The 46,306-nt window shown below is 57.5% G+C and carries 38 protein-coding genes and 2 tRNA genes (1 of these 40 running past the window's edge); 16 read left to right on the top strand and 24 right to left on the bottom strand.

What is annotated here, in order from left to right; all coding sequences use genetic code 11:
- Positions 1–185: 185 nt before the first annotated feature.
- The 9 genes from msrQ to mrcB all read right to left on the bottom strand — a co-directional run bounded on the left by msrQ (position 186) and on the right by mrcB (position 10,000).
- Complete coding sequence (gene msrQ, locus TU84_RS23165) at positions 186–800, bottom strand: protein-methionine-sulfoxide reductase heme-binding subunit MsrQ (RefSeq protein ID WP_048373341.1); 615 nt, start codon at positions 798–800, stop codon at positions 186–188.
- Positions 800–1,813: a protein-methionine-sulfoxide reductase catalytic subunit MsrP gene (gene msrP, locus TU84_RS23160; RefSeq protein WP_048373339.1), complete on the bottom strand. Its 1,014-nt coding sequence runs from the start codon at positions 1,811–1,813 to the stop codon at positions 800–802. Before msrP ends, msrQ begins: the two co-directional genes overlap by 1 nt.
- A gap of 63 nt (positions 1,814–1,876) precedes the next feature.
- Positions 1,877–2,734, bottom strand: coding sequence for a CDP-diacylglycerol--serine O-phosphatidyltransferase (pssA, locus tag TU84_RS23155; protein WP_048373337.1), 858 nt, complete (start codon positions 2,732–2,734; stop codon positions 1,877–1,879).
- A gap of 145 nt (positions 2,735–2,879) precedes the next feature.
- Positions 2,880–3,896, bottom strand: coding sequence for a ketol-acid reductoisomerase (gene ilvC, locus TU84_RS23150; RefSeq protein WP_048373335.1), 1,017 nt, complete (start codon positions 3,894–3,896; stop codon positions 2,880–2,882).
- A 50-nt stretch (positions 3,897–3,946) separates the two neighbouring features.
- Positions 3,947–4,438: an acetolactate synthase small subunit gene (gene ilvN / locus TU84_RS23145; RefSeq protein WP_048373333.1), complete on the bottom strand. Its 492-nt coding sequence runs from the start codon at positions 4,436–4,438 to the stop codon at positions 3,947–3,949.
- 2 nt (positions 4,439–4,440) lie between these two features.
- On the bottom strand, positions 4,441–6,165 hold the full coding sequence (locus tag TU84_RS23140) for an acetolactate synthase 3 large subunit (protein ID WP_048373343.1): 1,725 nt from the start codon (positions 6,163–6,165) through the stop codon (positions 4,441–4,443).
- 431 nt (positions 6,166–6,596) lie between these two features.
- The gene (locus TU84_RS23135; protein WP_048373331.1) at positions 6,597–6,926 is read right to left on the bottom strand and encodes a YqcC family protein; all 330 of its coding nucleotides are present in this window, start codon (positions 6,924–6,926) and stop codon (positions 6,597–6,599) included.
- A 7-nt stretch (positions 6,927–6,933) separates the two neighbouring features.
- Positions 6,934–7,659 carry a tetratricopeptide repeat protein gene (locus TU84_RS23130; protein WP_048373329.1) on the bottom strand — a complete coding sequence of 242 codons (726 nt, stop codon included), beginning with the start codon at positions 7,657–7,659 and terminating at the stop codon, positions 6,934–6,936.
- Between the two features lie 16 nt (positions 7,660–7,675).
- On the bottom strand, positions 7,676–10,000 hold the full coding sequence (mrcB, locus tag TU84_RS23125) for a penicillin-binding protein 1B (protein ID WP_048373327.1): 2,325 nt from the start codon (positions 9,998–10,000) through the stop codon (positions 7,676–7,678).
- A 116-nt stretch (positions 10,001–10,116) separates the two neighbouring features.
- Here mrcB and TU84_RS23120 point away from each other — a divergent pair, with 116 nt between their 5' ends.
- The 3 genes from TU84_RS23120 to TU84_RS23110 all read left to right on the top strand — a co-directional run bounded on the left by TU84_RS23120 (position 10,117) and on the right by TU84_RS23110 (position 12,625).
- Positions 10,117–11,673 (top strand): bifunctional aminoglycoside phosphotransferase/ATP-binding protein, encoded by a 1,557-nt coding sequence (locus tag TU84_RS23120; protein ID WP_048373324.1) that lies wholly within the window; start codon positions 10,117–10,119, stop codon positions 11,671–11,673.
- A 90-nt stretch (positions 11,674–11,763) separates the two neighbouring features.
- The gene (locus tag TU84_RS23115; RefSeq protein WP_048373322.1) at positions 11,764–12,105 is read left to right on the top strand and encodes a pentapeptide repeat-containing protein; all 342 of its coding nucleotides are present in this window, start codon (positions 11,764–11,766) and stop codon (positions 12,103–12,105) included.
- A gap of 247 nt (positions 12,106–12,352) precedes the next feature.
- Positions 12,353–12,625, top strand: coding sequence for a TfoX/Sxy family protein (locus TU84_RS23110; RefSeq protein ID WP_048373320.1), 273 nt, complete (start codon positions 12,353–12,355; stop codon positions 12,623–12,625).
- 471 nt (positions 12,626–13,096) lie between these two features.
- On the opposite strand, the gene TU84_RS23105 is transcribed toward TU84_RS23110, so the two are convergent.
- Genes TU84_RS23105 through TU84_RS23095 form a run of 3 tightly spaced genes read right to left on the bottom strand, consistent with a single transcriptional unit; the run spans position 13,097 to position 15,773 of the window.
- Complete coding sequence (locus tag TU84_RS23105; protein ID WP_409348752.1) at positions 13,097–13,861, bottom strand: heme ABC transporter ATP-binding protein; 765 nt, start codon at positions 13,859–13,861, stop codon at positions 13,097–13,099.
- Positions 13,862–13,863: 2 nt separating this feature from the next.
- Entirely contained in the window at positions 13,864–14,847 is a 984-nt protein-coding gene (locus TU84_RS23100) for a FecCD family ABC transporter permease (protein ID WP_174479346.1), read from the bottom strand.
- 50 nt (positions 14,848–14,897) lie between these two features.
- Positions 14,898–15,773, bottom strand: coding sequence for a heme/hemin ABC transporter substrate-binding protein (locus TU84_RS23095; protein WP_048373314.1), 876 nt, complete (start codon positions 15,771–15,773; stop codon positions 14,898–14,900).
- 173 nt (positions 15,774–15,946) lie between these two features.
- On the opposite strand from TU84_RS23095, the gene TU84_RS23090 reads away from it, so the two are divergent.
- Positions 15,947–16,285 (top strand): Rieske (2Fe-2S) protein, encoded by a 339-nt coding sequence (locus TU84_RS23090; protein WP_048373312.1) that lies wholly within the window; start codon positions 15,947–15,949, stop codon positions 16,283–16,285.
- Here TU84_RS23090 and sfsA read toward each other — a convergent pair.
- Positions 16,268–16,975 (bottom strand): DNA/RNA nuclease SfsA, encoded by a 708-nt coding sequence (gene sfsA / locus TU84_RS23085; protein WP_048373309.1) that lies wholly within the window; start codon positions 16,973–16,975, stop codon positions 16,268–16,270. The genes TU84_RS23090 and sfsA overlap by 18 nt on opposite strands.
- Positions 16,975–18,147, bottom strand: a complete 1,173-nt coding sequence (locus TU84_RS23080) for a pyridoxal phosphate-dependent aminotransferase (RefSeq protein ID WP_048373307.1) — start codon at positions 18,145–18,147, stop codon at positions 16,975–16,977. The genes sfsA and TU84_RS23080 overlap by 1 nt, the downstream gene beginning before the upstream one ends.
- 320 nt (positions 18,148–18,467) lie before the next feature.
- Between TU84_RS23080 and dksA the strand changes: the two genes are divergently transcribed.
- The 12 genes from dksA to TU84_RS23015 all read left to right on the top strand — a co-directional run bounded on the left by dksA (position 18,468) and on the right by TU84_RS23015 (position 36,128).
- Positions 18,468–18,911, top strand: coding sequence for an RNA polymerase-binding protein DksA (dksA, locus tag TU84_RS23075; protein WP_048373305.1), 444 nt, complete (start codon positions 18,468–18,470; stop codon positions 18,909–18,911).
- A 179-nt stretch (positions 18,912–19,090) separates the two neighbouring features.
- Positions 19,091–19,987: a tRNA glutamyl-Q(34) synthetase GluQRS gene (gene gluQRS / locus TU84_RS23070; RefSeq protein WP_048373303.1), complete on the top strand. Its 897-nt coding sequence runs from the start codon at positions 19,091–19,093 to the stop codon at positions 19,985–19,987.
- Between the two features lie 239 nt (positions 19,988–20,226).
- Positions 20,227–23,181 carry a sensor histidine kinase gene (locus TU84_RS23060; RefSeq protein ID WP_162207697.1) on the top strand — a complete coding sequence of 985 codons (2,955 nt, stop codon included), beginning with the start codon at positions 20,227–20,229 and terminating at the stop codon, positions 23,179–23,181.
- A 22-nt stretch (positions 23,182–23,203) separates the two neighbouring features.
- Positions 23,204–24,643, top strand: coding sequence for a sigma-54-dependent transcriptional regulator (locus TU84_RS23055; protein ID WP_048373298.1), 1,440 nt, complete (start codon positions 23,204–23,206; stop codon positions 24,641–24,643).
- Positions 24,644–25,398: 755 nt separating this feature from the next.
- Complete coding sequence (locus TU84_RS23050; protein WP_048373297.1) at positions 25,399–26,790, top strand: polynucleotide adenylyltransferase PcnB; 1,392 nt, start codon at positions 25,399–25,401, stop codon at positions 26,788–26,790.
- 3 nt (positions 26,791–26,793) lie between these two features.
- A complete protein-coding gene (gene folK, locus TU84_RS23045; RefSeq protein WP_048373295.1) occupies positions 26,794–27,294 on the top strand; it encodes a 2-amino-4-hydroxy-6-hydroxymethyldihydropteridine diphosphokinase in 501 nt (166 codons plus the stop codon).
- A gap of 206 nt (positions 27,295–27,500) precedes the next feature.
- Positions 27,501–28,301, top strand: a complete 801-nt coding sequence (gene panB, locus TU84_RS23040) for a 3-methyl-2-oxobutanoate hydroxymethyltransferase (RefSeq protein ID WP_048373292.1) — start codon at positions 27,501–27,503, stop codon at positions 28,299–28,301.
- Complete coding sequence (gene panC, locus TU84_RS23035; protein ID WP_048373290.1) at positions 28,298–29,158, top strand: pantoate--beta-alanine ligase; 861 nt, start codon at positions 28,298–28,300, stop codon at positions 29,156–29,158. The genes panB and panC overlap by 4 nt, the downstream gene beginning before the upstream one ends.
- 267 nt (positions 29,159–29,425) lie before the next feature.
- On the top strand, positions 29,426–31,090 hold the full coding sequence (gene pgi / locus TU84_RS23030) for a glucose-6-phosphate isomerase (protein ID WP_048373288.1): 1,665 nt from the start codon (positions 29,426–29,428) through the stop codon (positions 31,088–31,090).
- 47 nt (positions 31,091–31,137) lie between these two features.
- On the top strand, positions 31,138–32,007 hold the full coding sequence (locus tag TU84_RS23025) for an oxygenase MpaB family protein (RefSeq protein ID WP_048373286.1): 870 nt from the start codon (positions 31,138–31,140) through the stop codon (positions 32,005–32,007).
- Positions 32,008–32,081: 74 nt separating this feature from the next.
- On the top strand, positions 32,082–33,095 hold the full coding sequence (locus TU84_RS23020) for a class I SAM-dependent rRNA methyltransferase (RefSeq protein WP_048373285.1): 1,014 nt from the start codon (positions 32,082–32,084) through the stop codon (positions 33,093–33,095).
- A gap of 108 nt (positions 33,096–33,203) precedes the next feature.
- Positions 33,204–36,128, top strand: a complete 2,925-nt coding sequence (locus tag TU84_RS23015; protein WP_048373283.1) for a DUF748 domain-containing protein — start codon at positions 33,204–33,206, stop codon at positions 36,126–36,128.
- Between the two features lie 420 nt (positions 36,129–36,548).
- Here the strand turns inward: TU84_RS23015 and TU84_RS23010 are convergent, their stop codons facing one another.
- From TU84_RS23010 to TU84_RS22965, 10 genes are all read right to left on the bottom strand, one after another.
- Positions 36,549–36,902 (bottom strand): BON domain-containing protein, encoded by a 354-nt coding sequence (locus tag TU84_RS23010; RefSeq protein WP_048373282.1) that lies wholly within the window; start codon positions 36,900–36,902, stop codon positions 36,549–36,551.
- Positions 36,903–37,182: 280 nt separating this feature from the next.
- Positions 37,183–39,288, bottom strand: coding sequence for a polyribonucleotide nucleotidyltransferase (gene pnp / locus TU84_RS23005; RefSeq protein WP_048373280.1), 2,106 nt, complete (start codon positions 39,286–39,288; stop codon positions 37,183–37,185).
- A 225-nt stretch (positions 39,289–39,513) separates the two neighbouring features.
- The gene (gene rpsO / locus TU84_RS23000) at positions 39,514–39,783 is read right to left on the bottom strand and encodes a 30S ribosomal protein S15 (protein ID WP_048373279.1); all 270 of its coding nucleotides are present in this window, start codon (positions 39,781–39,783) and stop codon (positions 39,514–39,516) included.
- Positions 39,784–39,945: 162 nt separating this feature from the next.
- On the bottom strand, positions 39,946–40,863 hold the full coding sequence (gene truB, locus TU84_RS22995) for a tRNA pseudouridine(55) synthase TruB (protein WP_048373277.1): 918 nt from the start codon (positions 40,861–40,863) through the stop codon (positions 39,946–39,948).
- Positions 40,864–40,866: 3 nt separating this feature from the next.
- Positions 40,867–41,265: a 30S ribosome-binding factor RbfA gene (gene rbfA / locus TU84_RS22990; RefSeq protein ID WP_048373275.1), complete on the bottom strand. Its 399-nt coding sequence runs from the start codon at positions 41,263–41,265 to the stop codon at positions 40,867–40,869.
- Between the two features lie 158 nt (positions 41,266–41,423).
- On the bottom strand, positions 41,424–43,937 hold the full coding sequence (gene infB, locus TU84_RS22985; RefSeq protein WP_048373273.1) for a translation initiation factor IF-2: 2,514 nt from the start codon (positions 43,935–43,937) through the stop codon (positions 41,424–41,426).
- Between the two features lie 27 nt (positions 43,938–43,964).
- Positions 43,965–45,446 carry a transcription termination factor NusA gene (nusA, locus tag TU84_RS22980; RefSeq protein ID WP_048373271.1) on the bottom strand — a complete coding sequence of 494 codons (1,482 nt, stop codon included), beginning with the start codon at positions 45,444–45,446 and terminating at the stop codon, positions 43,965–43,967.
- Between the two features lie 47 nt (positions 45,447–45,493).
- On the bottom strand, positions 45,494–45,952 hold the full coding sequence (gene rimP, locus TU84_RS22975; protein WP_048373269.1) for a ribosome maturation factor RimP: 459 nt from the start codon (positions 45,950–45,952) through the stop codon (positions 45,494–45,496).
- Between the two features lie 142 nt (positions 45,953–46,094).
- Positions 46,095–46,171 (bottom strand) — tRNA-Met (locus tag TU84_RS22970).
- Positions 46,172–46,268: 97 nt separating this feature from the next.
- Positions 46,269–46,306 (bottom strand) — tRNA-Leu (locus tag TU84_RS22965) (it continues 48 nt past the right edge of the window).

Genomic DNA, 46,306 nt, shown 5'->3' with positions numbered 1-46,306 from the left:
GCGGGAGGCGAATTCTACAGCGTTACACGCTGCTGTCAACACCTCATTTCCTGCTTCGATGAATTGAAGCTGGCACCGTAAAAATCATCCAACTCATTGATATTCAAAGAGTTTTCCGTTTCGACTGCGCCGGAAGTGGTGCGAATTATAGGCCGCTAGAATTCTGAGTCAAGCCTTAATTTGAATTAAGTGGCCACTACTGGTTTCTTCTTATATAGACGAGGGATCCGACGCATCACCGGCGGGATGCGCAGCAGTAAAAGGCACGCCCCTATAAAGGCATAGATCGACCACTCTTTCAGGTCTGCACGCACAATCCACAACATATGCAAAAGACCCAACCCTACAACCACGTATACCAAGCGATGCAACTTCTTCCAGCTCGCTCTCATCCGCCTTTGACTGTAACGATTGGAGGTCACCGCCAGCGCCAACAAACATAGAGCGCCCAAGCTGCCGACAATAATGTAAGGCCGCTTGCTGAGCTCAACACCCAACTGGGACCAGTCGAGCCCAAGTACAAAGAACAAGTAGGCGCACAGGTGCAACACCACATAGGCAAAACACCACAACCCGATCTGACGGCGGACCGCAATCCACCCCGGCCAGCCCGTCAGCTTCTGCATGGGCGTCATGCATAAGGTCACCAGCAACAGAACCAGAGTCCCGAGCCCCAGCCGATCAACCAACACCTTTCCGGGATCCGGCCCCAAGGCAAAGCTCCACGCCTCATAGAGCCAATACAAAGGCCAGATGGCAGCCGCTATAAATACGCCGATTCGCCACAGTGCAAACTTCATCAGTAATTCTTCCGCAGATCCAGGCCGGTATATAAAGAAGCGACTTCATCCGCATAGCCATTGAACATCTGCGTATCCCGCACATTAGGGCTAAACAAACTGCTCGGCAGACGTCGCTCCCTCGCTTGTGTCCAGCGAGGGTGATCGACTTGCGGGTTCACATTGGCATAGAAGCCATATTCATTGGCCGCAATACTCTGCCAGGTGGTTTTCGGCTGCTCCTCAACCAGGCTGATTCGCACAATCGACTTCACACTCTTGAAGCCATACTTCCACGGCACAACCAAACGAAGTGGCGCGCCGTTCTGATTAGGCAACTCGCGGCCATACATTCCCACCGCCAATATGGCCAACGGGTTCATCGCCTCATCCAGACGCAATCCTTCTACATAGGGCCAATCAATCAACGCAAAGTCAGAGCGCTGGCCCGGCATGACTTTCGGGTCCTTCAAGGTTTCAAAGCGTATGAACTTAGCTTTCGAAGTGGGCTCAACCTGCTTAAGCAACGCTGACAGGGGGAATCCCATCCAGGGAATGACCATTGACCACGCTTCTACACAGCGCAACCGATAGATCCGCTCCTCCAACTGGTAAGGCTTCATGAAGTCCTCAAGGGCATAACGCCCAGGCTTACCCACCTCGCCATCCACGACCACCGTCCATGGCTCGGTTTTCAAAGCACCCGCGTATTGCGCCGGATCGCCTTTATCAGTACCAAACTCATAGAAGTTGTTGTAGTGAGTAGCGTCTTTGAAAGGCGTAATGGCCTCCCCTTTGACTGTCACTACCTGCCACTGGGTCTGCGGGAGTTTCTCGGCAAACCAGCCCGGCGCCTTGCCCGGTTCAACATCAGCGTAGCGCGAAGCATCAGTGGCATTTGCCCAAGGCGGCAGTGCGCTCACGGCTAATCCTGCAAGCGAGCTACCCAGCAATGCACGGCGAGATAAATAGAAGGACTCAGGGGTGACGTCCGACTCTTTGCAGTCGGACGCTTTAGGCAACTTGATGAGCATGACAACTCCGCAGTATTGGAGGGCTGATGCACCAATAGACTACGGAGTTTGGGGGAAATTACATCACTCGCCGGTTTTGTTACGGCGCAGATGCAATAAATATTGAATCGGGCCCGAAGCGGCATACACCAGGAAAGCCAGCAGCAGAATACGCGGCGGATCGCTGAACACCACAGCGAACACCAACACCACCGCCAGGATCGCCACAAACGGCACGCGCCCTTTCAAATCCAGCTGCTTGAAGCTGTTGTATTTGATGTTGCTGACCATCAGCATGCCCGCCGCAGCCACCAACAAGGCCACCAGGAAGGACATTTTCGATCCCTGGATCCCGTAATCGCTGAACGCCCAAACAATACCGGCTACGACACCTGCCGCAGCCGGGCTGGCCAGACCGATGAAATAACGCTTGTCTGCTGTACCGACCTGCGTATTGAAGCGAGCCAGACGCAACGCCGCGCCTGCTACATAAATGAAGGCCACCATCCAGCCGACCTTGCCCATGTCGCCCAGCGCCCAACCAAACGCCAGCAGCGCTGGCGCCACGCCAAAAGCAACCATGTCAGACAAGGAATCATACTCGGCGCCAAAGGCACTTTCGGTATGAGTCATACGAGCGACCCGGCCATCAAGGCCGTCCAGCACCATGGCGACAAAAATCGCGATGGCGGCAAATGCAAAATACTTGCTTGCGCCCGCAGCATCACCAGCGCTCATTGCGCTTTGCGCACTCATTGAACTGATGATGGAGTAGAAACCGGCAAACAGGTTTGCCGTTGTAAAAAGATTGGGCAGCAGATAGATACCACGATGCCGGACCTTACGGCCTTCAGCGTCATGCCCTTCTTCGACATGCTCATCGATAGGCAGCAGGCTATCGGCGTCAGAAGCCTGTTTTGGCTCTTCGGGACGTTCGCTCATGGACATTACCTTGCAACGATATGGAAAGTTTCAATAGAAGCTTGCAGACCAACTTTCACCCGCAAACGTTCCTGCTTTATACCAGAAGCTGCCGCTTAAACGAAAAAACGCGGCCAGGGCCGCGTTTTTTCAAGATCGTACTGACTTAGTTTTTAGCTTTGTCGACGATTTTGTTAGCACCGATCCAAGGCATCATCGAGCGCAGTTGCTCGCCGATCACTTCGATACCGTGTGCAGCGTTGTTACGACGCTTGGCAGTCATCGAAGGGTAGCCAGTAGCGCCTTCGCTGATGAACATCTTCGCGTATTCACCGTCTTGAATGCGCTTCAGAGCGTTACGCATTGCTTGACGGGATTCAGCGTTGATCACTTCTGGGCCGGTCACGTACTCGCCGTATTCAGCGTTGTTGGAGATCGAGTAGTTCATGTTGGCGATACCGCCTTCGTACATGAGGTCAACGATCAACTTCAGCTCGTGCAAGCACTCGAAGTAAGCCATTTCTGGCGCGTAGCCTGCTTCAACCAGTGTTTCGAAGCCGGCTTTAACCAGTTCAACAGTACCGCCACACAGAACGGCTTGTTCGCCGAACAGGTCGGTTTCGGTTTCGTCTTTGAACGTGGTTTCGATGATACCGGTACGACCACCGCCCACGCCCGAAGCGTAAGACAGTGCAACGTTTTTGGCGTTGCCCGAAGCGTCCTGGTAGATCGCGATCAGGTCAGGAATACCGCCGCCACGAACGAATTCGGAACGTACAGTGTGGCCCGGCGCTTTTGGCGCGATCATGATGACGTCGAGGTCAGCACGCGGAACAACCTGGTTGTAGTGAATCGCAAAACCGTGGGAGAAGGCCAGGGTAGCGCCCTTCTTGATGTTCGGCTCGATTTCGTTCTTGTACAGAGACGACTGGAACTCGTCCGGGGTCAGAATCATGACCAGGTCAGCAGCGGCAACAGCGCTGGCAACGTCAGTTACTTTCAGACCGTGAGCTTCAGCTTTAGCGACAGTGGCCGAACCTTTGCGCAGACCAACAGTAACGTCTACACCGGAGTCTTTCAGGTTGCACGCTTGAGCGTGACCCTGGGAGCCGTAACCGATAATGGCTACTTTTTTGCCCTGGATGATCGAAAGGTCGCAGTCTTTGTCGTAATAAACTTTCATGATTTTCCTTTATGTATCCAGGCCATTCAGGCCGTTAGCACTTGTAAGTTTTAGATGCTGAGTACTTTGTCGCCACGGGCAATACCCGTCACGCCACTGCGAACTGTTTCCAGGATCGAGGCGGTACCAATCGACTGGATGAAACTGTCGAGCTTATCGCTAGTGCCCGTCAACTGTACGGTATAAACGCTGCTACTGACGTCGACAATTTGCCCACGAAATATGTCTGTAGTGCGTTTGATTTCTGCCCGCTGGGCACCCGTTGCCTTGACTTTGACCAGCATCAGCTCACGCTCGATGTGAGCGCTCTCTGACAGATCCACCAGCTTGACCACTTCGATCAGCTTGTTCAGGTTCTTGGTGATCTGCTCAATCACTTCGTCGTGACCCACCGTGGTCAGCGTCAGACGCGACAAAGTCGGGTCTTCCGTTGGTGCCACCGTCAGGCTTTCGATGTTGTAGTTACGTTGCGAGAAAAGCCCAACAACGCGAGACAGAGCACCGGGTTCGTTTTCAAGAAGCAAAGAAATAATGTGCCGCATGATTAAGTACGCTCCGTCTTGCTCAGCCACATGTCGCGCATGGAGCCATCTTTGATCTGCATCGGGTAAACGTGCTCACTGGTATCCACCTGAATATCCAGGAATACCAAGCGATCTTTCATGGCAAAGGCTTCTTCCATTTTCGGCTTCAGGTCTTTGAGATCGGTAATCCGGATACCCACATGCCCATAGGCCTCAGCCAGCTTGACGAAGTCAGGCAGCGATTCCATATAAGAGTGCGAGTGACGGCTGCCGTAGTTCATGTCCTGCCACTGACGAACCATCCCGAGAACACCGTTGTTCAAGTTGATGATTTTGACCGGCAGACCGTACTGCAGGCACGTCGACAATTCCTGAATGTTCATCTGGATGCTGCCCTCGCCTGTTACACACGCGACGTCATCATCAGGGAAACTCAGTTTCACACCCATTGCTGCCGGGAAACCGAAGCCCATCGTGCCCAGACCGCCAGAGTTGATCCAGCGATTAGGCTTGTTGAAGCGATAGTACTGAGCCGCAAACATCTGATGCTGGCCCACGTCGGACGTGACATACGCATCGCCCTTGGTCACTTCGCAGAGCATTTCGATCACAGCTTGTGGCTTGATCTTGCTGCCGTCGCCCTTGTCGTAAGGGAACAATCCGCGATCGCCGCGCCATTCATCAATCTGCTTCCACCAGGTGGCAACCGCTTCAGGGTTTGGCTTCTCGCCAATGTCCTTGAGGATCGCAACCATTTCGGTCAGCACGCTGTCGACCGGGCCGACAATTGGCACGTCTGCCTTGATGGTTTTGGAGATGGACGCCGGGTCGATATCAACATGGATGATCTTGGCGTTAGGGCAGAACTTGGAAGCACCGTTGATAACACGGTCATCAAAGCGCGCACCCACCGCCAGAATCACGTCCGCGTTGTGCATGGTCATGTTGGCAGTGAAGCTGCCGTGCATGCCGAGCATGCCAATGAACTGACGGTCTGTGCCAGGGTAGGCACCCAAGCCCATCAGCGTATTGGTCACGGGGACGTTGAGCATTTTCGCCAGTTCGGTCAACGGTGCAGCACCGCCACCCAAAATAACGCCGCCACCTGCGTAAAGGACCGGACGTTTGGCCGCCAAGAGCATTTCTACTGCTTTGCGGATTTGCCCCGAGTGCCCACGTACAGCCGGGCTGTAAGAACGCAGTTTGGCTTTTTTAGGGAAAACGTATTCGAACTTTTCAGCCGGGTTGGTCATGTCTTTCGGGATATCGACCACGACCGGACCAGGACGACCGGATTGCGCGAGGTAGAACGCCTTTTTCATGACTTCCGGGATTTCCGACGCGTGCTTGATCATGAAGCTGTGCTTCACGATAGGACGCGAGATACCGATCATGTCGGTTTCCTGGAAGGCATCGGTCCCGACCATAGTGCTAGGCACCTGGCCAGAAATGATCACCATCGGAATGGAGTCCATGTAGGCAGTAGCAATACCGGTGATAGCGTTGGTAGCACCCGGCCCGGAAGTCACCAGTACCACACCGGCTTTACCGGTGGCACGGGCGTAACCGTCAGCCATATGGGTAGCAGCTTGTTCGTGACGAACCAGGATGTGGGTAACTTCCGGTTCTTTGAACAGTGCGTCGTAGACATGCAGGAGAGCACCACCAGGGTACCCGTAGATATAGTTGACACCTTCGTCGCGCAAAAAGCGGACGAGCATCTCACCGCCAGATAAAAGCTCCACGTTGTTCACCTCTAAAACGCCAGAATTCCGCTCACAAAATACGAACGGGTCTTAATAGGTTTACTTCTCAGCAGAGCATGAGCGACGGTGGTCGCCGACTACGTCAGCACTGACTGAGCAAGTATTGGGAGCGCCCCAAATATTGCGGGGTTTTCCCACCCAGCGCGAGGTAACGCGTTGCGGGTGTAACAGGTCGGCGCGGGTATGCGCCTCATGATCTGCTGAGAGGGTCTGCTTCTGGCAGTCCCTGTACAGCGGTGTCTGGATTCTTGTGTTTCAGCCCCTCCAAGTCAAGCAATAATTGCGCTTTTTTCCAACTAAGCGCATGAGAACGTAGAAGAAAGGGGCTTGAGAAGGGATAAAACTCGCCTAGATGGCGCAAAGCGGTAGAAATATGCGCAAGACTGCCGGAAAAACCGGCAGCCAGGCAATTAACCAGCGTCAGTGATCAGTTGGTCGAACTTTTTCAGCTCAGCCCGCAACCCAAGGCTCTCTTGAGGGCGCTCGGCATACACCATCTCGGCCATCTCCAGAATGCCCGAGACCTTGGGCAGAGGAAGATCCTGTTCAAGGATCTGCTTCATCCGCACCAGGAAAATCCATTGCAGCCACTGGTGAAAGTCCAGCGTGTCGACCGAAAAAGGCTCAACACTGCTCAGCGCCTCAGCACTGGGAGACACATCGTCCCACCAGCCCTGTACGCGCAGTTCACGTTCAATCAGCAATAATTGTTCGGCAATCGCCGCAAAACGAGCATCCATCAGAAACTTACCTGGCTTTTTGACGGGCCAATGCAGCGCCAGCCGCATCACCTTGTTTATCACGCGCTTGAGCAATCAAGCCCCACAAGCTCGCCTGCAAGTCCGGACGACCGCTCGCGAAGGTCAAACCACGGCGGGCAAACTGCTCAGCCTGAGCCGCATCCCCTTGCGCCATACGCACTTCTGCCAGACGGTAGAGCACTTGCGGCTCGCGTGGTGCCACGCGCTGTGCCCGCTCAAGGCTCGACGAGGCGCCATTCAGGTCGCCACTCGCCTGCTGCTGTTGAGCAGTGGTCAGCAGCGCCAACACCGGCCCATCCAGTTGCTCATCTGCTGCCAAGCCGCCACTGCTGGACGGAATGCCACTCGGCGTAATCGGCGCCGGCGCGGTGTAAGTCGTTGTCGGCGCATAGCTGCCGGTGCTGATCGGCGCCGCCGGGCCAGGGGTAATCGGCCCCGGCGTGATCGGCTGGGTCTGAATCGGCGTCGAAACCGCCGCTCCACCACCCGGCACCATCACCACCACACCTGAATCCTGAGGGATTGCCTGAGTCTGAGCAGCACGCGGCGCAGTGGCCTGTGGATAATTACGGGTCGTACGCTGCGCCGAAACACGCTCGCTGTTCGACACCCGAACACCGGAGTCGACCACAGGGATCGAGCCCTGCGGTACGCTCGCACAACCATTGAGCAAAGCCAGGGCTGAAACAGCCGGAATCCACCACTTGTTCACGTCACACCCTCTTTGCTTAATTCAACCAGCCCTTGACCCAATCCATCACCGCTTCACCTGTCGCGGGTGCTTGCGCACCACAACCGGCTCCAGCAGGCGGTTCACTGCCGCGAATATACGGCATCTGCACAGCGCCCGGGCAGCTCGCATCAGACCCTTGCCCGGTATGCGGATCAATCCAGGCTTTAACAATGTTGTCCGGCTGCGGCATATCCAGCGGCAACGGATCGGCTTTACTCATAAAGCTGGTCCAAACCTGCAAGGCGCCGCTCGCACCGGTAAACGGGGTTTTACCGTTGTCATCACGCCCCAGCCACACCACCGCCAGCAGATCCTGGCTGAAGCCTGCGAACCAGCTGTCACGCGAGTCGTTACTGGTGCCGGTTTTACCCGCCAGCGTTAGGCTTTTCGGCAATACGTTATAGACCGAACGCCCGGTGCCTTCGCGCATCACATGCTGCATTGCCGTCTGGATCAGGTAAATGGAGGCCGGATCGAAGCGCTGCTGGATCTGGAACGGGTAACGTTTCAGCGGCTCGCCTTCAGCCGTCAGCACACTGCGAATACCGCGCATCGGTGTATTGAAGCCGCCATTGGCCAGCGTCTGATACATCGTTGCCACTTCCATCGGGCTCAGCGCACCAGCGCCCAGCAACATGGACGGGAAGGCCGGAAATTCACGCTCTACCCCCAACCGCGCCAGCGTCTTGAGCACGTTAGGCACGCCGACCTGCTGCCCGAGCCGCACAGTCCCCAGGTTGAAAGAGTTCATCATCGACTGATAAAGGAAAATCGTGCCGTGAGAGCGACGGTCATAGTTCTGCGGCGTCCAGACCTGGCCATCTGCCCCTTTGATCGATATCGGCTCATCCGACAACCAACTGGTCAGCGTGAACTGGCTTGGTCGCTCAAGTGCGGTCAAATACACCGCAGGCTTGACCAGCGAACCAATCGGGCGCACCGCATCCAGCGCGCGGTTAAAGCCTGCATAGCCCGGCAGACGGCTGCCAATCAACGCCTGAACCTCACCGGTTTCAGGGTTGGTAACCACCATCGCCGCTTCAACTTCGTCTGCGCCTTTGCGTCCAGCCAGACGCTTAAAGGTGTCACCCACAGCCGCTTCAGACTTCATCTGCAAGATCGGGTCGAAGCTGGTGAAGATCCGCAGCCCCTCTTCGGTCAAGTCTTCGTCGCGGTAGTCTTCACGCAATTGACGTTTAACCAGATCCAGGAAGCCCGGGAATGAGCTGTCCGCCAAGCTGCCTCGCTTGGTCACGCCCAGCGGCATCTTTTTAGCCGCAGCGACTTGCTCGGCCGTCGCCACGCCTTGCTGCTCCAGCAAATCGAGCACCAGGTTACGCCGCTCAAGCGCACGCTCAGGGTAACGACGCGGGTTATACGCCGATGGCCCTTTAACCATGCCCACCAGCAACGCCACCTGATGCAGCTTGAGCTCGGACAACGGCTGGCTGAAGAAGAACTGGCTGGCCAGACCAAAGCCATGCACCGCACGCTGGCCGTCCTGCCCCACAAACACTTCGTTGAGGTAAGCCTCAAGAATTTCGCGCTTGTCGTAGTGCATTTCAAGCAACAGCGCCATCATCGCTTCGGTCAGCTTGCGGCTGAGGCTGCGCTCGTTGGTCAAGAAGAAGTTCTTGACCAATTGTTGAGTCAGCGTACTGCCGCCCTGACGCATTTGCCCGGACGAGGTGTTGACCCACAGGGCACGGACGATCGACTTGGGCGATACGCCAAAGTGATGATAAAAATCGCGGTCTTCTACCGTTACCAGCGTATCGAGCAGGTACGGCGGTACCTGATCAATGTTGATCAGAATCCGGTCTTCGAGATTTTTCGGATAAAGGCCGCCAATCAGCAACGGCTCAAGCCGCACCACGGGCAACTTGGCGCCGTTGGTCGAGGTCAGTTCCGACACATAATCGCCAGAAAAACGTACCCGTACTGGCTGCGCTTTCTCAGCACCTTCATAAAACTGGAAACCACGGGTGTTCAGGTCAACCGTGTTGCCATTCACCGAGGCTGCACCGGGTCCATTGGCCACACTTTCGCGGCGATAGCCGAGTGCATCGAGTTCAGTCAAAAAGTCGTTCTTGCTGAGTTTCTGGCCGACGAACAGCTCCAGCGGCCGGGCGTACACCTTGGCCGGGATAGTCCAGCGCTTGCCAGAGAACTTCTCTTGCACGATGGCATCGAGGTAAACAGCAAAACCTGCCAGCACCACCAGGCCGACGAGGCTGAGCTTAAGGGCCCAACCCAGCCAGGGCCGCAGGCCACCAGAAGGACGTTTGGAACGGGAGCGGGGGGATCGAGTTCGAGTCATGGCGCGGGATTATACGCACTTTGCTCATGTTCAACATGCGCGTCCGGCGGTTTGCACGACCGCTGTCAACAGCCATAATGGCGCATTGAATTTTCCCGCCTTTAGAAGGACCGACCGTGAGCCAGAACCTGATTACCGCGCTACAAAATCCGAGCTTATACCCGCATGAAGTCGACGGGTTTCAGGTTATCGAGACCCACATTTCCTGGGTTATCCTCACCGGGCCCTACGCCTACAAAATCAAAAAACCGGTTAACTTCGGCTTTCTTGATTTCACCGAACTCAGTGGCCGCGAATTCTTCTGCAATGAAGAACTGCGCCTCAACCAGCGCCTGACCGAAGGCCTGTACCTGGACGTACTGCCGATCACCGGCAGTGCCGACGCGCCTCAACTCGGCGGCGAAGGCCCGGCTATCGAGTACGTGCTGAAAATGCGCCAATTCCCGCAAAGCCAGCTGCTGAGCACGCTGCAGGCCAATGGCGAACTGACTGCTGCGCACATCGACGAAATGGCCCAGCAAATTGCCCATTTCCACACACACGCCCCGCATGTCCCGCTGGAACATCACCAAGGCACCCCTGAAGCCGTCATGGAGCCCGTGCGTCAGAACTTCGAGCAGATCCGCCCTTTCCTGTCCGACAAAGCTGACCTGCTGCAACTCGATGCCCTTCAAGCCTGGGCCGAAGCCAGCTTCACCCGTCTCCAGCCACTGCTCGAACAACGCAAGGCCCAAGGGTTTATCCGCGAATGCCATGGTGACATCCACCTGGGCAACGCCACCATGATCGACGGCAAAGTGGTGATTTTCGACTGCATCGAATTCAACGAGCCGTTCCGTTTTACCGACGTGTACGCCGACACCGCCTTTCTGGCCATGGACCTTGAAGATCGCGGCCTCAAGTGCCTGGCGCGCCGCTTTGTCAGCCAGTACCTGGAGTTGACCGGCGACTATCAAGGGCTTGAGTTGCTGAACTTCTACAAAGCCTATCGCGCCTTGGTTCGTGCCAAAGTCAGCCTGTTCAGCATGCCGGCAGAAGCCAGCGCAGTGCAACGCGCGGCCACCCTGCGCCAGTACCGCAACTACGCCAACCTGGCCGAAAGCTACAGCACCATCCCTTCACGCTTCCTGACCATCACCCACGGCGTTTCAGCCGTCGGTAAAAGCTCTGTTGCGATGCGTTTGGTTGAGTCCTTGGGCGCCATTCGTTTGCGCTCTGATGTCGTTCGCAAGCAATTGTTTGGCGAGCAAACCGGCGACAACACCGTTGGCCATGGCATTTATAGCGCTGACGCCAGTGCCGCGACCTACGACAAACTGCATGAACTGGCCGGCATCGTGCTGCGCGCGGGCTTCCCGGTGGTCATTGATGCCACCTACCTCAAACGCGAACAACGCGACGCTGCCGCCAAAGTTGCCGAAGCAACGGGCGTACCGTGCCTGATCCTCGACTGCACCGCACCCGACGCCGTAATCGAAGGCTGGCTGGCTCATCGCAATAGCCTTGGCAACGACCCGTCTGACGCGACCATGGACGTTGTCCGAGCGCAACAAGCCAGCCGGGAGCCACTCGGGGCAGATGAAGTCCTGCGCAGCAAACCGGTTGAAACCAACAACAGCAAAAGCCTGGACACCCTGATCAGCGATATCCGTCAACGCCTGCCAGGGCTGTAAGTGCTTGCCCGTGCCGCGAAACTGCAAGGGTTTCGCGGCACGCCAATAGTGGCACTATAATATTGGTGTACATCCATCAGGAGACGCCCCATGAGCCGCCCAGCCTTGCTTCAATCGGCGCTCTACACGTTACTGCATGAAGACAACATCAGCGGGTTTAACCAACAGCGTCCATCCGGACACATTGATATGCGTGGCGGCGACTTTCGCGGGCTGGATTTGCGTGAGTTAAATGCGGACAGCGTGGACTTTACCGACGCCTATTTCCGTTCTGCCGATCTGCGTGGCCTGGACTTGCGTAACGCCTGTATCGAAGGCGCCAGCCTGGCCCATGCGCAAATTTCAGGCGCCTACTTTCCGGTCGAACTGACCGCAGATGAAATCCTGATGTCGGTCAACTTCGGCACACGCTTGCGCTACCGCACCAAATAAACCAAATACGACATTCGCCCCAACGCCCGCCCGGCGTTGGCGACTGTTGCCTGCAATTTGAGGCAAGCGCTCTGGCTCGGGCCTTTTCATCAACCCCTGTCCCAGCCCTAACGCCATCTCCTGCATTTTTTGCGTCTGCTTGTTCCAAAAACGACTAACGGACGGCGGCTTTCTTATCAGCCGCTACACTTCAGCTCACCTGTCTTGACTCATAAGCGCTGAGCTCACGCCGTCGCAAGGAGAGCTGATGCAAGATGAACTCCAGCATCTAAAAAACCTTGGGAAAACCTCGGCGCAATGGTTGCACGCTGTCGGTATCCACAGCGCTTCGGATTTAAGGCGCCGCGGGGCGGTCGAGGCTTACCGGGCCGTCAAAGCCAGAGGCTTTCGGGCCTCCAAAGTGCTGCTTTATGCCATTGAGGGCGCGCTGCTGGACGTTCACTGGAACGACATACCCCCGCACAGAAAGGCGTTTTTGAATGAGCAAGTAGAAGATTTGTTCAAGCTGAAAAAAGGCTAGCCCGCACCGTTTATCGGTCGTGCAAAAAAAGCTGAAAAACAGCTGTTGACATGAAAATGAGAATTGTTATTATTACGCCATCTGGTCGCGAGGCCAGTCGATCTTCTGGAAGGCCCTTGGTTCGGACTCTCAGAAAATCTCCTCATCAGGCTAATCACGGTTATTTGACCCGGCTCTTGCCGGGTCTTTTTTTGCCTGAAAAACACCCGTTCACCCCGCCCCACCCTCCTTCGGCAACTCCTATCAAACACAAAATAAGTGATTGATTCTAAAGGCTCTGTAGGAGCGAGCTTGTCTCGCGATCTTTTGATCTTGATCTAAGAGCCCCCTCACCACGCCTCTCCCGAAGGAGAGGGAACCGATTGGGGGATGCTGAAGATACTCGCTGTCCTGTTTGCTGCGCGACAGCGCGGCGTCGAAGACGGGGCGGCAGCTCCTACATCGCGATAACTCGTCAGCCCTCTTAAGTTGTCAGCGCGCAATAATTACCGGGTGTCCTAATTCCGGGTGCGGCTGCACCAACACATCCAGCCCGAACACGTCTTTGAGCGACTGCGGCTGCAACACTGCTTGCGGGCTGTCCAAGGCACGCGGGTATCCGTCTTCAAGCAACAACAGACGATCGCAGTAACGCGCGGCGAGGTTAAGGTCATGCAGGATGATCAACACCGCAGCCCCCCGATCTGCAAAGGCACGAATGGCTTTCAAGGTTGTGTGCTGATGCAAAGGGTCAAGCATCGAGGTCGGCTCATCGAGCAGCAACGTCTGCCCATTTTGCCCCGGCCACAACTGCGCCAGCACCCGTGCCAGATGAACCCGCTGTCGCTCGCCGCCGGACAACGCCAGGTAACTGCGCCCCGCCAAATGCCCGACATCAGCCGCCTCCAGCGCCGCACAGATAATCTCGGCATCGCGCACGGTGCCGGTCTGATGGGGCAAACGCCCCATACCGACCACCTCTTCAACACGAAAGGCAAAATCGAGGGTCGATGTCTGTGGCAACACGGCAAGACGCTGCGCCCGCTCAGCGCCCTTCCACTGGCTCAAGGCATCCTCATCCAGCAAGACTTGCCCTTCGGTTGGCGCCAACTCCCCGCACAGCGCCGCCAGCAAGGTGCTTTTACCGGCACCGTTGGGCCCCAGGACTCCCAGCACTTCACCCGGCCGCACCTCAAGGGTAATGTCAGTCAGCACGCATTTAGGGCCGCGACGAATCTGCAGGTTTTCTGTACGCAGCATCAGTGGCGGCCTCGCAACAGCAAGTAAAGGAAGAATGGCGCGCCCAAAAATGCGGTCACGATACCAATCGGCATTTCCGCAGGGGCCAATGCCAGGCGCGCTATCAGGTCGGCAAACAGCAGCAAAGCAGCGCCCGCCAGTACCGACGCGGGTAACAACACCCGATGATCCGGCCCGGCCAGCAGCCGCACCAAATGCGGCACCACCAAACCGACAAAGCCGATCATGCCCGCCGCAGCCACTGCCGCCCCCACGCCCAGCGCGGTGCAGAACACCAACTCGCGCTTGAGCCCTTCTACATTGATGCCCAGGTGATTAGCTTCGGACTCGCCCAGCAACAAGGCGTTAAGCGCGCTGGCCCGGCGTGGCAACCATAGGGATACCGCCACGGTCACAAACAGCAGAGGCCACAATCGGGCATAACTGGCGCCGTTCAAGCTGCCCAGGTTCCAGAACGTCAGGGTGCGCAACGTCGCGTCATCGGCCAGGTACGTGAACAACCCCACCGTCGAGCCGGCCAGCGCCGTGAGGGCGATACCCGCCAGCAGCATCACTGCCACGCTGGTTTGCCCGTTACGGCGGCCAAGCCGGTAAACCAGTGCCGTCACCCCCAACCCACCGAGAAACGCACAGATCGACAGTAAATAAGGGCCAAACGCGTCGGGCAAACCGCCAAAGGCTGAGCCGCCGACAATCGCAATCGCCGCGCCCAGTGAAGCACCACTGGACACCCCCACCAGGCCGGGGTCAGCCAGAGGGTTACGAAACAAGCCCTGCATGGCCACACCTGACAACGCCAGCACACCGCCCACGGCCAAACCGAGCAACGTTCGGGGCAAGCGAATCTGCCCCAGGATCAACTCAGCCTGTTCCAGCCCGTCACCATTTATCGGCACGCCGATCAAGCGCAAGGCCGCACGCATGGTGTCGAGCAACGGCAAACTCACCGGCCCCAACGCCAACGACAACCAGATGGCTATCAGACACAGCGCACTCAGCCCGATAAACAACGGGCGAGGCTTAACCAATGTCCTCATGGGTGAGCCGGAGCCGCAGGGTAAAACTCAGCCGTCAGTTGCTTCAAGCTATCCGGCAAGCGCGGGCCCAGGCCGCCTACCAGTAGCGTTGGGTCCAGCTCATAAATGCGCCCGTCTTTGGCCGCCTTGAGCGAGGCCAGAATCGGGTTCTCTTTCATCAGTGCTTTGCGCGCCTCGTCGCCCGTCAGGCTACGGTCTGCAAACACCAGCACGTCAGGGTTCAAACCTGCCAGCGCTTCTACGGAAAAGGTTTTATAGCCCGTGTGCGTGGCCAAGTTGTGACCACCGGCCTGTGTCAGCAACCAGTCTGCCGCCGTGTCTTTGCCCGCAACCAGTGGCTTGCCGCCTGCATGCCCCAACAGCAGCAGCACGCCCGGCGATGTGTGCTGGGCTTGTGCCTGTTTGACCTGCTGTTGCAGCGCTTCCAGTTGCTGCTGATACGCCTTGAACACTTGCGCCGCTTTAGCCTCATCCCCCAGCAGGCGCCCCAAGTGCGCGAGAGTACCCTCAAGGGTGGGCAGATCAGCTTCGGCCGAGAACATTTCAACCGGCACACCGGCGTTACGAATCTGCGCCAGCACCGGTGGTGGCCCCATTTCCTCGGTGCCGATCAAGACATCCGGCTTGAGGCTCAAAATCCCCTCTGCCGACAGTTGCCGCTGATACCCGATGCTGGGCAGCGACTTAAGTGATTCTGGATGTTGGCTGGTGGTATCGACCCCAACCAATTTAGACTCCGCGCCTAAAGCGCTGACCCACTCCGAAAGCGCGCCCCCGGCACTGACCCAGCGTTGGGGCAACTCGTCAGCCAGACTGACATGACTGATCATAAAGCCTGCACAAAGCATTATCAGGCGGGTACTCAGGCGCATACGGGGGCGTTCCTTGATAAGTGGGCTCAACGGAGCAACGGCAGTGCCGCCAGTCAAAACAGCACATCACAGAGCAGCCCGCCATTTGATAATTGTTTGCATTTGCACGTCAACCTCTTAACGTGCGCCATCACGCGGATCGATTCATACATCAGGGTAGGTTAAGGATTGTAATGAAATATGTGTGCCCCTCAGCGTCGCTGACCGAAGGTGCGAGCCTGGGCTTTGAACAGCACGGTATCCGCCTGTTTGTCGTGCGCCGGGCCGGTCAGGTCTACGCCTATAAAAATCGCTGCCCGCATCGCGGTGTGCCGCTGGAATGGCAGCCCAACCAATTCCTCGACCCCAGCGCCAGCCTGATCCAGTGCGCGACCCATGCGGCGTTGTTTTTGATTGAGAGCGGGGAATGCGTTGCCGGGCCTTGCGCCGGGCAATTCTTGACCGCCCTTGGCTGCCATGAAGACAACCAAGGGATCTGGCTGACACTCGATGAGTCAGAGGATGACGTCTAACCGGCGGTCAACCACCACCGCGTCAGACGTCAGGCTGACACCATAAGCCAGTACTTGCACACCTGCCGCCACCGCTTCACGCAAAGCCGCCGCATAGCCCGGGTCGATTTCTTGCGCCGGGCGCACTGCGTCGATCCCGGTCAGGTTGACGCAATACAGCTGCACCGCCCGCACGCCTTCACGGGCCAGGCTGGCCAGCTCACGCAAATGCTTGGCGCCGCGCTGAGTGACCGCATCCGGAAACGCCGCCACACGGGTGTCGTCAAAACCCAAGGTGACACTTTTGACTTCGACAAAGGCAAAGCCCTCCGGGTACTCCAGGCGGAAATCAATCCGGCTGTTTTCCTGCCCGTAAGCCACTTCACGCTTGAGCGCGGTAAAACCATTGAGCTCGGTGATCACCCCGGCCAATAGCGCTTCTTCGACCAAACGATTGGCACGCCCGGTGTTCACACACGCCAAACGGCCTTGCGGGGTTTCGCTGATCTCCCAGGTGCCCGGCAATTTGCGCTTGGGGTCATTGGAGCGGCTGAACCAGACTTGCCCGCCTTCGACCATGCAATTAAGCATCGAACCGGTATTGGGACAGTGAATGGTTAGCAGCTCGCCGGTGACGGTTTCGATGTCGGCCAAAAAACGCTTGTAACGCTTTATCAGGCGCCCTTCTTCTAAGGCTGGAGAGAACTGCATCAGTTTTTCCAGCTCTGCAGGCCACGGGCAATTCGCTCAACCGCTTCCTGTAGGCGCGGCAAACTCTGGGTGTAGGCAAAGCGCACGTGATGCCCGGCCTGATGACGTCCAAAATCCAGGCCCGGCGTAAAGGCAACGTGCTCGGTTTCGAGGAAGTGACGGCAAAAAGCGAAGGCATCATCGCCGAACGCGCTGATATCGGCGTACAAATAAAACGCACCTTCAGGCTCCACGGCAATGCCGAATCCCAACGCTCGCAACGCGGGCAGCAAAAAGTCGCGACGGCGTCCAAACTCGGCGCGACGCTCTTCCAAAATGGCCAGCGTTTGCGGCTCAAAACACGCCAGCGCCGCATATTGGGCCATGCTCGGAGCGCTGATGTAGAGATTCTGCGCGAGCTTTTCCAGGTCAGCGACGGCCTCCGGCGGCGCCACCAGCCAGCCCAAGCGCCAGCCGGTCATGCCGAAATACTTGGAGAAGCTGTTGAGCACAAAGGCGCTGTCGTCCACCTCAAGCACGCTGGCAGCCTCACAGCCGTAAGTAAGGCCGTGATAGATCTCGTCCACCACCAAATGCCCACCACGCGCCTTGACCGCGGCCGACAAGGCGGCCAGCTCATCACGGCTCAAGAGTGTCCCGGTCGGGTTCGCCGGGGACGCGACCAGCGCGCCCACACTGTCTTGATCCCAGTGGCGTTCAACCAGGTCGGCCGTCAACTGGTAGCGAACATCAGGGCCTACCGGCACCAACTGCGCGGCCCCTTCAACCAAGCGTAAGAAATGGCGGTTACAGGGGTAGCCCGGATCTGCAAGCAACCAGTGTTTTCCCGGATCAACCAGCAGGCTGCTGGCTAAAAGCAAAGCACCAGAGCCGCCTGGGGTGATCAGAATGCGCGAAGGGTCGATGTTCAAGCCGTAACGCTGTTGATAAAACCCGGAAATTGCTTCGCGCAACTCAGGCAAGCCGCGTGCTGCGGTGTAACGGGTTTTACCCGCGGCCAGGGCCGCCTGGCCCGCCGCGATAATTGGTTCGGCCGTGGTGAAATCGGGCTCGCCAATCTCCAGGTGAATCACATCGTGCCCCGCCGCCTGCAACTCGTTGGCACGCGCCAACAACGCCATGACGTGGAATGGTTCGATCGCGCGGCTGCGCGCACTGTAAGACTGAGCCATGAGCCTGCCTTCCTGGGTAAGCAAAAGTCCGATTCTACCCAAGCACTGTCACAAGGGAGAGCGAAATAGAGTCTTAGACTGCCCGTACGTAGAACCAAACGGCGCAAGCCCCGGTCATAGCTCGGCTAAAATATTAATTTGCCACTAATCTTAAGCACGACAGGCTTTGTACACGATCGCTGACAACAGGCTAGACAACCGGGAGTAGCGCGGCCCGAATTGATCTGGTAAGTTCGCCCGCTTGCAGCCGCAGGGCCGGCAGGTGTCGGTGATGTTGCAATCCTGCGCAATGGATTAGAAGAACAGAGGCGGTCCATTTCATGCCCACACAAGCACAGCAACAGAATACTCAATCGCTTAGCGGCTTCGAGCCCTACGTTGAAAAGCCGGGTGAAGAGTACATGGGCGAGCCTATGCGCAAGCACTTCACCAAGATTCTGCAAAAGTGGAAACAGGACTTGATGCAGGAAGTCGACCGCACCGTTGATCATATGAAAGACGAAGCGGCCAACTTTCCTGACCCAGCTGATCGCGCCAGCCAGGAAGAAGAATTCAGCCTGGAACTGCGAGCCCGCGACCGTGAGCGCAAGCTCATCAAGAAAATCGACAAGACCCTGCAACTGATCGAAGACGAAGAGTACGGTTGGTGCGAGTCTTGCGGCGTCGAAATCGGTATTCGCCGACTCGAAGCCCGCCCGACGGCGGACATGTGCGTAGACTGCAAAACCTTGGCTGAAATCAAGGAAAAACAAGTCGGCAAGTAATCGCCGGCCTGACCAAATGGGGCGTGCGAACGCCCCATTTTTGTTTCTGGATTTACACATTGACGTGGCCCCCCTGTGGGAGCGGGCTTGCTCGCGATGCAGACGCCATGACAAGCCTGAATGGCCGCGCCGAAACCCTCGCGAGCAAGCCCGCTCCCACAAAAAAATGCATGCCCCCCATGACAGCCTCTCCAAACCCCTCCTATATCGGGCGCTTCGCCCCGACGCCCAGCGGTCATTTGCACTTCGGCTCGCTGGTGGCCGCCCTCGCCTCGTACCTTGACGCACGCTCCGTAGGCGGGCGCTGGCTGTTGCGTATGGAAGATCTCGACCCGCCGCGTGAAATGCCCGGCGCTCAAGCCGCCATACTCGACGCCCTGCAGCGTTATGGGTTTGAGTGGGACGGCGAACTGGTCCGCCAAAGCGAGCGCCATGACGCCTACGCACAGGTTGTGGACCGCTTGTTTAGCCAGGGTCTGGCCTATGCCTGTACCTGCTCGCGCAAACAACTCGAAGGTTACAACGGGATTTACCCCGGACTGTGCCGTAACGCTGGCCACTCGATGGAAAACGCCGCCATTCGCCTGCGCGTACCTGAACTTGAGTACGCCGTTGAAGACCGCGTACAAGGCACTTTCCGCCAGCATTTGGGCCGTGACGCAGGCGACTTTGTCATCCGTCGCCGCGATGGCCTGTACGCCTACCAACTGGCGGTGGTGCTCGACGATGCCTGGCAAGGAGTCACCGATATCGTGCGCGGCGCCGACCTGCTCGACTCCACACCGCGTCAGCTATACCTACAAGAGTTGCTCGGGTTATCACAGCCTCGCTACCTGCACGTGCCGCTGATCGTTCAACCCGACGGCCACAAGCTGGGCAAATCGTACCGCTCGCCGCCGCTGACACCCGATCAAGCCTCGCCCCTGCTGCTTCGCGCCCTGCGTGCACTGGGCCAGGCCCCGGACGAAAGCCTTGATGGCGCCAGCCCGCGTGAGATCCTCGATTGGGGCATTGCGCACTGGAATGCCGGGCTGATCCCGCGCACGCTCACCCTGGCCGAGGCGCAATTACGCTGACAGCCCTTGCAGGTTGCCAGCCATCCGTTACCATCGCCGCACGTTTTTAGGGCATGCGGCCAGCAAAAGTGAGGGCAGGATGTATATCTATCGATTGGTCCTGTTGCTGGTTGTCGGGATCTACCTGTTTTCCCCCGCCATCATGGATTGGTGGATTGACGCGACGGGCGCCTGGTACAGGCCGTATCTGCTTTGGCTGATTCTGATCGTTGTTACCTTTATTCTTCAGAGCCAAAAAGATGCCGATGAGCTTTAGCCTGACCCAGATGGTGCTGGTCAGCGCCGCGTATTTGCTGGTGCTGTTTGCGGTGGCGTGGATCAGTGAGCGCGGCATGATCCCGCGCGCGATCATCCGCCACCCGCTGACTTACACCTTGTCACTGGGTGTTTACGCCAGCGCCTGGGCGTTCTACGGCACCGTGGGCCTGGCGTACGAATACGGTTACGGCTTTTTATCCAGCTACCTCGGGGTGTCCGGCGCGTTCTTGCTGGCGCCCGTGTTGCTCTACCCCATTTTAAAAATCACCCGCACCTACCAGTTGTCTTCACTGGCAGACCTTTTTGCGTTTCGCTTTCGCAGTTCATGGGCGGGCGCGCTAACCACGATTTTCATGCTGATCGGCGTGTTACCGCTGCTGGCCCTGCAAATTCAGGCCGTGGCCGACTCCATCAGCATCCTGACCCGAGAGCCGGTACAACACCGCGTAGCCCTGAGCTTCTGCGCGATGATCACCCTGTTCACGATTTTCTTCGGTTCACGGCACATTGCCACGCGTGAAAAGCACGAAGGGCTGGTGTTCGCCATTGCCTTTGAATCGGTGATCAAGCTGGTCGCCATCGGCGGCGTTGGCCTTTATGCGCTTTACGGCGTGTTTGGTGGCCCGCAGCAACTGGAAGTCTGGTTGCTGCAAAACCAGACCGCCCTCGCCGCCCTGCACACCCCGCTGCAAGAAGGCCCTTGGCGCACCTTGCTGCTGGTGTTTTTTGCCTCGGCCATCGTGATGCCGCACATGTATCACATGACCTTCACCGAAAACCTAAATCCGCGCGGGCTGGTCAGCGCCAGCTGGGGCCTGCCGCTGTTCCTGCTGTTGATGAGCCTGGCCGTGCCGCTGATTCTCTGGGCCGGGCTCAAGCTGGGCGTCACCACCAACCCCGAGTACTTCACCTTGGGGATTGGCATCACAGCCAACAGCAAAGCCCTGGCGTTACTGGCCTATGTCGGCGGGCTTTCGGCGTCCAGCGGGTTGATCATCGTCACCACCCTGGCGCTGTCGGGCATGGCGCTCAATCACCTGGTGCTGCCGCTGTATCAACCGCCCGCAGAAGGCAATATCTACCGCTGGCTGAAGTGGACCCGCCGCGCACTGATTGTGGCCATCATCATGGCCGGCTACGGGTTTTACCTGCTGCTGGGCGCCGAGCAAGACCTCGCCAACCTGGGCATCGTCGCCTTTGTCGCCACCTTGCAGTTCCTGCCGGGCGTGCTCTCGGTCCTGTACTGGCCAACGGCAAACCGACGCGGCTTTATCGCCGGGCTACTGGCCGGGATCGTGGTGTGGATGGGCAGCATGCTGTTCCCTCTGATCGGTAACTTCCAGGGCTTCTACATCCCGTGGCTCGACATGATCTACGTGCTGGACGATACCAGCTGGCACATGGCGGCCATCGCCTCGCTCGCCGCCAACGTTCTGATGTTCACCCTGATCTCCTTGTTCACCAACGCCAGCTCCGAAGAAGCCAGCGCCGCCGAGGCCTGTGCGGTAGACAACGTACGTCGCCCGCAACGTCGCGAACTGCATGCCGCCTCCCCGCAAGAATTTGCTACCCAACTGGCCAAACCTCTGGGCGCCAAGGCCGCGCAAAAGGAGGTCGAGCAAGCCTTGCGCGACCTGTACCTGCCCTTCGACGAGCGGCGGCCGTACGCCTTGCGGCGCTTGCGTGACCGGATCGAAGCCAACCTGTCCGGCCTGATGGGTCCCAGCGTTGCCCAAGACATGGTTGAAACCTTTTTGCCTTACAAATCAGGCGGCGAAAACTACGTCACCGAAGACATCCACTTCATCGAAAGCCGGCTTGAGGACTACCACTCGCGCCTGACCGGTCTGGCCGCCGAGCTCGATGCCTTGCGCCGCTATCACCGCCAAACGCTGCAAGAGCTGCCCATGGGCGTGTGCTCGCTGGCCAAGGACCAAGAGATCCTGATGTGGAACAAAGCCATGGAAGAGCTGACCAGCATTCCCGCCCAGCGGGTGGTCGGTTCACGCCTGAACACCCTGGGCAACCCGTGGCGCGAATTGCTGCAGGGCTTTATCGACCTGCCCGACGAGCACTTGCACAAACAGCATCTGGCCCTCGACGGCCAAACTCGCTGGTTGAACCTGCACAAAGCGGCCATTGATGAACCGCTGGCACCGGGTAACAGTGGCCTGGTGTTACTGGTCGAAGACTTGACCGAAACACAGATGCTCGAAGACAAACTGGTGCACTCCGAGCGGCTGGCCAGCATTGGGCGACTGGCTGCGGGCGTGGCCCATGAAATCGGCAACCCGGTAACCGGCATTGCCTGCCTGGCGCAGAACCTGCGCGAAGAGCGCGAGGACGACGGCGAACTGACCGAGATCAGCAGCCAGATCCTTGAGCAGACCAAGCGCATCTCACGCATTGTGCAGTCGCTGATGAGTTTCGCCCACGCGGGCAGCCATCAGCACAATGACGAGCCCGTCTGTCTGGCCGAAGTGGCGCAGGATGCCATTGGTCTGCTGGCCTTGAACCGGCGCAACTTTGAGGTGCAGTTTTACAACCTGTGCGACCCCGATCACTGGGTCGACGGCGACCCGCAGCGCTTGGCGCAAGTATTGATCAACCTGCTCTCAAACGCCCGCGACGCCTCGCCTGCCGGCAGCGCCGTGCGGGTCAAGAGCGAAGCCAGCGAGCACACGGTCGACCTGATCGTTGAAGACGAAGGCAGCGGAATTCCGAAGAACATCATGGACCGATTGTTCGAACCTTTCTTCACCACCAAGGACCCTGGCGAAGGCACCGGCTTGGGCCTTGCACTGGTCTATTCCATCGTTGAAGAGCATTATGGACAAATCACCATCGACAGCCCGGCTGACATTCAGAGCCAACGCGGAACCCGTATTCGGGTGAGACTACCGCGTCATGTCGAAGCGACGTCCGCTGTGAACTGAGACCGTCGAGAGAACTGAATCAATGCCGCATATTTTGATCGTCGAAGACGAAACAATCATCCGCTCCGCGTTGCGCCGCCTGTTAGAGCGTAATCAGTACCAGGTCAGCGAAGCCGGCTCGGTACAGGAAGCGCAAGAGCGTTTCAGCATTCCCTCGTTCGACTTGATAGTCAGCGACTTGCGCCTGCCCGGTGCGCCCGGCACCGAGCTGATCAAGCTGGGGCAAGGCAAGCCGGTGCTGATCATGACCAGCTACGCCAGCCTGCGCTCAGCCGTCGACTCAATGAAAATGGGCGCGGTCGACTACATCGCCAAGCCGTTTGATCACGACGAAATGCTCCAGGCTGTGGCGCGCATCCTGCGCGATCGGCAAAACAGCCAGACGGTGGCCGCCGCTGACCGCCCGGCCGCCAAGCCCGGTAACACCGACAAAAACACGGTGGACAACAGCAACGGTGAAATCGGCATCATTGGCTCATGCCCACCGATGCTCGACATGTACAGCAAGATCCGCAAAGTCGCGCCCACCGATTCCAATGTGCTGATTCAAGGTGAGTCCGGCACGGGTAAAGAACTGGTTGCCCGCGCCCTGCACAACCTGTCCAAACGCGCCAAGGCCCCGATGATCTCGGTCAACTGTGCGGCCATTCCTGAATCCCTGATCGAATCCGAACTGTTCGGCCACGAAAAAGGTGCATTTACCGGCGCCAGCGCCGGGCGTGCCGGGCTGGTCGAAGCCGCCGATGGCGGCACACTGTTCCTCGACGAAATCGGTGAGCTGCCCCTGGAAGCCCAGGCGCGCTTGCTGCGCGTGCTGCAAGAAGGCGAGATCCGCCGCGTGGGCTCGGTGCAGTCGCAAAAAGTCGATGTGCGCCTGATCGCTGCGACCCACAGAGACCTCAAGAACCTGGCCAAGGTTGGCCAGTTCCGTGAAGACTTGTACTACCGCCTGCACGTTATCGCGCTCAAATTGCCCGCCTTGCGTGAGCGGGGTGCTGACGTTATCGAAATCGCCCGCGCTTTCCTCGCCCGTCAAAGCGCCCGTATTGGCCGTACTGACCTCAAGTTCGCCCCTGACGCAGAGCGCGCCATCAGCCATTACTCATGGCCGGGTAACGTTCGTGAGCTGGAGAACGCCGTAGAGCGCGCCGTGATCCTGTGCGAAAGCCCGGAAATCTCGGCCGACCTGCTGGGTATCGACATTGAACTGAGCGACTTGCAGGACGACGACTTTATCGGCCTGGCGCCGCAACAGAGCATCAGCAGCGGTAACACCAGCCTGGACCCGACCGAAGACCTGTCACTGGAAGACTACTTCCAGCACTTCGTTCTGGAGCATCAAGACCACATGACCGAGACCGAACTGGCCCGCAAGCTGGGCGTGAGTCGTAAATGCCTGTGGGAACGTCGCCAACGCCTGGGCATTCCACGCAGAAAAACCGGTGTCGCCAGCGAAAACTGAAACGGGTAACGCCGCAGGTAACACCTCACACCGAGAAAAAACTGTTACCGCTGATTAATCACGTAACAAAAGCCGGGGTTTACGGTAACGAAACCCCGGCTTTTTTTGGCCTGCCAAAAAGTGAAAAGCCAGAAAACCCCTTATTTTGCTGGGCCGCGCAAAAGTTGGCACGACCCCTGCTATATGTATTCGTACAAGAACAATAAGAATTACAGCAACACACAATAAAAATAAGACGTATCGGCTCACGCATAACAAAAACAACACGGCGGAGGCGCAGCTAACTGATTGTTTTGGAGAGGCGTTGTACATGGGGCTTGCCCCACGGCTAGGCAGAGAACAACAAAAACTGCACTTAAAGCAGAGCCTGAACTAGTTGGATCATTGATCACATCAACACAGCGACCAAAGCAATCCGTTTGCTCTTATCTCTCAATTTGAGAGGGTTACACAGGCTAAAACCTGGTAACCAGGGCACTTAACAAAAACAAAAAGCCCGAAACTCATAATAAAAATAGAGCATGCAACTAATTCTGGGGGAGCTTCGGCTCCCCTTGTGCTTGCTGCGATTCAGAAAAAATCGCTTACACGCTCTAACTCAAGCCTCTGGTAGCTATTTATCGCATGCCGTTTGTAGCTTCGCGCGCAAGAGCGGCTCAGCTTCCTACACCATCCCCTGACTAAATGCTAGAATCCCCGCCCATCATGCGGTCATTCTTCGTTTTGGCCGAACATTCCTTCAAACAGTGCATCCCATGCTGAAGAAGCTGTTCCAGTCACTCCGTACTCCCAAGCGTCGCACGCAACAACTGCGTAGCACCCCAGAAGTGCTCAACAGCGGCCAACACTCGCTGCAACGCGCTCAATTCAGCCGTTACGCCGTCAACATCGTCGAACGTCTGCAGAACGCCGGTTATGAGGCCTATCTGGTCGGCGGTTGTGTGCGCGACATGCTGCTCAACATCACGCCAAAAGACTTCGACGTTGCCACCAGCGCCACCCCTGAACAGGTGCGTGCAGAGTTTCGCAATGCGCGGATCATTGGCCGCCGGTTCAAGTTGGTTCACATCCACTTTGGCCGTGAAATCATCGAAGTCGCGACCTTCCGCGCCAACCACCCGCAAAATGACGAAGAGGAAGACAGCAACCAGTCCTCGCGTAACGAAAGCGGGCGCATTTTGCGTGACAACGTTTACGGCACCCTTGAAGAAGACGCCCAGCGTCGTGACTTCACGATCAACGCCCTGTACTACGACCCGGTCAGCGAGCGCATTCTCGATTACGCCAATGGCGTACACGACATCCGCAATCACCTGATTCGCCTCATCGGCGACCCTCAGCAGCGCTACCAGGAAGACCCGGTGCGCATGCTGCGTGCGGTGCGCTTCGCGGCCAAGCTCGACTTCGGTATCGAAAAACACACCGCCGCACCGATCCAGACACTGGCGCCGATGCTGCGCGAGATCCCGTCTGCGCGGTTGTTCGAAGAAGTCCTCAAGCTGTTTCTGTCGGGCAACGCGGCAGACACCTTCGAGATGCTGGTTGACCTGCAGTTGTTCGACCAACTGTTCCCGGCCAGTGCCGAAGCGCTTGAGCACAACCCGACGTACACCCACACCCTGATCAGCGAAGCCTTGCGCAACACTGACCTGCGGATCAAACAAGGCAAACCGGTCACCCCGGCGTTCCTCTTTGCCGCCTTGTTGTGGCCAGCCCTGCCGACACGGGTCATGCAATTGCAAGACCGTGGCATGCCCGCCATCCCGGCCATGCAGGAAGCAGCGCATGACCTGATCGCAGAACAATGCACGCGCATTGCCATCCCCAAGCGTTTCACGCTGCCGATCCGCGAGATCTGGGACATGCAAGAACGCCTGCCGCGCCGCAGTGGCAAACGCGCCGATGCATTACTGGATAACCCGCGCTTCCGTGCCGGCTATGACTTTTTGCTGTTGCGTGAAAGCGCTGGCGAACAGACCCACGGCCTGGGCGAGTGGTGGACCGACTACCAGGACGCCAACGACAGCGGTCGCCGCGAGATGATCCGCGAACTTAGCAATGCCAAGGATGATGGCACCGGCCCTGCCCCGCGCAAACGTCGCCGTACCAGCAGTAGCAAGCGTAAACGTGCAGGCGCAGACGAGTAAGTGATGGAACGTATCTACATCGGCATGGGCAGCAATCTGGCTGAGCCCACAGAGCAATTGCGCAGCGCTGTCCAGGCGCTGGCGCAACTGCCGCAGTCAACTCTGGCCGGTGTTTCGGCGTTCTATCAAAGCGACTCGTTACTGCCCGGCCAGCCGCGCTACACCAATGCTGTGGCGGCCATCGACAGCACCTTGGCACCGCTGGAACTGCTGGATGCCCTGCAAGCCATCGAGCTTGATCAGGGCCGCGAGCGTCACGAACGCTGGGGTCCGCGCACACTGGATCTGGACATCCTGCTCTTTGGCGATCGCCTGATCGACGAACCTCGCCTTAAAGTCCCGCACTACCATATGCACGCCCGCCCTTTCGTGCTGTACCCGCTGGCCGAACTCGCGCCCGCAGCGCTGGTCCTTGCTGACGGCCGCCGTCTTGAGCAATTGCTTGCAGACTGCCCATTCGTCGGCCTTGAGCGTATGGCGCCATTCGCTGAAACGAATCAATAACCGCGGTAACACCCACGCGGTAACACCTCTAATTGACTTCCAGTGTCCCCGTCACGACTATAGGCATCCCGCTGCCGTCCATTCGACGGCGCAATGTGAAAAGCAGGCGTTATAAGCACCGTTACTAAAAGGTGTGCCTGCTTCTACGATGAATCACATGCGTGACACGCAGTGGTTACCACACTGCCTGACGAGGATCCTTTTTCATGCCGGCTATTACCCTGACCACCCTGCAAAGCCTTAAGCAAAAAGGTGAAAAAATCACCATGCTGACGTGCTATGACGCCACCTTTTCCCACGTCTGTAATCAGGCGGGTGTGGAAGTGTTACTGGTGGGCGACTCCCTGGGCATGGTTCTGCAAGGGCATGACAGCACTCTGCCAGTTACGACCCGCGACATGGCGTACCACGTGGCCAGCGTCAAACGCGGCAACCAGGACGCACTGATCCTCGCCGACCTGCCCTTCATGGCCAACGCGACCACCGAGCAAACCCTGAACAACAGTGCCCAGCTGATGCAGGCGGGTGCGCACATGGTCAAAGTGGAAGGCGCCGTGTGGCTTGCTGAGTCGATCCGCTTGCTGGCCGAGCGCGGTATTCCGGTGTGCGCCCACATGGGCCTGACGCCGCAAACCGTCAACGTTCTGGGCGGCTATAAAGTCCAGGGCCGCAACGAAACCCAGGCCCGCCAGATGCGCGCCGATGCCATTGCCCTGGAGCAAGCCGGTGCAGCCATGTTGCTGCTCGAATGCGTCCCCAGTGAATTGGCCAAGGAAATCACCCACGCGGTGAAAATCCCGGTGATCGGTATTGGCGCTGGCAGTGACACCGACGGCCAGGTGCTGGTCCTGCACGACATGCTCGGCCTGTCACTGACCGGACGCGTTCCCAAGTTCGTGAAGAACTTCATGACGGGTCAACCCGACATCCAGTCCGCAATCAGCGCTTACGTGGCTGAAGTTAAAGCCGTCAGCTTTCCTGGCACCGAACACGGATTCTCTGCATGAACACAGTCAAAACCGTTCGCGAGTTGCGCGCAGCCGTCGCACGCGCTCGCAGCGAAGGCAAACAAATCGGCCTGGTGCCCACCATGGGCAACCTGCACAGCGGCCATGCGGCTTTGGTCACCACCGCTGCTCAGCAAGCCGATTTCGTGGTGGCGAGCATTTTCGTCAACCCGCTGCAGTTCGGTGCCAATGAAGACCTCGACACCTACCCGCGTACGCTCGCGGCCGACCAGGAAACCTTCCTGCAAGCGGGCTGCAACCTGCTGTTCGCGCCGACCGTAGAAGAAATGTACCCCAACGGCATGACGGGCCTGACCCGCGTGACCGCCGCGCAACTGAGCAATGAACTGTGCGGCAGCCGCCGTCCGGGGCATTTCGACGGCGTCACCACTGTCGTCAGCAAGCTGTTCAATATGATTCAGCCCGACTTGGCCATCTTTGGCCAAAAGGACTTCCAGCAACTGGCCGTTATCCGCGCCATGGTCCTTGACCTGAACATCCCGGTGCAGATTATTGGCGAGCCGACTGTACGTGCTGAAGACGGCCTGGCGTTGTCTTCGCGCAATGGCTATTTGACCGAAGAACAGCGCCAGCTCGCGCCAGCGCTGTATCGCCATCTGAACGAAATCGCCCAGGCCATCAAGGCCGGTGAGCGCGATTACGCCGGTCTGGTTCGCCACCACCTGGCGCAGATCGAAGCCAAAGGGTTTCGCCCCGACTACCTGGAGATCCGCCAGGCACACACTCTGCTGCCAGCCACCGCCGATGATCGCGATCTGGTGATTCTGGTTGCGGCGTTCCTGGGGGCAACACGCCTGATCGACAACATTCACCTGAACCTTGAAGGTTCTTTTTAACAAGCAGACTGCACGGAACAGCAGATCCGCCGCCTAACCCTTCACCTATCACTGAAAACTGTGTAGTACCCGAGTAACATGCTCGTGACAAAAGTTACGCAGCAGTGTCAGACAAAGCCGAGACAGAAGCAGGCGCGAGGTTTACTGTAATCGCCCTGCTTCTGAATGAAGCGCAGAATCAGACCAGCCGAAATCTTGACCTCAGATCGAAGGTTTCGGTGTTTTCAGTGTCCAAAAGGCAGTTCAAGCAAAAGGATATTCGCAGCGATGGCGTACTACCGCACTCCTCACGACGTTACCGCTCTGCCCGCCTGGCAAGCGCTCAAACTTCACCGCGCCGACATGCAACATTTCAGCATGCGCGATGCGTTCAACAGCAACCCTAAGCGCTTTGAGGATTTCACCCTCAGCAGCTGCGGGTTGTTTCTGGATTACTCGAAAAACCTGATCACCGACCAGACCCGCAGCTTGCTGGTCAATCTGGCCAACGAAGCCGACCTTAAAAACGCGATCAAGTCGCTGTTTGAAGGCGACATCGTCAACGCCTCCGAGGGTCGCCCGGCCCTGCACACGGCACTGCGTCGCCCTGTGGCCGACAAACTGTCGGTGAACGGCGTCAACATCATGCCGCAGGTGCACAAAGTCCTGAACCAAATGACCGAACTGGTCGGGCGGATTCACGACGGCCTGTGGCGTGGTTACACCGAAAAGCCAATCACTGACGTGGTCAACATCGGCATTGGCGGCTCGTTCCTCGGCCCTGAGCTGGTGTCTGAAGCACTGCTGTCCTACGCGCAAAAAGGCGTTCGCTGCCACTATCTGGCTAACATCGACGGCAGTGAGTTCCACGAACTGACCGCAAAACTGCGCGCCGAAACCACGCTGTTTATCGTCTCGTCGAAATCCTTCAACACCCTCGAAACCCTCAAGAACGCTCAAGCAGCGCGGGCCTGGTACTTGGCTCAGGGTGGTTCGGAGGCTGAACTGCATCGTCACTTTATCGCCGTGTCGAGCAACAACGCGGCGGCCGTGGCGTTCGGTATTCGCGAAGAAAACATCTTCCCGATGTGGGACTGGGTAGGCGGTCGTTACTCGCTGTGGTCGGCCATCGGTTTGCCGATTGCACTGGCCATCGGCATGTCCAACTTCAAAGAGCTGTTGTCCGGTGCTTACAGCATGGACCAGCACTTCCAGAACGCTCCGTTCGAACAGAACATGCCGGTGCTGATGGCCGCGCTGGGTGTGTGGTACGGCAACTTCTGGGGCGCGCAAAGCCACGCGATCCTGCCGTACGACCACTACCTGCGTAACATCACCAAGCACTTGCAACAGCTGGACATGGAATCCAACGGCAAGAGCGTGCGCCAGGACGGCACCCCGGTCTCGACCGACACCGGCCCGGTGATCTGGGGCGGCGTAGGCTGCAACGGTCAGCACGCTTATCACCAGTTGCTGCATCAAGGCACCCTGCTGATTCCGGCCGACTTTATCGTGCCGATTGTCAGCTTCAACCCGGTGTCCGATCACCATCAGTGGTTGTACGCCAACTGCTTGTCGCAAAGCCAGGCGCTGATGCTGGGTAAAACCCGTGCAGAAGCCGAAGCCGAGTTGCGCGACAAGGGCATGAGCGAAGACGAAGTGCAAAAACTCGCGCCGCACAAGGTCATCCCGGGCAACCGTCCGAGCAATACCTTGGTGGTTGAACGCATCAGCCCGCGCCGTCTGGGTGCGCTGGTGGCGCTGTACGAGCACAAAGTCTTCGTACAAAGCGTTATCTGGGGCATCAACGCGTTCGACCAGTGGGGCGTTGAGCTGGGCAAAGAACTCGGCAAAGGCGTTTACAACCGCCTGACCGGCAATCTCGAAGAGCCAGCTGAAGACGCATCGACCCAAGGTCTGATCAACTACTTCCGCGGCCGTCATCGCGGTTGATTGATAGCCAGCCAGTCTTCCCGACTGGCTGGCTCAACCGAGGCCCCATGGAACTTATCCGCCGCCCCATCGAACGCCAGATCATGAGCCTGACTGGGCTTTCGCTCGGACGTCTCGACCTCGAAAACCCTAAAGGCGACCCTGGCCTGTTTGGCCCGGACTCGATCAGTTGGCGTGTGCACGGTGACTTCACCAGCATGCTGATTGGCGGCATCAGCGCCTTGATGCTGCAAGCCTTGCACCCACTGGCCCTGGCCGGGGTATGGGACCACTCCAATTTCCGCCAGGACATGCTGGGCCGGTTGCGTCGCACCGGGCAGTTTATTTCCGGCACCACCTTTGGCTCCACCGCGGACGCCAACTGGTTGATCGACAAAGTACGCACCATTCACCTGCAAGTGACCGGCACCGGGCTTGATGGCCGGCCTTATGCCGCCAGCGACCCTGAACTGCTCACCTGGGTGCATGTGGCCGAAGTCAGCAACTTCCTTGCGGCCCATCTTCGCTACCGTAATCCGCACTTGTCTGGCGAAGATCAAGACCGTTACTACGACGAAATAGCCTTGGTCGCTGAACGCCTGGGCGCTACGCAGGTGCCGCGCTCACGCCAGCAAATCGCCGAGTACCTCGACCGTGTTCGCCCGCAGTTGCTGTGCGATGAACGCAGCCATGAAGTGATTCGCCTGCTGCTCAATGCCCCCGCCCCCAGCCTGCTGGCCAAACCGTTTGGGGCATTGATGATGCAGGCCGGGATAGATTTGCTGCCCGATTGGGCCAGTGATCAACTTGGGCTTGAACAACGTCCTGTCACCCGCCAGCTCGTGCGCACGTGCGTGAACAGCACTGCGCCGATTTTGCGCTGGGCCGTGCGCAATGGCTCGGTGCAACGTGCACGGCGGCGTATGGGGCTTGAATGACTGGCGCCAGGCAGCGGTGACAGTGTCTGTTCTGTTAAACTGCCGCGCCTTATCTGTCCCCCAAGGCGCAACGCATGTCTTCCTTGAATCAGGCGCTGCGCGCCGCCCTCGATAATCGTCACGATCTGCTGGCCGAGCTGCACAGCCAGGGCACTGATTGCTATCGCCTGTTCCACGGCAGCCAGGAAGGCGCTGGCGGTTTAACCATCGACCGCTACGGCCCGCAGTTGCTGGTGCAAAGCTTCCATCAGCGCCTGGAGCGCGATGATCTGCTGCAACTGCATGACGCCATCAACCAACACTTGGGCCTGGAGTTGCTGCTGGTCTACAACGACCGCTCCCAGGGCAACTCGCGCATCGATCGCGAAGACACGGTGTACCGCGCTGAAGACGCTGCGCTGGTTGACATGGTCGGTCACGAATGGGGGCTCAACTACCGCGTACGCGGTCGCCATGCTGGCCAGGACCCGCTGTTGTTTCTCGATCTGCGTAATGCACGCGGCTGGGTCAAGCAACACAGCGCCGGTAAAAGCGTCCTCAACCTCTTTGCTTACACCTGCGGTGTGGGCCTGAGCGCAGCCGCGGGCGGGGCCAGTGAAGTCTGCAACCTGGACTTTGCCGAGGGTAATCTGGCAGTTGGCCGTGAAAATGGCCTGCTGAACCCGGAACTGAAAAAAATGAAGTTTGTGCAGTCCGACTACTTCGCCGCGATCCGCCAACTGGCCGGGCTGCCTATCGTACAACGCCGTCACAAACTGCCGGCCTACCCGCACCTCGATCAGCGTGAATACGACCTGGTGCTGCTCGACCCGCCCGCCTGGGCCAAAAGTGCATTCGGCACCGTCGACCTGCTGCGCGACTATCAAAGCCTGCTCAAGCCTGCGGTACTCACCACCGCCAAGGACGGGGTGCTGATCTGCTGTAACAACCTGGCAAAAGTCAGCATGGACGACTGGCGTGAGCAAGTCTTGCGCTGCGCCGAGAAGGCTGGCCGCCCCGTGCGCGACTGGCAGGTCCTGACACCCGCTGCGGACTTCCCGTCCATGGATAACCAGCCGCCGCTGAAAACGCTTATTTTGCAGTTCTAAAACGCGGCACCAAAGGGAAAAGTCCTACCCGAAATAAGGCGCTCATATCGGAACCGGAAACGCGTGCCATACTCAAAGGCACTCCTGAACGTAAAGACGACGCCTCACATGCTCAAAGGATTGTTACGCGCCATTGGCGCAGTGTTAACGGCTATCGCGATTTATAGCGTGCTGGGCTTCTTTATCGTGCCCGGCGTCGGCTTGCGCATCATCAATCAGCAGCTAGCCAACTACGCTACTGTCCCGGCCAAACTCGACCGGTTGGAGTTCAATCCCTTCAGCCTCGAGCTGACGCTGTGGGGCTTTAGAGTGGGCGAACCCGGCAAGGAACAAGTCGGGTTCGACCGCCTTTACACCAACCTGCAAGTCGACAGCCTATGGACCAAAGCCCTGCACCTGACCGACGTGCAACTGGACAAGCCCAAGACCGAACTACTGTTCAACAAGGACGGCACGTTCAATTTGGCCCAGCTGTTCAAGTTGCCAGCCAGCGAGCCAACGCCTGACAACCCCGACAGCAAACCTTTCCCCGTACGCATCGACACCATCAAGCTCGCTGACGGCTACCTGCATTTTATTGATCAGCGGCCCAGCGAGCCGATTGAGTTTCTGTATGACTCGATGAACCTTGAGCTGAAAAACCTCAGCACCCTGCCCGAAGACAACGCCAACATGACGCTGGTGGCGAACGGTCCAGCGGGTGGGCGCATCGACTGGACCGGTACGCTGAGCCTGGTGCCGATTGCCTCCAGCGGCAAGCTCAGCGTCACCGACAGCCAAATGAAAGCCTGGTGGCCGTATGTGCGCGATGCGCTGCCCTTGGTGCTTGAAAACGGCGTACTGAACTTCAGCACGGACTACACGCTGAACCTGGCCAAAGACACCGAACTGATCCTGAACAACCTCACGGCCAGCATTGCGCCGTTCAAGGTCAATGCCCCGGATGGCCGCCCGCTGGCGCGCCTGGAACGTTTGACGGTCAGCGACACTACCGTCGACTTGGCCAAACAGCAGGTGGTGGTCGGTAAAATCCAGAGCAATAACCTGGAGACCTGGGCCGCCCGCGAAAAAGATGGTCAGCTCGACTGGCAAAAGCTGTTTGCCAGCCAACCGGCCAAACCGGCACAAAAAACCGATGAAGTCGTCACCGTTGAAGCTCCCAAACCGACGCCGGTAGCGCCCAGCAAACCCTGGCAAGTGCTGCTCAAGGATGTTGAGTTGCGCGACTACCGTGTGCACCTGGCCGACAAAGAGCCCAAAACACCCGTCGCGCTGGATGTTGGCCCGCTTAACCTCAACCTGAAGAATTTTGACAGCCTTAATCGCTCGCCCTTCTCGGTCGCACTCGACACCGGAGTGGGTAAACAAGGCCAGCTGACGGCCAGCGGCGATGTCAACCTGAGCCCGATCAGCGCGAAACTCAAAGTCACCACCAAAGACATCGACCTGCGAGTCGCTCAAGCCTACATCGACCCGTTTCTGCGCCTCGAACTGCGCAGCGGCATGCTCGGCAGTGATCTGGCGGTGGACCTCAAAGGCACCGAACCGCTGGCCTTTACCGTAGAAGGCCGTGCACAGGTCGATCAGTTGCACACGCTGGACACGATGAAAAACCGTGACTTCCTGAAGTGGCAGCGCCTGGTACTCGAAAACCTCAAGTATCAGCACGACAACAGCCTGTCGATTGCCAAGGTCAACCTGACACAGCCCTACGTGCGCTTCATGATCAATGATGACCGCACCACCAACATTGATGACCTGTTAATCCCGCAAGCCCCCAACAAGGACGCGAAAAGCGCGGCCAAACCGGCAGCGAGCGCGAGCAAGCCTTTGGCCATTCATGTGGGCGGCATTGCGATCAATGACGGCTCGGCCAACTTTGCCGACTTCACCCTGACACCGTTTTTTGCCACGGCCATTCAACAGCTCAACGGTGAGATTGGCACCATAGACAGCCGCCAAGCCAAACCGGCCAGTGTGAACGTGGCGGGTAAGGTTGACCGCTACGCGCCAGTTACGATCAAGGGTAACGTCAATCCTTTTGACCCGATGGCCAGCCTCGATATCGCCACCAGCTTCAAACGCGTCGAACTGACCACGCTGACGCCCTATTCGGGCAAATTCGCCGGTTATCGCATTCGCAAGGGCCGACTGAGCCTGGACCTTCACTACCTGATTACCAAAGGCCAGCTTAAGGCTGAGAACAAGGTGGTGATTGAGCAGTTGCAACTGGGTGAGAAGGTCGATAGCCCCGACGCCGTCAACCTGCCGCTGAAACTGGCGGTGGCCTTGCTCAAAGATACCGACGGGACGATTTCGATCGAATTGCCGGTAACAGGCGACCTGAACAACCCGCAGTTCAGTGTGATGCCGATTGTTTGGCAAACCCTGCGCAACTTGGTCCTGCGTGCCGCCCAAGCGCCGTTCAAGTTTATTGGCGGGCTGATCACAGGTGGTGGCTCTGAAGACCTTGGCACAGTGTCATTCGCGCCAGGCTCCAGCGAACTGAGCCCTGAGGCGCAAAAGGCCCTGAACACATTGGCGCAAGCCTTGAAACAACGTCCGGCACTGCGTCTGGAGATTGAAGGTACGGCTGCCCGTAGCAGCGACGGCCCGCTGATTGCCCAAGAGCGTCTGGAGCGTGAGTACCAGTACAACTACTACAAGATCCTCCAGCGCCGTGGCGACAAAGTGCCAGCCCAAGCCTCGTTGCTGAAGGTCCCGGAGGATGAAAAAGGCCCCTTGCTGGAAGGCATCTACCGGGCACGTCTCAAGCAGCAACCACCTGCGGAGTGGGCCAAGCTGAGTCGCGATGAACGCGCCGCCAAAATGAGTGCCGCGTTGATCGACTTCTGGAGCAAAAGCGACGTGCTACTGCGCCAACTGGGCCAGGAGCGGGCGAGCAGTATCAAGGACTACCTCGTCGACAAAGGTGGTTTGGCTGATGAGCGCGTGTATTTCATCGACGCCACTTTGGGCGAAGCCGAAAGCGATGGCCGGGTGATTTCACCGCTGCATTTGGACAGCGAGTAAAGGCCTGAAACCTTCGTGCCTCGACAGTCATCACACAAAAAATAAGCGATAGATTCTGAGCGCCCTGTAGGAGCGAGCTTGTCTCGCGATCTTTTGATCTGGCTTTTGATCTAAAAGCCCCCTCACCCTAGCCCTCTCCCGCAGGAGAGGGAACCGATTGGGGGATGCTGACGATTATCGGTGGCCTGGGCACCGAAGACGGGCGGCACCTTGCGGCTATCCACCCGGCCTGTAGGAGCTGCCGAAGGCTGCGATCTTTTGATCTTGGCCCTACAAAAATAGAACAGCCCCCGGCGCAGTACGCCGGGGGCTGTAATGACCACATCCGTGTGGCCGTCGCATGAACCTATTCTGAAAGCTGCAGGCGTAACGCTTAAATCACCTGCTCCTACTTTCCCCCGGCTCTACGAATTAGCGGGATTACTCTGCTTTCAGGCCGTCAGCCGAAACAGCTTTAACGCCTTTGATCTTCTTGGTGATGTCGACCGCGATCTTTTTCTGGGCTTCGGTGATCGCGACTGTCGAGGACAGGGACACCACGCCTTTGTTGGTTTCAACTTTGATGTCTGAACCTGGAATGCCCTTTTCGGTCAGCAGGTCAGATTTAACTTTGGTCGTGATCCAGGTATCAGAAGTAGCTTCCTTGGCTTTGGTGACTTCACCCGCGGCAACAACCATTGGCGCTTGAGTCGTTGCTTGAGCTGCGAACGCAGCGTTGGCCAGAGTCATGGTCAGAGCGGTGGCAGTTGCGGCAGCAATAGCGAACTTCTTCATACAAGTAACTCCTGTCTTCTTAAAAATCTGCGCCGTCTCACAGCAGCAGGGTTACCAGTACTATTGCAGGGCCTGTGCCAACTTTTTAAAACAATAAAATCCTTTATTATCAATGACTTACGTAACGATCAGTTTTAGCCTGTCGTGCAGATTGCATGACGCCATTCAAATCAGCATGCAAGTTGCGGGTTTTCGATCATGGCCTTTTGCACTGTTTTTTGTGCAGGCATAAAAAAAGGATCCCGAAGGATCCTTTTTTCAAAGCAGGCGTTCGCAGCGATTAAGCTTGCGACGCCTTGGCAGCTGCTACGTCTTTGATCGACAGCTTGATACGGCCGCGGTTGTCCACGTCCAGTACCAGTACTTCCACTTCCTGACCTTCTTTCAGAATGTCAGTCACTTTCTCAACACGAGCATCGCTCAGCATCGAGATGTGAACCAGGCCGTCTTTGCCTGGCAGGATGTTGACGAATGCGCCGAAGTCGACGATGCGCTCAACTTTACCCACGTAGATTTTGCCGATTTCAGCTTCAGCGGTGATGCTCAGAACGCGCTGACGAGCCGCTTCTGCTGCTTCTTTGGACTCGCCGAAGATCTTGATCGAACCGTCGTCTTCGATGTCGATCGAAGCCTTGGTTTCTTCACAGATTGCACGGATAGTCGCGCCGCCTTTACCGATAACATCACGGATTTTGTCGGTGTCGATTTTCATCGCGATCATGGTCGGCGCGTTAGCCGACAGTTCGTTACGCGACTGACCGATGATCTGGTTCATCTGGCCCAAGATGTTCAGGCGAGCTTCCAGGGCTTGGCCCAGGGCGATCTCCATGATTTCTTCGGTGATGCCTTTGATCTTGATGTCCATCTGCAGCGCGGTAACACCTTTGGAGGTACCGGCTACTTTGAAGTCCATGTCGCCCAGGTGGTCTTCGTCACCCAGGATGTCGGTCAGAACTGCGAACTTCTCGCCTTCCTTAACCAGGCCCATGGCGATACCGGCAACCGGTGCCTTCATCGGAACACCAGCGTCCATCAGTGCCAGGGATGCACCACAGACCGAAGCCATGGAGCTGGAACCGTTGGATTCAGTGATTTCCGATACCACACGGATGGTGTACGGGAACACGTCAGCAGCAGGCAGCATGGCCTGAACCGAACGGCGTGCCAGACGGCCGTGACCGATTTCGCGACGACCTGCACCACCCATACGACCACACTCACCTACCGAGAACGGAGGGAAGTTGTAGTGCAGCATGAACGGGTCTTTTTTCTCGCCTTCCAGGGTATCCAGCAGTTGTGCATCACGGGCAGTACCCAGCGTTGCAACCACCAGCGCCTGAGTTTCACCACGGGTGAACAGTGCCGAACCGTGAGTTTTTGGCAGTACGCCAACTTCGATGTTCAGAGGACGAACAGTCTTGGTGTCACGGCCATCGATACGCGGCTTGCCGTTTACGATGTTTTCGCGAACGGTGCGGTATTCGATTTCGCCGAAGGCAGCTTTAACTTCGCTGGCAGAAGGCTGGCCTTCTTCACCGGACAGCTTGGCAACCACTTGGTCTTTCAGTTCGCCCAGACGAGCGTAACGGTCGGCCTTGATGGTGATGGTGTAAGCCTGGGAGATCGCCTCGCCGAACTCGGCACGGATAGCGCCCAGCAGTGCGGTGGCTTCTGGGGCAGCAGCCCAGTCCCACGTTGGCTTGGCAGCTTCAGCAGCCAGTTCTTTAACGGCCTGGATAACAACCTGGAACTCGTCGTGAGCGAACAGTACCGCGCCCAGCATCTGGTCTTCGGTCAGCTCTTTGGCTTCCGATTCAACCATCAACACGGCTTCCGACGTACCGGCAACAACCATGTCCAGGCTCGAAGCGGCCAGTTGCTCGTAAGTCGGGTTCAACAGGTAGCCAGTGCTTTCGTGGTAAGCAACGCGGGCTGCGCCGATTGGACCATCAAAAGGAATACCGGAGATGGCCAGCGCAGCCGAGGTACCGATCATCGCAGCGACGTCCGGATCGGTTTTCTTGCTGGTGGACAGAACGGTGCAGACAACCTGCACTTCGTTCATGAAGCCTTCCGGGAACAGCGGGCGGATCGGACGGTCGATCAGACGCGAGGTCAGGGTTTCTTTCTCGGAAGGGCGACCTTCACGCTTGAAGAAACCGCCCGGGATTTTACCCGCGGCGTAGGTTTTTTCTTGGTAGTGAACAGACAGAGGGAAGAAGCCCTTGCCTGCATCAGCTTGTTTGGCACCGACTACGGTCACCAACACGCTGACGTCGTCGTCAACGGTGACCAATACTGCGCCGGAAGCCTGACGGGCGATACGGCCAGTCTCGAGGGTGACGGTCGACTGACCGAACTGGAATTTTTTGATAACCGGGTTCACGGTGTCCTACCTTCTCTTTGTGACTCTTGGGGAACGGGTTTCTTGCGAAAAACGTGTGCACCGCCGGGGCGTGCCCGACTCAAGATGCTTACGAAAGCAGCCGCTAGGGTGAGCTTTCGTAAGAATCCGTCTGGTCCAGATAAAACTTGAGGCTGGAAGCCTGCCGCACGCCCGTGGGAACCCCACAGACGCGCAACAAACAACCAGCCTCTAGCAACATCGCTATTAGCGACGCAGACCCAGGCGAGCGATCAGCGCAGCGTAACGGCTGATGTCCTTGCCTTTCAGGTAGTCCAGCAGCTTACGACGCTGGTTTACCATGCGGATCAGACCACGACGGGAGTGGTGATCTTTACCGTTGGCCTTGAAGTGACCTTGCAGCGTGTTGATGTTAAAGGTCAGCAGTGCAACTTGCACTTCTGGAGAACCAGTATCACCTGGAGCTTGCTGGTAGTCTTTTACGATTTCTGCTTTGTGTTCAACTGTCAGTGCCATGAGGCATTTCCTTTCTTTAGGGCTCTGCTTGCAAGCAAGACAGATCCAATAGGCCGAGGACAAATCCTCGTATTAAAAAAGTGAGATGTGACCGTGCCTAATAACAGCCACCCTCTTTCAGTTCGGCCCGCGACCGTTAAGCCTCGAACCGAGCTGCTCCGGTCATTCTGACCGAATCAGTCGACGCGGCGCGATACGCCCGTCTTCGCTCACTTCACCGATACCGATAAAGCGACCGTTGTGATCTTGTACCCGCACCATACCGAACTTGGGTGCATCGGGAGCACGTACCGGCTGGCCATTGAGCCAATAGAACGCGCTGGCCTCCGAAAAGTGCAGCAGCGGCCAGTCGAGCAAGCCACTGTCCGATGGCATCAGGAAGCGATCAACCGCTTCATTGCCGCCCTCGGCGTGTACGGCTTCCAGCTCTTCCAGCGTCACGGTCTGCGCGAGGCTGAAAGGCCCGGCTTGTGTGCGACGCAACTCTGCAACATATGCACCACAGCCCAGTTCTTCACCGATATCTTCCACGAGGGTACGGATATAGGTGCCTTTGGTGCAGTCAACCGACAAGCGCGCGGTGTCGCCTTCGCTGGCCAGTAATTCGAGGCGGGTAATAGTAACAGAACGCGGTTCACGCTCCACCACTTCACCCGCACGCGCCAACTTGTAAAGTGGCTGGCCATCGCGCTTGAGCGCCGAGTACATCGGCGGTATCTGATTGATTTGCCCACGAAATTTAGGCAAAACCGCTTCGATATCGGCGCGACCAACGGTCACTGGGCGCGTTTGCAAAACTTCACCTTCCGCATCGGCGGTGGTGGTGGTCTTGCCCAATTGCATCAGGGTTTCATAACCCTTGTCGGAATCGAGCAAGTATTGCGAAAACTTGGTGGCTTCGCCAAAGCACAACGGCAACACGCCGCTGGCCAATGGATCGAGGCTACCGGTGTGCCCTGCCTTCTCGGCATTGAGCAGCCAGCGAACTTTCTGCAGGGCCGCGTTGGAGGTGAATCCAAGCGGCTTGTCGAGCAGGATGATGCCGCTGACGTTACGACGGATACGCTTGACCTGAGCCACCGCTTACTCCTTGGTGTCTTCAGGAGCAGAGGCGTCGTGCTGGTTGTCCTCAGCCACTGCGCGCTCGATCAAAGCGGACAGGTGAGCACCACGTGCGACGCTTTCGTCGTAGTGGAAGTGCAATTGAGGAACGCTGCGCAGCTTCATTTCACGTGCCAGTTGCATACGCAGGAAGCCCGCCGCAGCGTTCAGCACCTTGATGGTCTGAGCGATGTCTTGCGAGTTGTCCTGGCCCATGACGGTGATGAAGATTTTGGCGTGACCGACGTCACGGCTCACTTCGACCGCCGTAATGGTGACCAGACCTACGCGCGGGTCTTTGACTTCGCGACGGATCAGTTGAGCCAGCTCGCGCTGCATCTGATCGCCGATACGTTGGGTACGGCTGTATTCTTTTGCCATGTCTTGTTACCTGTTACTCACCCATGGGAAACCCATGCGTTCTGAAAGCGGCAAACGCCCGGCCAGACAGAAGCCGGACCGGGCGTTGCGTTTAGAGTCCGGACCGAGCACAGCGCATGGGCATGCGATGGCTCGTCCTTGCTCTTGAAGCTCGCGATTTAGAGGCTGCGAGCAACCTGGACCTTCTCGAACACTTCGATCTTGTCGCCGACTTTGACGTCATTGTAGCTCTTGACGCCGATACCGCATTCCATGCCGGCACGTACTTCAGACGCGTCATCCTTGAAGCGGCGCAGGGATTCCAGCTCGCCTTCGAAGATAACGATATCGTCGCGCAGTACACGGATTGGACGGTTACGGTGAACAACACCTTCCACAACCATACAACCTGCGATTGCACCGAACTTAGGCGAACGGAACACGTCGCGGACTTCAGCAATACCCAGGATGTTCTCCCGAACGTCGCTGCCAAGCATGCCGGTAAGGGCTTTCTTGACGTCTTCGATGATGTCGTAGATGACGTTGTAGTAACGCATGTCCAGGCCTTCTTGCTCGACGATCTTGCGAGCGCCGGCATCGGCACGCACGTTGAAGCCGAACAATACAGCGTTGGAGGCCAGTGCCAGGTTAGCGTCGCTCTCGGTGATACCACCGACACCGCCGCCCACTACGCGCACTTGCACTTCATCGTTACCCAGGCCGCTCAGAGCGCCCTGCAGAGCTTCCAACGAACCACGGACGTCAGATTTGAGGACGATGTTAAGCGTCTTCTTCTCTTCCTGGCCCATGTTCTCGAAGATGTTTTCCAGCTTGCCTGCGTGAGCACGCGCCAGTTTCACTTCGCGGAACTTGCCTTGACGGAACAGGGCCACTTCACGTGCCTTCTTCTCGTCAGTCATTACGCTCATCTCGTCGCCAGCATCTGGCGTGCCGTCCAGGCCGAGTATCTCGACAGGGATGGATGGACCGGCTTCCTTGATGGCCTTACCGTTCTCATCGAGCATGGCGCGGATGCGGCCGTAGTTGGAACCGACCAGTACCATGTCGCCTTGGCGCAGGGTGCCGTCTTGAACCAGAACAGTTGCAACAGGACCACGGCCTTTGTCCAGACGGGACTCAACTACTACGCCACGGCCAGGAGCCGATGGAGTGGCCTTGAGTTCCAGAACTTCAGCTTGCAGCAAGACAGCTTCAAGCAGTTCGTCAACGCCGGTACCCATTTTCGCCGAGACCGGAACAAACGGAGTGTCACCACCCCACTCTTCCGAGGTCACGCCGTGAACGGACAGTTCGCTACGGATGCGATCGAGGTCAGAACCTGGCTTGTCGATTTTGTTCACTGCAACCACCAGCGGCACGCCAGCCGCTTTCGCGTGCTGAACAGCTTCGATGGTTTGCGGCATCACGCCGTCGTCTGCAGCCACAACCAGAATCACGATGTCAGTGGCCTTGGCACCACGTGCACGCATTGCGGTAAACGCGGCGTGACCCGGGGTGTCGAGGAACGTGACCATGCCGCGTTCGGTTTCAACGTGGTATGCACCAATGTGCTGAGTAATACCACCGGCTTCGCCAGCAGCAACCTTGGCACGACGGATGTAGTCGAGCAGGGACGTTTTACCGTGGTCAACGTGACCCATTACGGTCACAACCGGAGCACGGGAGAACGACTCGCCTTCAAACTTCAGGGACTCGGCCAGGGAATCTTCCAGGGCGTTGTCGCTGACCAGAGTGACTTTGTGGCCCAGTTCTTCAGCAACCAGTTGGGCAGTTTCCTGATCCAGTACCTGGTTGATGGTGGCTGGAGTACCCAGCTTGAACATGAACTTGATCACTTCGGCAGCTTTGACCGACATCTGTGCAGCCAAATCGCCGACAGTGATGGTTTCGCCAATCTGTACGTCACGAACCACAGGGCCGGTTGGGCTCTGGAAACCGTGAGCGTTGCGCTTCTTCAGCTTGCTCTTGCCACGACCACCGCGACGGAAGCCATCGCTTTCTTCTTCGGAAGTGCGAGGAGCAACGCGTGGAGCAGGCGCTTTTTCTTTAACAGAAGCACGATGCGGAGCGTTTTTGCGCTCGCCATCACCGCCGCCACCGCGACGATTGTTGTCGTCAGCACGTGGTTTGTCCGGACGGCGCTGCTCATCACGCTTGCGTGCATCGGCTGCAGGAGCTGGCGCAGGCGCTGCTGCCGGTGCAGCTTGCACAGGTGCAGGGGCGGCAGCAGGAGCAGGTGCAGGAGCCGAAACAGCCGCAGGCTGACGACGCGCTTCTTCTTCGGCGCGACGCTTGGACTCTTCTTCAGCCTTTTGACGTGCAGCATTTTCTACTGCGCGGCGTTCATCCAGCTCGCGCTTGCGCTCGGCTTCGATTTCTTCCGGGCTTTGCTGTACGAAGACTTTCTTCTTGCGTACTTCAACGCTGATGCTTTTGCTTCCAGCAACACGCAGGGTACTGGTGGTTTTACGCTGCAAAGTGATTTTGCGCGGTTCTTCCACTTTCGCCTTGTGGCTGCTTTTCAGGTGAGTCAGCAGAGCTTGCTTCTCACTGTCGGTCACATTCTGCTCGGCGGCGGTGTGCGGCAGACCTGCCTCACGCATCTGCTGCAACAGGCGCTCAACCGGTGTTTTGACCTCATCGGCCAGTTGTTTCACCGTGACTTGCGTCATGCATTTCTCTCCTCAGGCCGCGCCTAATTACTCGAACCAATGGGCTCGGGCGGCCATGATCAACTTGCCGGCACGATCATCGTCAATGCCGTCGATGTCGAGCAGGTCGTCAATAGACTGCTCGGCCAGGTCTTCGCGGGTAATTACGCCGCGCACCGCCAGTTCCATCGCCAAATCCTTGTCCATACCCTCAAGCGAGAGCAGGTCTTCGGCCGGATGGGCGTCTGCCAGCTTTTCCTCAGTAGCGATGGCTTTAGTCAACAAACGATCCTTGGCCCGAGCGCGAAGCTCGTTGACGATATCTTCGTCAAAGCCGTCGATGTTGAGCATTTCTTCCACCGGTACGTAGGCAATCTCTTCCAGGCTGGTGAAGCCTTCATCAACCAGCACCTGCGCCAACTCTTCATCAACTTCCAACTCTTCGATGAAGTTGCGCAGGATGTCGCCGGTTTCTGCTTGCTGCTTAGCCTGGATGTCCGATTCGGTCATCACGTTCAGGGTCCAGCCAGTCAACTGGCTAGCCAAACGTACGTTCTGACCGCCGCGACCAATCGCCTGGGCCAGATTGTCTGCGCCAACGGCGATGTCCATTGCATGGGCATCTTCGTCGACAATAATTGCCGCTACTTCTGCTGGCGACATCGCGTTGATCACGAACTGCGCCGGGTTGTCATCCCAAAGGACGATATCCACTCGCTCTCCGCCCAATTCGCCGGACACTGCCTGAACGCGTGAACCACGCATACCAATGCAGGCACCTTGCGGATCGATGCGTTTGTCTTTGGAGCGAACGGCAATTTTAGCGCGTGATCCAGGATCGCGGGAGGCCGCCATCACTTCGATCAGGCCCTCGGAGATCTCTGGAACTTCGATACGGAACAGCTCGATCAACATCTCTGGCGCAGTGCGCGACAGAATCAGTTGAGGACCGCGGTTCTCGGTGCGAATTTCTTTCAGCAATGCGCGAAGGCGTACGCCAACACGGAAAGTTTCACGCGAGATGATGTCTTCACGGGCCAGCAACGCTTCAGCGTTGTTACCCAGATCGACGATCACGTTGTCACGTGTCACTTTTTTAACGGTGCCAGAAATGATCTCGCCCAAACGCTCGCGATAAGCATCGACTACTTGAGCACGCTCAGCTTCGCGGACTTTTTGCACAATGACCTGTTTGGCCGTTTGTGCAGCAATCCGACCGAATTCGATGGAATCGATTTTCTCTTCGATAACATCGCCGGCTACAGCGCCTGGCCGTTTTGCCTGGGCCTGGTCTACCGCCAACTCGATTGCTGGATCATCCAGATCTTCGTCTTCGACCACAGCCCAGCGACGGAAAGTCTCATAGTTACCGGTGTGGCGGTTGATTTCCACACGCAGATCGACTTCGTCCTCAAAACGCTTTTTGGTAGCGGTGGCCAGAGCCAGCTCCAGCGCTTCAAAAATTACGTTTGCCGGTACGCCCTTTTCATTGGACACCGACTCAACAACCAGCAGTACTTCTTTGCTCATCGTACGCCTCGCCTTTCGCAAGCCATTGGATCCGCGGGATCCGCGTCTCAGTCAAAACTGGGAATAATGTTGGCCTTGTCGATCATATCGATCGGCAACAAGAACTCGTGGTCATCCACTTGCACCACAACGTCCTGTTCCTCTACACCGCGTAGAAGGCCCTGAAAGTTGCGTCGCCCTTCAAAGGGTGAGCGCAGCTTGATCTTTACTTGCTCACCGACAAACTTGGCAAACTGTTCAAGTGTGAACAGAGGGCGTTCCATGCCAGGAGAGGAAACTTCAAGGGTGTATTCAACAGCGATAGGATCTTCGACATCCAGAACGCCACTGATTTGACGACTGACAATTGCGCAGTCATCCACCAATACGCCGCCTTCTTTGTCGATATACACACGCAACATTGAATGGCGGCCCTGAGCCGAAAATTCAATACCCCAGCATTCATAGCCAAGGGCCACGACCACCGGGGCCAACAAGGCCTGCAACTCTTCTAGCTTGCTCGACACCTGAACCCCCTAGTGCATGTTTGTGCATGCTGTGCAAAATAAAAAAATGGGCGAATCGCCCATCTCTGAAACGTCGCTGAATATCGACGCTATAAAGTGTCCAGTTAACAAAAAGCCCCTGAAAAAGGGGCTCCGCTAAAACTGGTTGCGGGAGCCGGATTTGAACCGACGACCTTCGGGTTATGAGCCCGACGAGCTACCAGACTGCTCCATCCCGCGACAAAGCTGGAGCGGAAGTATACGGCTGATCCTTTGCAGGGTCAATTCCAGCCTTCCACATACAAGAAAGCCCGCAACTGCGGGCATTCTTGATAATTGGTACCGAGAAGGGGACTCGAACCCCTACACCCTATG

It is taken from the genome of Pseudomonas helleri, from assembly GCF_001043025.1.
GTDB lineage: Bacteria > Pseudomonadota > Gammaproteobacteria > Pseudomonadales > Pseudomonadaceae > Aquipseudomonas > Aquipseudomonas helleri.
The sequence above is the reverse complement of the archived record's forward strand: the minus strand, read 5'-3'. Positions and strand labels throughout refer to the sequence as shown.

Bases quoted from the DNA above. Each gene is read 5' to 3' on its own strand.
- msrQ (WP_048373341.1), bottom strand. From the start codon at position 800: ATGAAGTTTGCACTGTGGCGAATCGGCGTATTTATAGCGGCTGCCATC.
- msrP (WP_048373339.1), bottom strand. From the start codon at position 1,813: ATGCTCATCAAGTTGCCTAAAGCGTCCGACTGCAAAGAGTCGGACGTC.
- pssA (WP_048373337.1), bottom strand. From the start codon at position 2,734: ATGAGCGAACGTCCCGAAGAGCCAAAACAGGCTTCTGACGCCGATAGC.
- ilvC (WP_048373335.1), bottom strand. From the start codon at position 3,896: ATGAAAGTTTATTACGACAAAGACTGCGACCTTTCGATCATCCAGGGC.
- ilvN (WP_048373333.1), bottom strand. From the start codon at position 4,438: ATGCGGCACATTATTTCTTTGCTTCTTGAAAACGAACCCGGTGCTCTG.
- TU84_RS23135 (WP_048373331.1), bottom strand. From the start codon at position 6,926: ATGGATGCTCGTTTTGCGGCGATTGCCGAACAATTATTGCTGATTGAA.
- mrcB (WP_048373327.1), bottom strand. From the start codon at position 10,000: ATGACTCGAACTCGATCCCCCCGCTCCCGTTCCAAACGTCCTTCTGGT.
- TU84_RS23115 (WP_048373322.1), top strand. From the start codon at position 11,764: ATGAGCCGCCCAGCCTTGCTTCAATCGGCGCTCTACACGTTACTGCAT.
- TU84_RS23110 (WP_048373320.1), top strand. From the start codon at position 12,353: ATGCAAGATGAACTCCAGCATCTAAAAAACCTTGGGAAAACCTCGGCG.
- TU84_RS23095 (WP_048373314.1), bottom strand. From the start codon at position 15,773: ATGCGCCTGAGTACCCGCCTGATAATGCTTTGTGCAGGCTTTATGATC.
- TU84_RS23090 (WP_048373312.1), top strand. From the start codon at position 15,947: ATGAAATATGTGTGCCCCTCAGCGTCGCTGACCGAAGGTGCGAGCCTG.
- sfsA (WP_048373309.1), bottom strand. From the start codon at position 16,975: ATGCAGTTCTCTCCAGCCTTAGAAGAAGGGCGCCTGATAAAGCGTTAC.
- TU84_RS23080 (WP_048373307.1), bottom strand. From the start codon at position 18,147: ATGGCTCAGTCTTACAGTGCGCGCAGCCGCGCGATCGAACCATTCCAC.
- dksA (WP_048373305.1), top strand. From the start codon at position 18,468: ATGCCCACACAAGCACAGCAACAGAATACTCAATCGCTTAGCGGCTTC.
- gluQRS (WP_048373303.1), top strand. From the start codon at position 19,091: ATGACAGCCTCTCCAAACCCCTCCTATATCGGGCGCTTCGCCCCGACG.
- TU84_RS23060 (WP_162207697.1), top strand. From the start codon at position 20,227: ATGCCGATGAGCTTTAGCCTGACCCAGATGGTGCTGGTCAGCGCCGCG.
- TU84_RS23055 (WP_048373298.1), top strand. From the start codon at position 23,204: ATGCCGCATATTTTGATCGTCGAAGACGAAACAATCATCCGCTCCGCG.
- TU84_RS23050 (WP_048373297.1), top strand. From the start codon at position 25,399: ATGCTGAAGAAGCTGTTCCAGTCACTCCGTACTCCCAAGCGTCGCACG.
- folK (WP_048373295.1), top strand. From the start codon at position 26,794: ATGGAACGTATCTACATCGGCATGGGCAGCAATCTGGCTGAGCCCACA.
- panB (WP_048373292.1), top strand. From the start codon at position 27,501: ATGCCGGCTATTACCCTGACCACCCTGCAAAGCCTTAAGCAAAAAGGT.
- panC (WP_048373290.1), top strand. From the start codon at position 28,298: ATGAACACAGTCAAAACCGTTCGCGAGTTGCGCGCAGCCGTCGCACGC.
- pgi (WP_048373288.1), top strand. From the start codon at position 29,426: ATGGCGTACTACCGCACTCCTCACGACGTTACCGCTCTGCCCGCCTGG.
- TU84_RS23025 (WP_048373286.1), top strand. From the start codon at position 31,138: ATGGAACTTATCCGCCGCCCCATCGAACGCCAGATCATGAGCCTGACT.
- TU84_RS23020 (WP_048373285.1), top strand. From the start codon at position 32,082: ATGTCTTCCTTGAATCAGGCGCTGCGCGCCGCCCTCGATAATCGTCAC.
- TU84_RS23015 (WP_048373283.1), top strand. From the start codon at position 33,204: ATGCTCAAAGGATTGTTACGCGCCATTGGCGCAGTGTTAACGGCTATC.
- TU84_RS23010 (WP_048373282.1), bottom strand. From the start codon at position 36,902: ATGAAGAAGTTCGCTATTGCTGCCGCAACTGCCACCGCTCTGACCATG.
- rpsO (WP_048373279.1), bottom strand. From the start codon at position 39,783: ATGGCACTGACAGTTGAACACAAAGCAGAAATCGTAAAAGACTACCAG.
- rbfA (WP_048373275.1), bottom strand. From the start codon at position 41,265: ATGGCAAAAGAATACAGCCGTACCCAACGTATCGGCGATCAGATGCAG.
- infB (WP_048373273.1), bottom strand. From the start codon at position 43,937: ATGACGCAAGTCACGGTGAAACAACTGGCCGATGAGGTCAAAACACCG.
- nusA (WP_048373271.1), bottom strand. From the start codon at position 45,446: ATGAGCAAAGAAGTACTGCTGGTTGTTGAGTCGGTGTCCAATGAAAAG.